Source organism: Curtobacterium sp. KBS0715 (assembly GCF_005938005.2).
Lineage (GTDB): Bacteria > Actinomycetota > Actinomycetes > Actinomycetales > Microbacteriaceae > Curtobacterium > Curtobacterium flaccumfaciens.
Genome location: NZ_VCCA02000001.1, coordinates 1,927,089 through 1,984,358, shown reverse-complemented (window position 1 = coordinate 1,984,358; position 57,270 = coordinate 1,927,089). Strand labels below are relative to the sequence as shown.

Here is a 57,270-nt window from a genome sequence, read left to right as displayed (position 1 = left end):
AGATTGCCCCGAACCAAGTCCCACAGACGCGATGCGAACCGGGCTCCGTGGGCGGCAAGCGTCCGCCGAGAGCGCGGAGTCAAGCAGGACTTTCGTAAGGTCCGCGGTTCATGCGACGATGTCGACCACCACCGCGTACCCGAGCGCGGCTCACGCAAGAGGACAACCGAACATGACCGAACCCGACGCTGCCGACGTGACCCTCGAAGCCGAGGTCCCCGAGGAAGACGTGACTCGGAACATCGCGAAGGCCGTGACCGGCCGTCGTGCCCTCGCGCGGCAGTACGTGAAGTGGCTCCGCCGTCGAAACCCTTCGGCCACTCCCGCAGACATCGTTCAGATGCTCGAACGCCACTACACGACCTCGATCACGACGGCAGGGGCCGCGATCACGGTGGGATCGATCGCAGCGGACATCGCGATTGCCTCGATTCCTGTTGCGGGCCCGGCCGTCGCTGGAGCGAAGAGCGCTGGCGCACAGGCAGCGAAGGCCGGCACGAAGGGTGCCATGAAGGTGGCCGCCAAGAACCTCGCAAAGAACGCCGCTCAGACCGGCGCCCGGGGCGCCGCGGCACGACTACTTCCTGCCGGAGACCAGCAGCTGCAGTTCGAGATCACGGCAGTCTTCGGTCTCGCGCTTGCCGACCTCCACGACATGGACCTCGACAAGGACCAGGCTCAGGCGCTGATCCTCGGCCTCACCAACGAGCGAGTGAGTCAGCAGCAGATCGCTGCGATGGCAAATGACGTCGCTGAGGTCTCAGCTGGCGGCACGGTGGGCACCGGTCAGGCGATCGCTGCAGGTCGAGACGATTGGTCGCACTGGGCCTCGACGCTGTCCAACGCGTTGCCGGGTGGCGCCGCCCAGAGCCTCGTCCGTACGATCCAGACCGGCGAGCTCGACCCGATCCGCGAGGGGATGACCGGCAAGCAGCGCGCGACCGTCGAGTACGGCGTCGGTGCAGTGACGGGCGGAGTAGCCCGTTTCGTGTTCGGCCGCGACGTCGTGAAGTCATCTCGCACCGCTTTCCCCGAAGCGCCGGAGACGTTCCCGGAGCACCTCACGATCTCGGCCGATACCGACTCCGAAGAAGCGGCTTCCGAGAGCCATGCTCTGGCGGCGTTGGAAGAGGCTGCCCGGTCGACCGGTAGTTGGGTGAGTGGGGCTGCTGGAGCAGTCGGTACGGGTGTTTCCGGTGCCGCGAGCACGGCCACGCGGGTCTTCCGGCGAGTCGATCTAGACGGCGACGGGGTGCCCGATGAAGCGCAGGCACTCACTGCGGCGAAGCAGGTCGGCGGCCGGGTGGCCGGAGCTGCCGACGCGGTGGGCGGCAAGGTCGTTGGTCTCTTCCGCTCGCGGAAGTCCTCGACTCCCGGCGAGTGAGCCCTTGAAGGTTCTCCCGACAGGAGCCGATCAGGAGCAGCGGCCGACCGACTGACAAGAGGCGCGGCACCAACCGGCACCGCGCCTCCCGTCCATCACCGCGTCATTAACTCACCAGGTGAGGACGAACCGCCCCCGCGTCCCCCCAGCCTCCAACCGCTCATGCGCCTCCACAGCCCGCGCAGCCGGCAGCACCTCCGCCACCCGCGGCGTCAACGTCCCACTCTCCACCACATGCCGCAGCTGCTCGAGCTTGTCGAACGACCGGTACTCCGAGAACACCATCACCTGCACGAACTCGATCCCCCGAGCCCCGTTGCCCTGCCACCCCCGCACGTCGAAGAAGACTCCCCCGTCGCGAACGGCTTCCACGACCTCGTCGCGCTGCACGGCAGCATCGGCGAGCGCATCGACCCCGCCCGGCACGAGCTCCCGGACAGCGGAGGCGAAGGAAGCTCCTCGCGGCACCACGTGGTCCGGCCCGAGCGACCGGACGAGTGCTTCGTCCGCCGGAGCAGCATCCGCGATCACGGTCAGCCCGGCGGCCTTCGCCAGCTGCACCACGTAGTTCCCGAGCAGGCCAGCGGCCCCGGTCACGGCGAGCGCCTGCCCCGGCGCGAGCGAGGCGTGCGACAGGATCTGCAACGCCGTCAGCCCGTTCATGGGCACGGTCGCCGCAGCCTCGATCGACGTCCCGCGAGGAATCCGCGTGAACGACCCCACCGGCGCGACGAGCTCCTGCACGTAGGCGCCACCGTGGGCGCTGAGCGGCAGCGCCATCGCCATGACCTCGTCGCCGACCTGCCAGCCGGTGACGTCGGGCCCGACCTCGTCGATGACGCCGGCGGCGTCCATCCCCGGCACGTACGGCGGTGAGGCCTGCGAGCTGTCCCGCTGCCCGGCGCGCACCCCCGTGTCGGTCGGGTTCACGGCGAACGCCTGAACCCGGATCCGCACGGATCCCGCACCGGCGTGCGGCTCCGGCACCTCGTGGACGGCGAGGGCCTCGGGCCCTCCGAACTGTTCGACTCCGACGACCTGCATCCTCCCGGTCTACGCGCACGTTGCTTGACGCAACCTGACGCGACCACCCCACGGCCTGGAGGCCCGGCACCACCCCGCCCCGTCGGCTTAGCTCGGCCGATGGCCGGGACCCGGCGAGACGAACGCGCCGAAGACCGCATGGCCCGTTCGGGGGGTGGAAATGGTGTTCTACTCCCTGACAGAGTTCCAACGGCCGCCACCGTCGGCGGTCGTTGAGGGGAAACACATGAAGAAGATTCTCGCCTTGTCGGCGACGGTTGCCCTGGCAGCCGGACTGAGCCTGATCGCTGTGGTACCAGCGCAGGCAGCAACGGGGGATGTCATCGTGCCGGCGTCCGGAACGGTGACGGGGTACGTGGGGGCCCATTGCGATGGCACGCCGCACTCGGGCATCGACATCGCCGCTTCGGGTGGTTCGTCGATCGTCGCGGGCGCGGCCGGTACGGTCCGCACGGTCATCAACAGCTCGGCTACGACCGGCTACGGAACCTACGTGGTGATCGACCACGGCGCGGGCTACCAGACGCTCTACGGACACATGATCAACGGCAGCCCGCTCGTCTCGGTCGGGGAGACCGTCACGAAGGGCGAGCGGATCGGTTCGGTGGGGACCACTGGCAACTCGACCGGCAACCACCTGCACTTCGAGGTGAAGCGTGACGGAACGAGTCAGACCGGACTGAACGACTACTTCACCTGCGGTCGCTCCGTGAGCCAGGGCACACCGATCCCGTGGTCGTTCCCGAACTTCCCGGGCACGATCGTCCAGTCGCACGTCGCTGTCCGAGCGAACACCGGCACGCTCTGGACGTGGACCGGCGAGGCGGGCAGCGAAGGCTTCGCCGCGAACTCCGGGCGAGCCGTGCAGGAGGGCACGTCGCCCGCCATCGCCTCGACCGGCACCGATTCCGCTGCTGCGTTCGCGGCCCCGGACGGCTCACTGGTGACGTGGCGAGGCAAGGCCGGGCAGACGGGGACCGCGGGTTCGGCGAACGTCGGCATGAAGCTCGGCACGAGCCCGGCGATCGCTTCACTCGGTGGGGGCCAGTACGCGGTCGCGTTCCAGGCCAACACCGGCGAACTCTGGACCTGGACGGGGACGCCCGGGTCGGCCGGGACGGCGATGTCCACCGGCTACGGCATGAAGGCCGGCACGAACCCGTCGATCACGACGGTCGGCAGCGGCGTTTCCGTGGCGTTCCAGGCGAACAGCGGCAAGCTGCTGACCTGGTACGGCACCGCAGCCCAGAAGGGCACCGCAGCCGACACCGGTCTCGGCATGAAGGACGGCACGAGCCCCTCGGTCACGCGCGTCAATGGCTCGACCATCGCGGTCGCGGCGCAGGCGAACACCGGCAAGCTCTGGGTGTGGAGCGGGACGCCGCGCACTGCGGGTCTCGCGAAGGAGACCGCGCTGGGCATGAAGGCGGGTACGAACCCGTCCATCACCCTCGTCGGTTCCCAGCTCGCCGTTGCGGCGCAGGCGAACACCGGCGACCTGTGGACTTGGCGCGGTGCGCCCGGTGACGCCGGCTTCGCACACACCGCGGGCGTCGGCATGAAGGTCGGCACCAGCCCGGCCGTCGACACCGTCGGCGGTGACGTCGCCGTCGCCGTGCAGGCCAACACCGGCTCACTGTGGACGTGGGTCGGAACCGCGGGCACCGACGGCTTCGCCCACACGGGCGATGTCGGGATGACCGCGAGCCCGAGCATCGGCTGATCGCTCTGCCCGACCGTGCCCGCCGATCACCACGATCGGCGGGCACGGTCGTGTCGCACCACCCCGCCCCGCACCTCCAGCCCGGCACGGAGTGCCGGACCCGGCACGTGGTGCGCCATGCTGGCACCGTGCGTTTCGACGAACTCCTCACCCGGTCCGACGGTCCCGCGATCGCCGAGGAGCTCGCCGCCCTCCGCCGACCCGCCCGGTACGTCCTCGAGGGCATCCACCAGGAGTCCCGGCAGAAGTTCTGGCAGTTCCGCGTCGACGTCGACGAGCCCGCGCAGGCCTGGACGCTCGTTCGCCAGCGTGCCAAGCCGGTCTCCTACCGCGACGGCGTGCTGCACGAGCCCGACGACGGTCCGCACGAGGTGTCGTTCGCCCGGAGCATGGCTTCGTCTTCCGTCGTCCGGATGGCCGTGCCGGAGCTGATGGTGCGATGGGGGCGAGGACCCGAGAGCTTCCACCCGATCCTGATCCAGCACGTCGGCGAGCACTCGATCCTGCTGACGTTCGAGCACCACGAGGACCCGGCGTTCCGAACGACGCTGGTGATCGACGAGCGCGACGGCATCGCCCGCCGTTCGTACGAGCACGGCGAGGCCACGATCATCACGAGTGTGCGGACCGCCGAGCCGGACGAGGTCCTGCCCCGTGCCCGCTTCATGCAACCGACGGACTGGATCCGTCCGCAGTACTGAGCCGGTGACGGTTCCGGTTCACGATCCGCGACGATCGCGAACCAGAACCGTCACGGCCGGAAACCGAACCACCTCCCCCGCCTGCACCATCCCCCGATCGGACGATGCCGAGACCACCGCCCCGGTCGATCCCCCGCAGCGCCCCGGCGGCGAAGCTGGACCCATGCCCGAGTCCCCCGCCATCGAGGTCCAGCACCTCGGCAAGCAGTACGCCACCGGCAAACGTGCCGTGGACGACGTCTCCTTCACGATCGACCGGGGCGAGACCTTCGCTCTGCTCGGCCCGAACGGTGCCGGCAAGTCCACGACGGTCGAGATCCTCGAGGGGTACCGCTCCCGCACCGACGGCGAGGTCCGCGTCCTCGGCCACGACCCCGCCCGGACGAGCCGCAGCCACAACGCACGCATCGGTATCGTCCTGCAAACCAGCGCGGAGTCCCCGAACGTCACCGTCGCCGAGCAGCTCAACCACTTCGCGACGCTCTACCCGAAGCACCGCAGCGTCGAGGAGCTCCTCACCGCGACGGGGCTCGAGACGCAGCGCAACACCCGCATCAGCCGCCTGTCGGGTGGCCAGCGCCGCCGCGTCGACGTCGCCCTCGGCATCATCGGCCGCCCCGAGGTCCTGTTCCTCGACGAACCGACCACGGGCTTCGACCCCGAGGCCCGCCGGCAGTTCTGGGACCTCCTGCGCCAGGTGCAGCACGAGGGCACGACGATCCTGCTCACCACGCACTACCTCGACGAAGCCGCCCAGCTCGCCGACCGTGCCGCGGTCATCGCCGACGGGAAGCTCCTCGACCTCGCACCCATCGACGAGATCGGCGGCGCCGAGGCCCGCACGCCCCGGGTCCGCTGGCGTGACGACGACGGCGGACACCACGACGAGCGCACGACCGACCCGACGGCGCTCATCCGCAGCAGCACCGCACCCATGCACGACCTCGAAGTCATCCGTCCGTCCCTCGAGGACGTCTACCTCGACATGGTGGGACAGAAGTGAAGACAGCGACCAGCCGCATCTCGTACGAGATCCGCACCTACTTCCGCGCTCCCGACGCGGTCTTCTTCACCTTCCTGTTCCCGATCATCATGCTGGCGCTGTTCTCGGTGGCGTTCTCCGGCGCCGCCGACATCCAGGCCGGTCCTGACGTCAGCGTCGACTACGCCACCTACTACCTGCCCGGCCTGGTGGCGACGGGCATCCTGCTCTCCGGCACGCAGTCGCTCGGCGTCGACATCGCCGGCGAGCGCAGCGACGGCACGTTGAAGCGCCTCGGCGGCACACCGCTGCCCGTCCTGTCGTACTTCGTCGGCAAGATCGGCATGGTCCTCGTCACCACGCTCGTGCAGACCGCCCTGCTGCTGGCGATCGCGAGCCTGGTGTTCGGCGTCGACCTGCCGACCGAGGCGAGCAACTGGGGTGTCTTCGCCGGGGTGATGGTCCTCGGCATCGCCACCAGCTGCGTCCTCGGCATCGCGGTCTCGGCGCTCCCCCGCGAGGGCCGGCGCGCCACCGCCACCATCGTCCCGATCGTGCTGGTGCTGCAGTTCATCTCCGGCGTCTACCTGCCCTTCACGCAGCTCCCCACCTGGTTGCAGGACGTCGCCTCCGTCTTCCCCCTGCGCTGGATGGCGTCCGGCATGCGGTCCGTCTTCCTGCCCGGCGCGTTCGAGTCGGGTGAGCCGGGAGGCGCGTGGCACCTCGGCCTCGGAGCCCTCGTGTTGGCAGCGTGGCTGGTCCTGGGCACGGTGGCCTGCCTGCTGACGTTCCGGTGGAACCGCAAGGACGCCTGATGGCGCCCCGCTGGTGGGATGCTGGGCACATGAGCGGCGAGACGTGGATGCGCAACCGGTGGTTGCACGTCTTCTTCGCGGGCACGATGCTCCTCACCGCGGTGATCACCGTGTTCGGGTGGTCGCCGTGGTCGATCCGCTGGCCGGCGTTCACCGCGGTCGTGGTGCTCGTCGTCGCCTACGCCGTGTTCGGCCACCGCGGCTACGACAGCCCCCGTGCCGCCGCGGCCTTCCTGCCGCTGGTCCTCGTCGCCGCCCTGGTGTTGCCCGCCGTCGTGCCGAGCACCGCGTTCGTGCAGTGCATCGCGTTCCCGCTCGTCTGGGTGCAGTCCGAACGGGTCCGCACCGCCGTCCTGCTCTCGGTCGCGGTCGGCGTCGCGAGCGGCATCGGCCTGCAGGTCTCCGGCGGCCCGGACGCCCTCGTCAGCACCCTGCTCATCGAGGGCATCAGCGTGATCGGTGCCTGCGCGATGGGCGTGTGGATCTCGAGCGTCGCCGGCCTGTCCGAGGAGCGCCGCCAGCTCCTCGACGAACTCCGCGCCACCCAGCAGTCCCTCGCCGATGCCCACCGCAGCGCGGGCGTCGCGAGCGAACGGGAGCGCCTGGCCCGCGAGATCCACGACACCGTCGCGCAGAACCTCGCCGGCATCGTCATGCTCACCGAACGTGCCCGCAAGGACCTGGCGAACGACCGCGGTGCCGCGCTCGACGAACGGCTGGCGGTCCTCGAGGAGTCGGCACGAGCGGCGCTCGAGGACTCCCGCGCCCTCATCGCCGCCGGGGTCGCCGGTGCCACGAGCGGCAGCCTGGCCGCGGCCCTGCACCGCCTGGCCGAGCGGTACACCCGCGAGACCGGCACGCCCGTCGCCGTGGACGCGACCGACGGCCCGCTCGACCGCGATGCGCAGGTCGTGCTGCTCCGGGTCGTCCAGGAGTCCCTCGCGAACATCCGTGCCCACGCCGACGCCGGCTCCGTCCGCATCGTCCTGCAGCACGCGCCCGAACGGGTCGGCGTCCGTGTGACCGACGACGGCGTCGGCTTCGACACCGGCTTCCCGACGGCCGGGCACGGTCTCCGGGGCCTCCACGAACGGTTGGCGCTCTCCGGCGGTACCTGCACGATCACGAGCAGCCCTGGCGGCGGCACCGTCGTCGACGCGAGCCTGCCCACCGGAGCCGAGCCGGGCCTCCCGGCCGTCGATCGTCACCCCGTCGCAGAGGTGACCCGGTGATCCGCGTCGTGGTCGCCGACGACCACCCGATCGTCCGGTCGGGCATCGTGGCCCTGCTGCAGGACGCCGACGACGTCGAGGTCGTCGGCCAGGCCAGCGACGGCCGCGCGGCGGTGACGGTGGCACTGGCCGAACGCCCCGACGTCGTGCTCATGGACCTCCGGATGCCCGTGCTCGACGGGGATGCGGCGACGGCGGAGATCCTCGCCGCCGATCCCGGCGTCCGCGTCCTGATCCTGACCACGTACGAGTCCGACGACCAGATCCTCGCCGCCATCGAGGCCGGCGCCACCGGCTACCTGCTCAAGGCCGCCCGCGAGTCCGAGATCCTCGCCGGCGTCCGGGCGACCGCACGGGGCGAGACCGCGCTCGCGCCCTCCGCGGCCGCGGCGCTCGTCCGCCGAGCGACGGGCTCGCTCCCCGCCGCCGCCGGCCCGACCCTGACCCCGCGCGAACTCGACGTCCTGCGCCTCGTCGCCCAGGGCAACAGCAACCCGGCGATCGGCCGCGCGCTGTTCCTCAGCGAGGCCACGGTGAAGACCCACCTCGGCCACGTCTTCGAGAAGCTCGGCGTGAACGACCGCACCCGTGCGGTGACCCGCGCGATGGAGCTCCAGCTCCTGCCGTGAGTCCCCGGTCCGCCCGCCACCGGAAGCGGGTGTACGGTCAGGTCGTCAGCATGCTGATCATCTGAGAGGAACCACCGGAATGCGCGCTCCCGCCGCAGCACCACCCACCACGCCGGACCGTCGTCGTTGGCTCGGCCTGGTCGTGATCAGCCTCGCCGTGGCGCTCATCATCGTCGACTCCACGATCGTCAACGTCGCGATCCCGAGCATCGTCGCCGACCTCGACATCGGCTCGACCCTGGTGCAGTGGGTGCAGGAGAGCTACACGCTCGTGTTCGCCGCCCTGCTGCTCGTCTTCGGTTCCGTGGCCGACCGGTTCGGCCGCCGACGCCTGCTCACCACCGGCGTCATCGTGTTCGCGGTGGCGTCGGTGCTCGCCGCGCTCTCGCCGACCGGTGAGCTCCTCGTCGTGTCCCGCGTGCTGCAGGGCATCGGCGGCGCGATGGTCCTGCCCACCACGCTCTCGATCCTCAACGCGACGTTCACCGGCCGGGAGCGTGGCATCGCCTTCGCCGTGTGGGGCTCGACGATCGGCGGCATGGTCGCGGTCGGCCCGCTGCTCGGCGGCTGGCTGACGACGGACTTCTCGTGGCGGTGGGCCTTCGGGATCAACGTCCCGATCGTCGCGGTCATCCTCGTCGGGCTCGCCGTCGCCGTGCGTGAGTCTCGGGATGCCCGGCACACCGGCCGCATCGACCTCGTCGGAGCGCTGCTGTCCGTGGTCGCGAGTGCCGCCCTGGTGTTCGGGCTCATCGAGGGCCGCACCTACGGCTGGTGGACCCCGTCGTCGACGCCGCTCACCATCGGCTCGTGGTCGTGGGACGGCCCGGTCTCCCCGATCCCGGTCGCGTTCGTGATCGCGGTCGCTGCCGGAGCCGCCTTCGTGGTCCGTTCCCTGCGCCGTCAGCGAGCCGGACGCTCGACACTGATCGCACTCGACCTGTTCCGCATCGGCTCGTTCCGGAACGGTTCCGTCGCCGCGCTCATCGTGTCGCTCGGCGAGTTCGGCATCATCCTGTCGCTGCCGCTCTGGCTGCAGAACGTGCTCGGGTACTCCGCCCTGCAGACCGGCTTCGTGCTGCTCGCACTGGCGATCGGGTCGTTCGTCGCGAGTGGGTTCGCCGCCACGGTCGGGCAGCGCGTCGGAGCACTGCCGATCGTCCGGATGGGCATCGGCGCCGAGATCGTCGGGGTCGCCGCGATCGGGTTCGTCGTGACGTCGTCGACGCCGTGGTGGGCGATCGTGCCGTGCCTGTTCGTCTACGGGTTCGGCGTCGGGCTCGCGACGGCCCAGCTCACCGGTGTCGTGCTGCAGGACGTCCCGGTCGAACGCAGCGGTGAGGCGTCCGGGGCCCAGAGCACCGCGCGCCAGATCGGCTCGGCGCTCGGCATCGCCGTCCTCGGCACCGTCCTGTTCACCTCGACCGGCAGCATCCTGGAGCACCGCCTGCAGGACGCGGGCACCCCGGCCGCCACCGCGACGAAGATCGCCGACGCCGTGGTGCAGTCCTCCGGCGGAGCCATCTCCGGCCTCGACGGGGCCACCCGTGCCGACGCCGCCGACGCGTTCTCCGACGGCACCCGCGCCGCCGCGTTCTCAGCCGCCGGCTTCCTGGTCATCGGCCTCGGCGCCACCCTGCGCCTCCGCGCTCCGCGACACCCCGACGACGAGGACCAGGCGTGACCGGAGACCCCGTTCTGCAGCGCTCCTGACGGTTCTGGTTCACGATCCCCGAGGATCCTGAACCAGAACCGTCACCGCGCGGACACGAACCAGCGTCCCCCGCGCCGTGGACGCGACCACCGACGAAACGGGAGGCACGGTGCCTGCCCGCACCGTGCCTCCCGTCCGCTCAAGCGCGCGCCCTGCCATCGCGACGCGCGCCCGCTCAGGCCTCCGCGTCCGCCTCCTGCGACCGGACGCGGAGCACCCGCGCCGTGGGGGTCGACCCGCCGTTCGCGACCTCGAGCGAGCCCGAAGCGGCGTCCCACGCCACGGACCACGACCCGAGTGCCGTCGGGAACAGCGGCTCGACGACCACCGCCTGCCCGGCGAACGCCGGCAGCGGCAACGACACCGACGCCGACGCCGACGCACCGGGCAGCGACCACACCGATAGGTACAGGTCGCCCGAGGCGGCGTGCAGGCCGAGTGCGACCCACGGGTCCTCCCAGGCGGGCAGCCCGAGGGGCCAGACCGGGACCGACGCCTCGACGACGTCGAGGACTTGCCGGTGTGCCGCGATGGCGTCACCGACCACCGCGCGCTGCGACGACGTCATCTCGTTGAGGTACCCGGACAGGTACATCCTCCCGAGCACCCCGTTCACGAGCGACAGCGTGAACAGCTCCGGGTCCATCGTCGGCGCCGGGTAGGCCCAGTTCCCCGCCTGCTCGGGCAGCATCGCGGCGGGAGCAGCGGCGGCGATCGTGGCGGACGACACCGGGTCCTGCTGGTCCGACGTCGACTGCATGTGCAGGCGGGACAACACGGCCCAGTCGGCGCGCATCGCTCCCGAGGCGCAGTTCTCGATGAGCAGTGCCGAGTACCGCTCCTGCACCGCGTCGAGCCAGTCGAGCAGCGCACGCTGGTGGTCGAGCATCCCGGCGAACGGCCCCGTCATGGTGTTGTTGTCCATCTTGAAGAACGTCACCCCGAGCTCCCCGACGAGCCGGTCGACCACCGCGTCGAGGTGTGCGCGGGCCTCCGGCGAGCGCAGGTCGAGCAGGTGCCGCCCGTGCTCCGCGACCCGGACCCCGTGGTGCTCGACGAAGGCGGACGACGGCAGGGTCGAGGCCAGCGGCGAGTGGATGCCGATGACCTCGGGTTCGAGCCAGAGGCCGGCCTGCATGCCGCGCGCACGGATGTGGTCGATGACGGCCTCGAGCCCCGTCGGGAACCGCGACGCCGCTTCCTCCCACGCTCCGACGGTGTCCCACCAGTGCCCCTCGGCGTACCAGCCGGCGTCGATGCAGAACAGGTCCGCTCCGGCGTCGGCGGCCGCGTCGATGAGCGGCAGGAGCTTCTCGGTGGTCGGGTCGCCCATGAGCGTGTTCATGTAGTCGTTGAACACCAGGGGCAGGGCACGGTCGGCCTCCCGCACGTGCCGGAACGCCCGACGCTGCCGGGTGAGCACCCCGAAGGCGTCGTCGACCGACCCGGCGATCCCGACGGACACCGGCACCGAGGTGAACGGCTGCTCCGGCGTGACGACGGCGGTCCACTGGTGTTCCTGGTCGGTGGGACCGCTCAGCAGCACGTACGCGTGCCGCCGGGTCTCCCCGAGCTCGTACAGCCACGGCCCGTTGTGCTCGACCTGCCAGACGAGCGCGTACGGAAGCGACACAGCGTCCTCCGCCCGCAGCACCCCGATCGGCAGCGCCTCACCGGTCGACCACGAGCCGCGGTTCTGCACGACGGCGCGGCTGCGGGGCGGGTGGTGCTGGGCCTCCCGGTCGATGCGAGCAAGCCCGATGTCACGCAGCGGATCGGTCCGCCACCGGCTCTCCGCTGCCCAGTCGTTGTCGGCGTGCACGAGGGCGAGCTCGTCGACGCTGGCGCCCGAGTCGGTCAGGAACGCCCCGGTCGCGAACGACGACACGGAGTCGACGACGTGCTCGCCGTGCTCGGCCGACACCTCGGTCCACGTCTGGAACGCCGGTACGCCGGCGCGCGCCCGGAACACCGACTCGGCCTGGAGGCCCGTGGCCGCGTCCACCTGCACGATCCGGAACCACAGGTCGGTCCCGTCGTCGTGCGCGTGGTGCGACACGGGGCGCAGTCGCGCCCCGATGGTGGAGTCCACGTGCCGGAACCCGCCCGGGAACCGCCCGTGCCCGATCGTCGTCAGCTCGACGAGTGGCTGCGGGTCGTCCGGCCCGTCGGCGAGCGTGCCGCCGGCGAGCGCTCCGCCAGCCGGCACGAACGACACGAGCGCCGCGGGCTGGTCCGCACCGATCCGGAACCGTGCGGCGAACCCGTCGGTGACCCAGTCGACGAACGTCAACCCGTCGCTCATCGCGCCCCGACCGGTGCGGGCTCGCTCGACACCCAGTCCCCGACCGTGTGGTCGTAGCAGGTGGTGTTGTCGATCTTCGTCCGGTCGAGCGGCGGCCCCGCGGTGATCCGTCGCTCGGTGCGCTCCGGGTCGGGGGCGGCCTCGGCGAGCAGCCGGGTGTAGTCGTGGTGCGGGTCGAGGATGACCGCGTCCGACGGACCCCGCTCGACGACCCGGCCTCGGTAGAGCACCAGGATCTCGTCGGAGAAGTGCCGCGCGGTCGCCAGGTCGTGCGTGATGTAGAGCACGGCGAGTTCGTCCTCGCGCTGCAGCCGGCCGAGCAGGTTGAGCACGCTCAGGCGGATCGAGACGTCGAGCATCGACACGGGTTCATCGGCGATGAGCACCTGGGCGCCCGGAGCGAGTGCGCGGGCGATGGCGACGCGCTGCCGCTGTCCGCCGGAGAGCTCGTGCGGCCGCCGCGACGCGAAGTCCTCGTCGAGGTTCACCCGGCCGAGCAGTTCCCGCACCTTGTCGGCGGTCTCGTCGGCGCCGCGGGCCCGGTGGTGCAGCTGCAGCGGCCGGGCGATGTGGTGCTCGATCGAGTGGAACGGGTTGAGCGAGGCGAACGGGTCCTGGAACACCATCTGCACGTGCCGCCGGTACATGCTGCCCTCGACGGGGGTGCCGTCCTCGAGCCGCACGTCGATCGAGCCGCGCGTCCTGGTCTCGAGCTTGGCGAGCATCCGCGCGATGGTGGACTTGCCCGAGCCGGACTCCCCCACCAGCGCGACGGTCCGGCCGGGCAGCAGGTCGAACGACACGTCGTCGACGGCCCGCAGGGTGGTGCGCTTCAGGCCCTTGCGGGTGTGGAAGTCCTTGCCGAGGTGGCTGACGGTCACACTGGTCATCGGTCCGTCTCCTGTGCTGCCTGGACCACGACGGCCCGGGTGTCGGTCTCGGGTTCGGCGCCGTCCTCGACCCCGGTGCGGATGAACGCGCCGCGGGCTCCGGACAGGCTCGGGAACGACTGCAGCAGCTTCCGCGTGTACGGGTGCTGCGGGTCGTGCTGGATCACGCTGGCACGGTCGCACTCGACGACCTCGCCGCGGAGCATGATCGCGATCCGGTCGCTGATCTCGAGCAGCAGCGGCAGGTCGTGGGTGATGAACACGACGGCGAACCCGAGCTCGTCCCGCAGTCGGACGATCTCGCGCAGGATCTCCCGCTGCACCACGACGTCGAGCGCGGTGGTCGGCTCGTCCATGATCATGATCTGCGGTTCGAGCAGCATCGCCATCGCGATCATCACGCGCTGCCGCATGCCGCCCGACAGCTCGTGCGGGTACGCGGTGATGCGGGACGGGTCGACGCCGACGCGGCGCAGGGCGTCCTCGGCGATTGCCCGACGTTCCTTGCGTGGCAGGCCCTTCCGGTGTTCGACCAGGGCGTCGTCGAGCTGGGCGCGGATCGTGGTGACCGGGTTGAGCGCGTTCATCGCCCCCTGGAACACCATCGACAGCTTCGACCACCGCACGGCCCGGAGCTGCTCGTGCGGCAGGCCGAGCAGGTCGACGTCGGTGCCGTCGCGGTCGTGGAACGTGATGCTGCCCGACGTGACCTTCGCCGGCGGCCGGTGCAGCCGGGTGATGGCGTACGCCAGGGTCGTCTTGCCGCAGCCCGACTCCCCCGCGAGCCCGAGGATCTCGCCGGGCGCCAGGGTGAGCGAGACGTCCTTGACGGCGTGCACGGGGTGCTCGGTCTCGTAGACGACGTCGAGGTGGTCGATGGTCAGCACGGCCGGCCGACGGCCGTGGCCCGTGACGTCGGAGGTGACCGGTCGTGCGGTGTCGGTGGCGCTCATCGGGCGACCCCCTTCGTGTCGTGACCGGCGGTGGCGACGCGGGCCGGGCCTCCCGAGCGGGCCGCTCGCTTCGCACGACGGTCGCGCCGTCGCTGGGCACGCACGTTCGCGAGTCGCGGGTTGATGACCTCGTCGATCGAGAAGTTCACCAGGGACAGGCCCATGCCGAGCAGGGCGATGAGCAGGCCCGGCGGCACGAACCACCACCAGGCGCCGTTCGCCAGCGCGAAGCCGTTCTGGGCGTAGAAGAGCATGGTGCCGAGCGTCGACGAGTTCGACGCCCCGAGCCCGAGGAACGACAGCCCCGCCTCCCCGAGGATCGCGGCGATCACCGCGAACACGAACTGCGACGCGAGCACCGGCAGCAGGTTCGGCAGGATCTCGACGGCGATGACCCGCCAGGGCCGTTCGCCGGCGACCCGGGCGGCGGACACGTAGTCGCGGTTGCGGATCGACATCGTCTGCGCCCGCAGCACGCGCGCGGACCCGGCCCACGACGTGATCGCCAGGACGACCGCGATGGTCCAGAGCCCGCGGGCCTCACGCGGCACCAGGCCGGAGATGACGATGACGAGCGGCAGGCCGGGGATGACGAGGAACACGTTCGAGAACAGCGAGAACGCCTCGTCCATGATCCCGCCCAGGTAGGCGCCGAGGATCCCGAAGAACGCGGACAGCACCGTGGCGAGGACGCCGACGATGAGCCCGATCTGCAGGCTGCCCCGGGTGGCGAAGGCGAGCTGGGCCAGGACGTCCTGACCGGTCTGGGTGGTGCCGAGGACGTTCGAGCCGCTCGGTCCCTGCAGCCCGGTGTCGCGGATGGTGGTCGGGTCGCCGACGAGCAGCGGTCCGATCACCCCGAACAGCGTGACGCCGGCGACGAGCGCGATGCCCGTGACGAGCCACGGGGTGAGGGTGGGCAAGAACCTGCGGATGCCGCCCTTCGACGCGCGCCGGGTGGCGATCGACGTGGTGCTGTCGGCCTCCTCGGTCAGCGCGCCGATGGTGGGCTCGGTCTCCTGCTGGATGTTGGTCATGGTCGTCTCCTCCCCTAGCTCCGGGCCCGCGTGCGCGGGTCGATCAGTCCGTACAGCAGGTCGACGACGAGGTTCGCGCCGAGGACCGCCAGGGTGATGAACAGGAAGATGCCCTGCATGAGCGCGTAGTCGTTGTTCGTCACGGCGGACAGCAGCTTCGACCCGATGCCCGGGTACGAGAACACCTGCTCGGTGACGACGGAACCGGACACGATGAACCCGAGGGAGATCGCGAACCCGGCGACGGACGGCAGCACGGCGTTCCGGGCGGCGTAGTTCCGCAGGATCTTGCCGTCGGACAGGCCCTTCGCCTGCGCGGTGGTGATGTAGTCCTCGGACAGCGTCGACACCATCATGTTGCGCATGCCGAGCAGCCAGCCGCCGAGTGACGCGAGCACGATCGTCACCGCCGGCAGCACCCCGTACTGCACCGCCGAGACGATGAAGTCCCAGTTGAACCCGGGCGTCAGGATGACGTCGTAGCCGCCCTGTGCCGGGAACAGGTGGAGTCCGGTGGCGAAGAAGTACACCAGGATCAGCGCGAGCCAGAAGTACGGCACCGCGGCGAGCAGGGTGGTGGCCGGCACGAACGAGTCGAGCCAGGTGCCGGGCCGCCACCCGACGAAGGCCCCGAGGCCGACGCCGATGATCGCGGCCACGATGGTGGCGATGCCGACCAGGGCGATGGTCCACGGCAGCGAACTACCGATCACCTCGGTGACGGGTGCCGGGAAGTAGCTGACGGACACGCCGAGGTCACCGCGGAACACGTTGACCAGGTAGTGGCCGTACTGGGAGATGAGCGGCTCCGAGGAATCGCCACCGAGGAGCAGCTCGTACGCCTCCCGGGTCGCCGGGGTCACCTGCCCGCCGCGCTGCTGGAGCTTGGCGAGCAGGATGTCCACCGGGTTGCCGGGCAGGAGCCTGGGGATGATGAAGTTCAGCGTCAGGGCCGCCCACAGTGCGACGACGTAGAAGCCGATCTTGCGCAGGAAGTAGGTCATCGTCGAGTGCCCCTCGGTCGCGATCCCATCGGTGTCAGCCCTTCGCCGGCTTGAGCGCCTTGAAGATCTCGGCGTTGTCCGGGCTCGCCCAGACCGCCGGGAACGCGTACAGGTCGTCCTTCGTCGGCCAGCCGGTGAACTTCGCCGCGTGGAACTCGCTCGTCGTACCGCCGGTCATCACGGGGATGTAGGGCAGGTCCTCGACGATGTGCTCCTGGATCGTGTCGAGCTCGGGCTGGGTCGCCGCGGTGTCCTCGGGGTTGATCGTGGCGAGCTTCGCGATGGCCTTGTCGACGTCGGGGTTGCTGTACCGCGAGATGTTCATCGGGGCCGCTGCACCGACCTTCGCGGTGTTGGCCGTCGTGAAGTAGTTGTTGTACAGGTAGTACGGGTTCGCCGTCGGGCCCTGGCCGAGCGAGTCGATCGCGAGCTCGAAGTTGCCCTTGGTCTTCTTGTCGGTCCACTCGTTCCACGACGACTGCTGCGCCTTGAGCTCGATACCCGCGGCCTTGAGCTGCTGCGTCATCGTGTCGATCGCGGTGATGTAGTCGGTCCACCCGGTGACGACCTCGACCGTCAGGGACAGCTTCTTGCCGTCCTTGGCGTAGATGCCGTCGGAGCCCTTCTTCCACCCGGCGTCCTCGAGGGTCGAGGCGGCCGCGTCGGTGTCGGCGGTCTCCGGCATCACGGCCGGCTCGATGTCCTTCGAGATGGTGTCCTTCTGCGTCGTGGTGAGCGCGAAGGTCGGCGAGATCTCGCTCGCGGTGTTCTCGAACGCCAGCGAGTTGAGCTGCTTGCGGTTGATGGCGTCGGCGATCGCGTGGCGGACGGCCGGGTCGGTCTGCGGGCCGGCGCACCCCAGGTCGGTGTTCGAGCAGGTCAGCAGGGCCATCTGGTTCTGGCCGACGGTGATGCCGTCGTAGCCGTTGTAGTTGGCGGGGATGTCGTCCATGTTCGGCACCGGGCCGGTCTGCCAGTCGATCGACCCCTGCTTCAGTGCGTCGGCACCGGCGGTGTTGCCGGAGAGCGACAGGTAGCGGATGGTCTTCACGGCCGGGGCGCCGTCCCAGTACTTCTTGTTCGCCTCGAGGGTGAACGCCTGCGCCTTGAAGGTGCCGAGCGTGTACGGGCCGGTACCGACGGGCTCGCGCACGACGTCGGTGGTCGGGTCGATGTCCTTCCACAGGTGCTCGGGCACGATCCAGGTCTTGCCGAGCAGGTTCGGGCCGAGCACGAACGACGGCTTGTCGAACGAGACGACCACCTTGTCGTCGCCGTCGGCCTTCGCGGTGCCGTCGTAGCCGATCGAGTTCAGGGCCTTCTGCTTCTTGAGCATGTCGAGCGTGAACACGACGTCCTTCGAGGTGAAGGGTTCGCCGTCGCTCCAGGTGGCCCCGTCGCGCAGCGTGATGGTGAGCTGCGTGCCGTCGTCGTTCCACTCGTAGGACTTGCCGAGCAGCGGCTTCGGGTCCTTCGTGTTGACGTTGGTGATGAAGAAGAGCGACTCGTAGATCGTGCCGACGCCGCCGATGTTGGACGGTGACCACGGGTTGAAGTTGATCTGGTAGTCGCCGGACTGGCCGGTGTACGCCACCAGGGTCGAGGCAGCGGCGTCGTTCGTGCTGGCGGTGCCGCTGGAGCTGCAGCCGCTGAGCGCGAGGCCGGCTGCGAGGAGAACGGCGCCGCCGATGGCGAGCCGTGAACGGGTTGGGTTGAACATCGTTGTCCTCTCGGTCTGCGTCGTCGCAGGGTCCACGTTGTGAGCGTGATTGTTACACGCGTAAACTAAGGCGGTCAAGGGGTCGGGTCACGGCCCCGTAACGATGAGGAGACGCAATGGAGCGGACCACCCTGGACGGCACGTGGACCCTCGAGGCGGTGACCGGGCCCGAGCAGTCGGCGGAGCACCGCGAACCGGTCGAGGCGCAGGTCCCCGGCTGCGTGCACACCGACCTGCTGCGGGCCGGCCGGATCCCCGACCCGTTCGACGGCGACGGCGAGGCCGCCACCCAGTGGATCGGCAACACCGTCTGGCGCTACCGCCGCACGTTCGACTGGACCGCGCCGGACGAGACCCGCCACGATCTCGTCGCCGAGGGCCTCGACACCCTCGCCACGATCGAGCTCAACGGCATCGTCGTCGCGACCACCGCCAACCAGCACCGCTCGTACCGGTTTGCCGTCGGGCACCTGCTCCGACCGGGCACGAACGAGCTCGTCGTCACGTTCGACGCGCCCGTCCCCGCAGCCGAGCGTCTGTCCGCACTGCACGGCGGCGAGCTGCCCCACGTCAACCACCACCCCTACAACGCGCTCCGCAAGAACGCGTCGAACTTCGGGTGGGACTGGGGCGTCGACGTCGCCACCAGCGGCATCTGGAAGTCGATCGGCATCGAGTCCTGGAGCGGCGTCCGCATCGCGGCCGTCCGCCCGCTCGTCGACCTCGACGGCACCACCGGGGTGCTGACGGCCCACGTCGACGTCGAGCACGCCGGTTCCACCGGCTCCTTCTCGCAGGCGATCGGCAGCGCGCCCGTCGCGTCCGCGGACGGTTCCGCTGGCAGCGGCCTGGAGGCCCGGATCACCCTGGCCCCGCACCCCGCGTCCGCAGGGCACCCGGGTTCCGACACCGCCGGCCGGGTGGTCGGCGCGCGCCCCGTCCTCGACGGCGCCGCGACCGTCCGCCTCGAGGTCCCCGACGTCGCCGTCTGGTGGCCCCGCGGCGAGGGCGACCAGCCGCTGTACGACGTCCGGGTCGAGGTCGGCGACGACGTCTGGACCGGCCGCGTGGGCTTCCGCACCGTCACGCTCGACACCGCTGCCGACGCAGGCGGGGCACCGTTCCTGCTCCGCGTCAACGGCCGTCCGGTCATGGTGCGCGGGGCGAACTGGATCCCCGACCACGCCTACCTGACCGAGATGACACCCGAGCGGTACGCGGACCGGATCCAGGACGCGATCGACGCGAACATGAACCTGCTCCGCATCTGGGGCGGCGGCATCTACGAGTCCGACGACCTGTACGACCGGTGCGACGAGCTCGGCGTCCTGGTGTGGCAGGACTTCCTGTTCGCCTGTGCCGCCTACGCCGAGGAGCCCTGGCTCGCCGACGAGGTCGAGCCCGAGGTCCGCGAGGCCGTCACCCGCCTCAGCCCGCACCCGTCACTCGTGGTGTGGAACGGCAACAACGAGAACCTCGTCGCCTACGCCGAGTGGGGCTGGCGGCCGTCGCTCGTCGGCCGGACCTGGGGCAACGGCTACTACCGTTCCCTGCTGCCGTCGGTCGTCGCCGAGCTGGACCCGACCCGGCCGTACACGCCGGGCAGTCCGTTCTCGTTCGACGAGTACCTGACGCCGAACGACCAGCGGAACGGCAGCGTGCACATCTGGGACGTCTGGAACCGGCTCGACTACCGCGCCTACGCCGACTGGGAGCCGCGGTTCGTGGCCGAGTTCGGGTTCCAGGGCCCGCCGGCGTGGTCGACCCTGACCGCGGTGGTGCACGACGAGCCCCTCGACCCGGACGGCCACGAGATGCTCGTGCACCAGAAGGCCGACCAGGGCAACCGGAAGCTCGCCGACGGCATGCGCGGGCACCTGCCGTCGCCGAAGAGCATCGAGGACTGGCACTTCGCCGCGCAGCTCAACCAGGCGCACGCGATCCGCTTCGGCATGGAGTGGTTCCGCTCCCGCACGCCCGACAACACCGGCATGGTCGTCTGGCAGCTCAACGACGACTGGCCCGTGGTGTCCTGGGCCTTGGTCGACCACGCCGGCATCCGGAAGCCCGTCTGGTACGCCGTCCGGCAGGCCTACCAGCCCGTGCTGCTCACCGTGCAGCCGTCGTCCGGTGGCCAGGGTGGGCTCGACGTCGTCCTCGTCAACGCGTCCGGGGCGTCGGTCACCGACGAGGTCACGGTCTCCCGCGTCGCCTTCGACGGCACCGTGCTCGAGTCGTCGTCGTTCACGCTCGCGGCCGACCCCGCCGATGCCGCCCGGGTGCAGCTGCCGACGTCGCTCGCGGTACCGGGCGACCCCGGTTCCGAGGTCCTCGTCGTCACGGGCGCCGGCACCCGCACGGTGCACGACTTCGCCGAGGTCGTCGACCAGGCGCTCGAGCCCTCGCCCCTGTCGACGGTCGTGTCGGCGACGGACGACGGCGCGACGGTCACCGCGACGGCGACGGCGTACGCGCGCGACGTCTCGCTGTTCCCCGATCGCGTGGATGCGGCCGCCCGCGTCGACGACGGGTTGGTGTCCCTGCTCCCCGGCGAGTCGGTGACCTTCACGGTGACGGGTGCGCCGGGCATCGCTGCACAGGAGCTCGTCCACCCGCTCGTCCTCCGCCACGCGGGTTCGCTCCTGCCCTGACCGGGGTGCCCTCGGGGGACGGCGACGTTCCCTCGCGCCGCTGACGGTTCCGGTTCACGATCCCCCGGGTTCGCGAACCGGAACCGTCGGTCGAACGTGCTCAGTCGAGCGCGCGGAGCTCCAGCACGATCGCGGTCGCGGGGGCGAGCAGCGGGAGCCGTGCGCCGACGTCCTCGAACACGGCGCCGGTCAGTTCCAGGTGCCCGCGCACGAGCCACTCCGGCGGCACCATGTCGAGCCCGTGCGGCACGGCGAGCCCGGCCACCGGGGCGAGCCGGTATCGCCGCGACCGGTCGAGTCCGCGCACCCGGAGCGGCACCGGCAACGACCTCGGCCCCGTCTCCGTCCGCGCCACCCGCACCAGCGCCCGCGAACGGTCGGTGGCCACGACCGACGTCGCCACCGTCCCCGGGTCCCCGAGGTCCAGGTGCCGCAGCAGCCCGGAGTGCAGCAGCCCGCGCTCCCGTCGGTACAGCGCCGTCCAGGCCCGGAGCCGGTCGAGCTCCTCGGGTGACAGCTTCGTGATGTCGGTCTCGATGCCGGCCGAGCCGAACAGCGACACCGCCATCCGGAAGTCCAGGTCGAGGTGCCGTCCCGTCGTGTGCGAGATCTCCGGCCCGACGTGGGAGCCGATCAGCTCCAGTGGCAGCAGCGCCTCGGTCCAGCGCTGGATCGGCAGTCGCTCGAAGGCGTCGTTCGAGTCCGACGGCCACACCCGGTCGGTCCGCTCGAGCACGCCGAGGTCGATCCGGGCACCGCCGCTCGCGCACGCCTCGATCTCGAGCCACGGGTGCCGCGCACGCAGCTCGTCCATCAACGCGTACACGCCGCGGGTGTGCGCGTCGATGCCGGCGCGACCCGCGTGCACCGCGTGCACGATGTCCCGGTTCTGGTCCCACTTCACGAAGTCGACGTGGTGCGCACCGATCACGCGGGACATGCTCTCCAGCACGTGGAGCCGGGCCAGCGGGTTCGCCATGTCGAGCACGTACTGGTTCCGCCACGTGCGGACGTCGTCCTCAGGGCGCTGCAGCATCCACTCGGGGTGGGCCTCCGCCAGCTCGGACACCGGGCTGACCATCTCGGGCTCGAACCACAGGCCGAACTCCATGCCGAGCGCACGCACCCGGTCGACGAGCGGTGCCAGCCCGTCCGGCCACACCGTCGGGTCGACGCGCCAGTCCCCGAGCGAGGTCGAGTCCGACCGCCGGCCGAGGAACCACCCGTCGTCGAGCACGAACCGCTCGACGCCGATGTCCGCCGCCGTCTCCGCCAGTGCCACCAGGGGCTCGAGCTCCTGCCGGTAGTAGACGGCCTCCCACGTGTTCAGCACCACGGGTCGGGGTCGTCGCGGGTGCCCCGGACGGCTGCGCAACGAGTCGTGCAGGCGGTCGGACAGCCCGTCGATCCCGGTGTCGCTCCACACGAACACGGCGTCGGGGGCGGTGAACGACTCCCCCTCGCCGAGCACGACCTCGCCGGCGCGCAGCAGTTCGCCGGCACCGAGCAGCGGTCGCGCCTCGGCGAGCTGGTCGTACCGGTACACGGAGTCGGCGCTCCAGGCCAGGTGCACCGCCCACAGCTCGCCCTCGGCATCCGAGAACCCGGGCGTCCCGAGCACGAGCAACGTCGGCGAGTCGTGGCCGGTCCGCCCGCGACGGCTCTCGCGCGCGTGGCTCCCGGCGGTCGCTGCCCGGCGCTGCGGTGTGCGCTCACGGGTCCACCGTCCGCCCAGGTCGAGCACCTCGGTGATCCGCTCCGCCACCGGCAGCGTCGCCTCGAGCGCCTGCACGTGCACGGGTCCGGCGTGCGTGTTCGTCACCGTGTGCCGCACCCGCAGCACCCCGGCGGTGTCGAGCGCGAACTCGCTCCGGAGCGCCACCGAGTCCGACTCCGCGGTCACGACGATCCGCTGTTCGTCCGCGACGGAGACGACAGCCGTGGCGACGTCACGCCACAGCGGCACGAGCGGCATCCCGTCCACGTGCCCGGCGATCCCCGGTCGCCCCTCCCACCCGTCGCGCTCGGTCGGCAGCACCGTGAGCGGCCACCGCGCGTCGAGCGCACTCGGTCCGAGCGGCCGGCCGAGTGCGAGCAGCAGGTCGGCCGTGTCGTCCGGCGCGACGGGCCCGACGTCCCGACCCCAGTGCAGCACCTCGGGCAGCCCGTCCGCCGCGGAGGCCAGCACCAGCGACACCCCGGCCGATCGCAGCACGTGCACCCGTCGATCGCCTGCACCGACGGCTGTCGGCTCGCGCTCCACGACGGTCACGACACCCGCTCCTCGCGCAGCACACGGACGCGCCCGGCCGGTACGACGGTGTCCGGCCCGTGGCCGGACCCGTCGAGCAGGTCCGTCCCGGACGCGGCGACCGTGACGTCGTCAGCACGGTGGTTGACGAGGAACAGGAAGGCGGAACCGTCGTCGCCGACGCGACGCACCGCCTCCAGGCCGGGAGGCCCGGTGACCGTCCGCAGGATCCCCCGCTCCGCGATCACCCCGTCCACGAGCCGTTGGATGCTGTCGTCCGCGAGCATCGCGGACACGTACCAGGCGCCGCCGCCGACGGCGCGGCGCGTGACGGCGGGCCGGCCCGCGAGCGGGCCGTCGGTGTACCGGAGCACGGACTCGGCGTCCTCGAGCACGACCGCTTCGGCCCAGTCGGTGACGACCTCGCCGTCGTCGAGCGTCCAGCGTTCGTCGCGCTGCAGCGGGGTGAACTCCTCGCTCCAGGCGCCGAGCACCTGGCGGAACGCTCCCGGGTAGCCCCCGGTGCGGATGCGCGCGGTCTCGTCGGCGACGCCGGACAGGTACGTGACGATCAGGGTGGCGCCGCGGTCCACCACGGCGGACAACCGCGCGGCGGTCGCGTCGTGGACGATGAGCATCGTCGGCACGACGACCACGTCGTAGCCGTCCAGGTCGGCGTCGGTGGGGACCACGTCCGTCAGCACCTGCCGGTCGTGGAACGCGCGGTGCCAGGCGCGGAGCTCCCGGCCGTAGCGCAGGCCCCGGTGCGGCTTGAGCCCCGACTGCACGGCCCACCCGGAGGCCTCGTCCACGACGATCGCGACCCGGGCAGGCTCGACTCGGGTGCCCTGCACGGGTGCGAGGTCCTGCAGCGCCCGGCCGAGGGCGAGTACCTCGCGCCAGATGCGTGTGCGGGTGCCGGCGTGCGGGAGCATCGCCGAGTGGAACTGCTCCGCACCCGCGGTGGAGGCCCGCCACTGGAAGAACAGCGCCCCGTCGGACCCGTGCGCGACGTGCGCCAGGGCGTTCCGGACGAGCTCCGCGGGTTCCTTGGCGCGGTTGCGCTGCTGCCAGCTCGGGCCGCCCGTCGAGTGCTCCATGAGCAGCCAGGGACGGCGGTCAGCCGACATCCCGCGCATCCGGTCACCGGCCAGCGCGAGGTCCTGCTCGCGGCGGGCGTCGTCGACGAGCGTGTAGTGGTCGTTCGCGACGATCGCCACGTGCTTCGCCCACCCGGCGTAGTCGACGACCTGCGACCCGGCGCCCACCATGAAGTTCGTCGTCACCGGCACGTCCGAGTGCTGCTCGATGACGGCCTTCTCGGCGTCGTACTGGCGGAGCAGGGCATCGGACGAGTACCGCTCGAAGTCCAGCGCGAGCCCGGGGTTCGGTGCCCCGCCCACACCGCGCGGCGGCGAGACCTCGTCGAACGACGTGTAGGTGTGCCCCCAGAACGCCGTGCCCCACGCGTCGTTCGCGGCCTCGACGTCGCCGTACTTCGCGACGAGCCAGTGCCGGAAGTCCGCTGCCGACTCCTCGCAGTAGCACCGGCCGTTGCCGCCGCCGAGCTCGTTGCTCACGTGCCAGAGCCGCACCGCCGGGTGCCGGCCGTACCGCTCGGCCAGCGCGTCGACCATGCGGAGCGCGTGTTCCCGGAACAGCTCGGAGGCCGGGCACCACCCGAGTCGCCCACCCGGTCGTTCCCGCCGCTCCGTGGCGTCCACGGGCAGGATCTCCGGGTGCGCGGTCAGCAGCCAGTTCGGTGGTGCAGCGGTCGGCGTCGCGAGGTCCACCGCGATGCCGTGCTCGTGCAGCAGCGCGAGCACGTCGTCGAGCCACTCCCACGTGAAGTCCCCCGGCGACCGCTCGAGCAGCGCCCACGAGAACACCCCGACGGTGACCAGGTTCACCCCGGCCTCGCGCATCAGTCGGACGTCCTCGAGCCAGGTCTCCCGGGGCCACTGTTCGGGGCTGTAGTCGCCGCCGAACGACAGGCCGTCGGACGGCCACGGAACGGTGGGGGCAGCGGTCACGGCATCTCCTTCGATGGTGTGGACCGCTCAAGCCTCCCGTCTGCGTCCGCGTTTGTCAACGTGTGTAACTAACGCGTCGAGACCTCGGCCTGATCCCTCGACCGCTCACTCCCCCAGCAGCCGACGGATGGCGAGGACCGCCCCGGCGCGTGCCCACTCCGAGAACTCGAACGGCTGTACCTCCACCGTGACCGGCTCGGTGTACGGCGCCAGTGCGGCCCGCATCGACTCGTCGACGGTCGCCCGCGCCAGGTCGTACACGGGCAGCCCGTCGCCCGTCAGCACGATCGCTGCGGGGTCGGCGATGTGCACCGCGGTGGCGAGCAGGACCCCGAGGGCGCGGCCGGCGTCCTCGAACGCCGCGAGGGCTGCCTCGTCGCCGTCCCGGGCGAGCTCGACCACCTGGTCGTAGGTCTTCCCCTCGTGGCCGGCGTTCCGCACGATGACCGGGCTGGGCAGGTAGCTCGAGGCACACCCGGCGTGACCGAGGCCACAGTCCGGACCGCCCCCGAGGACGGGCAGGTGCCCGATGCGCCCCAGTCGCCCGTGCTCACCGGTGGAGACCTGCCCGTTCGCGATGAGCCCGAGGCCCAGCCCCTCACCCACCGTCACGAGCACCATCGACCCACGACCGGCGCCGGCACCGAACCAGTGCTCCTTCGCCGTGAGCGCGTGGACGTCGTTCGCCGTGAACGTGGCGATCCCCGTCCGCTCCTCGAGCATCCGGGCGAACGGGACCTCGTGCCACCCGAGGAACACCGACGCTGCGACGACGGACTCCCCCGCGCGGACCATGACGTCGCCGGGCAGCGAGACGCCGATCGCGCAGATGGCCGGATGCGCAGCACGGAGTCGGCCGAGCACCGCCGTGATCTGCTCCGCGAGCGACTCGGCAGCGGTGTCGTCGATGCCTTCTTCGTGCAGGGCCAGGACCCGTCCACCCAGGTCCGTGACCGCGGCGTACAGGCGGTCCTTCGTGAGCTTGATGCCGAGGAACTCCCACTGCCCGCTGCTCACCTGCAGGAGCTCCGACGGGCGGCCGGTGGCACCACGCACATCAGTGCCGACCTCGACCACGAGCCGATGTGCCACGAGGATCCGCATCGCCCGCGTGAGGCTCGCCCGTGAGAGCCCGAGTGACCGAGCGATCTCGGCCCGGGAGAGCACCCCGTGGATGAGGATCTCCCGCAGCGCCAGTCGGGAGCCGTCGGGCAGGGCCGGCCAGGCTTCGGTCATCGTTCCTCCGTCGTCGGCTGATCCTACGGCCTGACCGGGCCCCGTCGACAAGGACCCAGAACGGGCCGCAAACGCAGAAAACCCCTGACCACGAATGGTCAGGGGTTCCCTGGTTCTTCTACGTTAAGTCCGGCGGCGTCCTACTCTCCCACAAGGTCCCCCTTGCAGTACCATCGGCGCTGAGAGGCTTAGCTTCCGGGTTCGGAATGTGACCGGGCGTTTCCCTCTCGCTATGACCACCGGAACACTCTCGACCAGATCATACTTGGTCTCAAAGCTGTCCCGACTGCTGCCCCCGGTGAAGAGGGCAGAGCGGTGTATTCAGTTTCGATTCCCGATCGTCTGTCGGGAACCACAAAGTGGACGCGAGCCCGTGCAACAAGTGCACGGAAATCAGTGTGTTATCAAGTCTTCGGCTTATTAGTACCGGTCAGCTCCACGGGTCGTTAGTCCCCGCTTCCACATCCGGCCTATCAACCCAGTAGTCTGCTGGGAGCCTCTCACACTCAAGGTGCATGGAAATCTCATCTCGAAGACGGCTTCCCGCTTAGATGCTTTCAGCGGTTATCCGGTCCGAACGTAGCTAATCAGCGGTGCCCTTGGCAGAACAACTGACACACCAGAGGTTCGTCCATCCCGGTCCTCTCGTACTAGGGATAGATCTTCTCAAATTTCCAACGCGCGCAGCGGATAGGGACCGAACTGTCTCACGACGTTCTAAACCCAGCTCGCGTACCGCTTTAATGGGCGAACAGCCCAACCCTTGGGACCTACTCCAGCCCCAGGATGCGACGAGCCGACATCGAGGTGCCAAACCATGCCGTCGATATGGACTCTTGGGCAAGATCAGCCTGTTATCCCCGAGGTACCTTTTATCCGTTGAGCGACAGCGCTTCCACAAGCCACTGCCGGATCACTAGTCCCGACTTTCGTCCCTGCTCGACCTGTCAGTCTCACAGTCAAGCTCCCTTGTGCACTTACACTCGCCACCTGATTGCCAACCAGGTTGAGGGAACCTTTGGGCGCCTCCGTTACTCTTTGGGAGGCAACCGCCCCAGTTAAACTACCCATCAGGCACTGTCCATGAACCCGATCAGGGTCCTACGTTAGACATCCAAAGTGACCAGAGTGGTATTTCAACAATGACTCCACGAACACTAGCGTGCCCGCTTCACAGTCTCCCACCTATCCTACACAAGCCACTCCGAACACCAATACCAAACTGTAGTAAAGGTCACGGGGTCTTTCCGTCCTGCTGCGCGTAACGAGCATCTTTACTCGTAGTGCAATTTCGCCGAGTTCGCGGTTGAGACAGCTGGGAAGTCGTTACGCCATTCGTGCAGGTCGGAACTTACCCGACAAGGAATTTCGCTACCTTAGGATGGTTATAGTTACCACCGCCGTTTACTGGGGCTTAAATTCAGAGCTTCGCCCAAAGGCTAACCCTTCCTCTTAACCTTCCAGCACCGGGCAGGCGTCAGTCCGTATACATCGTCTTGCGACTTCGCACGGACCTGTGTTTTTAGTAAACAGTCGCTTCCCACTGGTCTCTGCGGCCTTCAACGCTCACGGAGTAAATCCGGTCACGTGTCCGGCCCCCCTTCTCCCGAAGTTACGGGGGCATTTTGCCGAGTTCCTTAACCACGATTCTCTCGATCTCCTTGGTATTCTCTACCTGACCACCTGAGTCGGTTTCGGGTACGGGCGGCTGCAACCTCGCGTCGATGCTTTTCTCGGCAGCATAGGATCACTGATTTCCCCTTACGGGTACGCGTCGGATCTCAGGCACACAGACGACGGATTTGCCTATCGTCAGCCCTACATCCTTACACCAGGTTCACCTTACGGATACCATCGCCTGGCTCAGCTACCTTCCTGCGTCACACCTGTTCATACGCTAACCGCACCAGCATGGGGTCGAGCGTTAGACCGGCCACCATCACCCCGAAGGGATCCGGTTGTACCGGGTTAGGACTCTTAGCACCACTGGATTAGCTTGGGCGGTTGTTCGCCGGTACGGGAATATCAACCCGTTGTCCATCGACTACGCCTGTCGGCCTCGCCTTAGGTCCCGACTTACCCAGGGCGGATTAACCTGGCCCTGGAACCCTTGGTCTTTCGGAGGACGGGTTTCTCACCCGTCTTTCGCTACTCATGCCTGCATTCTCACTCGTGTAGCGTCCACGGCTGGATCACTCCGCCGCTTCACTCGCCACACGACGCTCTCCTACCACTCCGCACGACTGAACCACGAAGGCTTGTCTATAGTGCGAAATCTACAACTTCGGTGGTGTGCTTGAGCCCCGTTACATTGTCGGCGCGGAATCACTTGACCAGTGAGCTATTACGCACTCTTTCAAGGGTGGCTGCTTCTAAGCCAACCTCCTGGTTGTCTGTGCAACTCCACATCCTTTCCCACTTAGCACACGCTTAGGGACCTTAGTTGGTAGTCTGGGTTGTTTCCCTCTCGACGATGAAGCTTATCCCCCACCGTCTCACTGCTGCGCTCTCACTCACCGGCATTCGGAGTTTGGCTGACGTCAGTAACCTGTTGAGGCCCATCGGCCATCCAGTAGCTCTACCTCCGGCGAGAAACACGCAACGCTGCACCTAAATGCATTTCGGAGAGAACCAGCTATCACGAAGTTTGATTGGCCTTTCACCCCTATCCACAGCTCATCCCCTCCATTTTCAACTGAAGTGGGTTCGGTCCTCCACGACGTCTTACCGTCGCTTCAACCTGGCCATGGATAGATCACTTCGCTTCGGGTCTAGAACATGCGACTCAAACGCCCTATTCAGACTCGCTTTCGCTACGGCTGCCCCTCACGGGTTAACCTCGCCACATATCACTAACTCGCAGGCTCATTCTTCAAAAGGCACGCCGTCACCCCTACTAAGGAGGCTCCGACGGTTTGTAAGCAAACGGTTTCAGGTACTATTTCACTCCCCTCCCGGGGTACTTTTCACCTTTCCCTCACGGTACTTGTCCGCTATCGGTCATCTGGGAGTATTTAGGCTTATCAGGTGGTCCTGACAGATTCACACGGGATTTCTCGGGCCCCGTGCTACTTGGGATACACATCCGGCCATAACACCATTTCGTCTACGGGGCTGGCACCCACTACGGCCCGGCTTTCAAACCGGTTCGACTATGATGCGCTGTAACCGTCCCAGTCCGGCAGAACTGAGTGACGTGTCCCACAACCCCGACCATGCAACGCCCGCCGGCTATCACACATGATCGGTTTAGCCTCATCCGCTTTCGCTCGCCACTACTCACGGAATCACATGTTGTTTTCTCTTCCTGTGGGTACTGAGATGTTTCACTTCCCCACGTTCCCTCTACCCGCCCTATATATTCAGGCGGGAGTCACCAGGTCGCAAAACGCCTGGCGGGGTTTCCCCATTCGGAAATCCTCGGATCGAGGCTCGATTATCAGCTCCCCGAGGCTTATCGCAGATTTCTACGTCCTTCATCGGCTCCAGATGCCAAGGCATCCACCGTTTGCTCTTAGAAACTTGACCACAAAGATTAAAATTGCGATCCAACGTCACCAATCAACAACCCGAAGGCTGATCATGGATGACGCGAATCAAAGATGCTCGCGTCCACTGTGTAGTTCTCAACATACGATCGGCACCAGCACTCCCCCACCACAACAGTAGGTTCACCCTGGCCCGACGAAGGACCCGTAGGCCCAACCCCCACCACCACTCACGTGACGACAGGAAGCCTGGTCCCTCAGGACCCAACAACGTGCACCAGCCAGCAGCTCCACCCCGACCCGTCCCAACCCTGCAAGCAGAGCGTACTGAGGTCGGAAGCATCACTCCCAACTGCACTGTCAATGTTCCACCCATGAGCTACCCGTCGGACACGTTCGGTCCGAATCAGGCGCCTGGACCATGCGTGCCCCGATAAGGGACAACACGAGGCCAGATGCTCCTTAGAAAGGAGGTGATCCAGCCGCACCTTCCGGTACGGCTACCTTGTTACGACTTAGTCCTAATCACCGATCCCACCTTCGACGGCTCCTTCCACAAGGGTTAGGCCACCGGCTTCGGGTGTTACCGACTTTCATGACTTGACGGGCGGTGTGTACAAGGCCCGGGAACGTATTCACCGCAGCGTTGCTGATCTGCGATTACTAGCGACTCCGACTTCATGAGGTCGAGTTGCAGACCTCAATCCGAACTGAGACCGGCTTTTTGGGATTCGCTCCACCTTACGGTATCGCAGCCCTTTGTACCGGCCATTGTAGCATGCGTGAAGCCCAAGACATAAGGGGCATGATGATTTGACGTCATCCCCACCTTCCTCCGAGTTGACCCCGGCAGTCTCCTATGAGTCCCCGGCATAACCCGCTGGCAACATAGAACGAGGGTTGCGCTCGTTGCGGGACTTAACCCAACATCTCACGACACGAGCTGACGACAACCATGCACCACCTGTACACCGACCACAAGGGGGCGACCATCTCTGGCCGTTTCCGGTGTATGTCAAGCCTTGGTAAGGTTCTTCGCGTTGCATCGAATTAATCCGCATGCTCCGCCGCTTGTGCGGGCCCCCGTCAATTCCTTTGAGTTTTAGCCTTGCGGCCGTACTCCCCAGGCGGGGCGCTTAATGCGTTAGCTACGACACAGAAACCGTGGAAAGGTCCCTACATCTAGCGCCCAACGTTTACGGCATGGACTACCAGGGTATCTAATCCTGTTCGCTCCCCATGCTTTCGCTCCTCAGCGTCAGTTACGGCCCAGAGATCTGCCTTCGCCATCGGTGTTCCTCCTGATATCTGCGCATTCCACCGCTACACCAGGAATTCCAATCTCCCCTACCGCACTCTAGTCTGCCCGTACCCACTGCAAGCCCGAGGTTGAGCCTCGGGATTTCACAGCAGACGCGACAAACCGCCTACGAGCTCTTTACGCCCAATAATTCCGGACAACGCTTGCACCCTACGTATTACCGCGGCTGCTGGCACGTAGTTAGCCGGTGCTTTTTCTGCAGGTACCGTCACTTTCGCTTCTTCCCTACTAAAAGAGGTTTACAACCCGAAGGCCGTCATCCCTCACGCGGCGTTGCTGCATCAGGCTTTCGCCCATTGTGCAATATTCCCCACTGCTGCCTCCCGTAGGAGTCTGGGCCGTGTCTCAGTCCCAGTGTGGCCGGTCACCCTCTCAGGCCGGCTACCCGTCGTCGCCTTGGTGAGCCATTACCTCACCAACAAGCTGATAGGCCGCGAGTCCATCCCCAACCAAAAAATCTTTCCACCACCAGACCATGCGGCCAGTGATCATATCCAGTATTAGACGTCGTTTCCAACGCTTATCCCAGAGTCAGGGGCAGGTTACTCACGTGTTACTCACCCGTTCGCCACTAATCCACCCAGCAAGCTGGGCATCATCGTTCGACTTGCATGTGTTAAGCACGCCGCCAGCGTTCGTCCTGAGCCAGGATCAAACTCTCCGTAAAAAAATACAGACCCAACACCCGAAGGCATCAGACCGAGTTGATTCTGACTGTTGACTGTCTACTGACAATCTTCAATCCAAAAGGAATTGCTTCATGACCCAGTCAGCAAGCCGACCAGGCACGAGGTCAATCAATAAATTGGCATTGACAATGTGCACGCTGTTGAGTTCTCAAGGACCAGACGCACTCCCCGCTCGACCCATCACAGGTTCCGCCAGAGAGGCATTCGTCTTGTACAACATCCCGGGCGCACAACCAAAGGTCGTGGTTCCGAGGAGTTGGTTGCCTGAGCGGGACCCCGTCCGGACTGCATCTCCAGGTGTTCAACCCGGTGATCGTCTCGGCCGTTCCGTTCTCCGCCTCAGCGGCAACGAGTGATTACTCTACACACGCCCCGGGGGCCCTGCCAACCGTCGTCCCTCCCGGGCGTGTCGCAGTCGGGTGAACGGCACGTGTCCCCCGGGTTTCCGGGGATCGACGGTGTGAGCGCGACCCCGGGAACGACGGAAGGCACGGTGCGAACCCGCACCGTGCCTCCCGACTGAACGAACCGGACCGACCTACTCGGCCGCTGCCAACTGCCCGCACGCCCCGTCGATCTCCTTGCCGCGGGTGTCGCGCAGGGTCGTCGGGATGCCGGCGGCGTTGAGTCGGCGGACGAACTCGTCCTGCACGTGCACCTCGGACGAGGTCCACACGGAGCCCGGCGTCGGGTTGAGCGGGATCGGGTTGACGTGCACCCAGCCCTTGCCGCGCTTGTTGAGCTTCTCGGCGAGCAGGTCGGCTCGCCAGGCGTGGTCGTTCATGTCCTTGATGAGCGCGTACTCGATCGAGACACGACGGCCCGTCTTCACGTAGTAGTTGTGGGCGGCGTCGATCGCTTCGTCGGCCTTCCAGCGCGAGTTCACCGGGATGAGCTCGTCGCGGAGCTCGTCGTCGGGTGCGTGCAGGGACAGCGCGAAGGTGAGCGGGATCCCTTCGTCCGCGAGCTTGATCATCGCCGGCACCAGGCCGACGGTCGACACCGTGATGCCGCGGGCACTCATGCCGAGACCGTTCGGCTGCGGTGCGACCATCAACCGCACAGCGTCCATCACCCGCTTGTAGTTCGCGAGCGGCTCCCCCATGCCCATGAACACGATGTTCGTCACGCGTTCGGCGTCGACGCGGTCGTGGCCGCCCTTGCGGGGATCGCCCCCGAGCTCACCGGCAGCGATCGCGGCGTTTGCCCGGACGATCTGCTCGATGATCTCGGCGGTGGACATGTTGCGGGTCAGCCCCGCCTGGCCGGTGGCGCAGAACGGGCAGTTCATGCCGCACCCGGCCTGGGACGAGACGCACAGGGTGATGCGGCCCGGGTAGCGCATGAGGACCGACTCGACCAGGGCGCCGTCGTGCAGCTTCCAGAGGAACTTGATCGTGTCGCCGTTGTCCGTCGCCAGCCGCCGGGTCTCGGTGAGGAGCGGCGGCAGCATCCCGGCGACGAGCTGCTCCCGCTGGGCGGCGGGCAGGTCGGTCATCTTGGCCGGGTCGGACGTGTAGTGCTGGAAGTAGTGGGTCGCGAGCTGCTTGGCGCGGAACCCGGGCAGGCCGAGTTCCTTCACGCGGGCCTCGCGTTCCTCGGCCGTCAGGTCGGCCAGGTGCACGGGCGGCTTGCCACGCTTCGGGGACGCGAACTGCAGCAGCGGGCGACCGTCGGTGTCGGTGGCCTGCTTCCAGCCCTCGGTGCGCGGGCGCACCTGCGGTCGAGCAGACTGCTGCTGTTCGAACGGGGTGCGGGTGTCGGAAGCCATCACTCCAGGATACGGGAGGCCCGTGATCGGTGGGGACGCCCCGTCCGGGTGGTCCTGCTGGTCACCACCACGGCCGCCCCACGGCTGGTCGGGTCAGCTGCCGGCGGGCAGGACGCGCGCGAAGTGGTGCGCCGCCGAGTACATCGGGACGATGTCGACGACCTCGCCCGGGTGCGGTGCCTGCAGGACCAGCCCCTGGCCGAGGTACAGGCCGACGTGGTCCTCGTCGTCGTACACGACGAGGTCGCCCGGCAGTGCCTCGGACTCGGGGATCGTGGTGGCGACGGCGTCCTGCGTCGGCACGTAGTGCACGAGCTGGATCCCCACCGCCTGGTAGGCGACCATCGTGAGCCCGGAGCAGTCGATGCCCTCGTGGCTCGCGCCGCCCTCGACGTACGGGTCCCCCATGTACTGCAGGGCGGTCTGCACGATCGTGGCCCGGTCGCCCCCGGCCGAGAGTGCGGCGGACAACGCGGACTGTGCCTGCGCGGTCGTCACCCCGAAGCGGAGGTCGAGCGTCGGGTAGGACACGATCGTCGTCGTGGTGGTCATGCCGTCGGTGGAGACCACGGGGACCTGGACGTCGTGCGCCACCGTGAAGGTCTGGGCGTCCTGCGCCGTGGTCGTGCCGGAGCGGGTGTCCGCGGGCAGGGTGTCGGCGTTCGCGGGCAGGGCGAGCGTCAGGCTCGAGGTCACCGCGATCGCGGGGGCGAGCAGGATCGCCGCGCGCTTCGCGTTGGCGGAACGGCGGATGTGCCGCGGGTCAACGGCGCGCTCGGCACGCAGGGTGGCGGTCCGGCTCAGCACCGCGCTGCCGGCCGACGACGCGACGGGGGCGGGACGCGGCTGCATCCGCACGGTCCGGGTCGGCTTCGGGTGCTCGACGAAGGTGGAGCGGGCGGCCGCGGGGCCGAGGGCCGAGCGGCGACCACGGGGACGGGACTGCTGCGTGTCCGGCGTCAGCGGCGCGGTTTCGACCGCGGGGTGCGTGTGCGTTCGCGCGGGCTGACGGTCGTCGGCTGCTGCAGGCAGGGTGTGGCGTCCCATGGGTCCTTCCGGGTCGGGACCACTCGGCGGTCCGGAAAGTAACGTATTGGTCACGACGGTGCCTGCGGCTGGGCAGCGCCGGAGTGTTCCTGCGGCTGGTCACAGGAACGAGCACCGCTCGCAGGCCTCTCCGACGGCGCGCACGGGCGTTCCGGAGCCGGCCCGCGGCGGTGGCCCCGGGCTCAGACCGGCGTGACCCGCATGACGGCGGCGATCCGGGCCTCCCGGTCGGCCGCCAGGCGGTCGAGGCGAGCCGACAGCGCGACGACCGAGGCGTCCACCGGGCTGTCCCCCGAGATGTCCCCCGGGATCGGGACCCCGGCGCGGACCGCGAGCGGCAGCACGCCCGCCCAGACGGTGTGGTCCTCACCGTCCGCCGGGTCCTCGCCGACACCGTGGGCTCGGACCTTGACGCTCGCGCGGTCGAGGGGCAGCTGGAGGACCTGGGTGGCGCGGACCTCCTTCGCGGTCATATCGCGCACCTCGGCCCGGCGGCCCGGCATGAGGTGGTCGGCCACCTGCCAGAGGGCTTCGGTGCGCAGGTCGGTCGGCACCACGGTGGCGCGGCCGGCGACCATCGCGCTGCGGTAGTTCGCCGAGCTGTCGTTGGTGGAGCGTGCGAAGACGAGACCGTCCAGGTGGGTGATGGTGGCGGCGACCGGGACGCCCTCGGCCCCGGCGTCGAGGAACAGCCCACCACCGGTCGAGCCGTGCAGCAGCAGGACGGGGCCGTCGCCGAGGTCCCCGACGGCGCAGAGGAACGGCAGGACGACGGGCTGGCCACCGCGGACGATGCCGACGTGGGCCAGGTGCGCCTCGGCGAGGATCGCGTGCAGGACGGCGGGGTCGTCGGTCTGGCGGTCGCGCAGGCGGCGGACGCGGAGCGAAGGGCCGTCGGTGGGCGGTTCCGGTTCGGGGCTCGAGGTGGGCATGTCGTCACGCTAGGGTCACCAGTGGTCCGGCGTCTGGACCAGATCGGGGCGATCACGATGGACCAGTCGAGCAAGGTGTCCGGTGTGGTGGCACGGGTGCGCGGGATGGTGCACGACGGCACCCTGCGCGAAGGCGATCCGCTGCCGTCGACGCGGGTGCTGGCGGCGGAGCTCGGGGTGGCCCGGGGCACCGTCGTCGCGGCGTACGAGCAGCTCGACGGCGAGGGGTACCTGCGGACGCGGCACGGTGCCCTCGCGCGGGTCGCGGCGGACCTGCACGGTCGGACGACGAGTGCGCCGTCGGCCGTCGGCACGGACACCGCCGGTTCCGGCTCCGGCGCGGTCGGCGTCGCGGCCGCTCCGCCGTCCGCTCCGCTCATCGACTGCCGTCCGGGCATCCCCGCCGTCACCGCCATCCCGCAACGGGACTGGCGGGCAGCCTGGCGCGCAGCGGCCTCGGCCCCGCTCCGGAACGCGATCGCGGACCCGCTCGGCTCCCCCGACCTGCGGGCACAGGTCGTCGCCCAGCTCGGCCTGACCCGCGGGTTCACGGCGACGGTCGACCGGGTGCTCGTGACCGCGGGGACCTCGGAAGCGCTGTCGCTCGTCACCGAGGCGCTGCGGGGGCTGCTGGGTCGCGCTCCCGTCGTCGCCGTCGAGGACCCCGGCTACCGCACCGGACACCGTGCGATCACGAGCGCTGGTGGATCCCTGGTGGGCGTCCCGATCGGCGAGGACGGCCTCGACCTCGACGCGCTCGAGGCCGCCGGACCGGTCGACGCCGTCCTGGTCAGCCCGACGCACCAGTACCCGCTCGGGTCGGTGATGCCCGTCGCCCGGCGCCGGCGGCTGCTCACCTGGGCCGCCACCACCGGCACCGTGGTGGTGGAGGACGACTACGACTCCGAGTTCCGGCACCGTGGTGCTCCCGTGCCCGCACTGGTCGCGCTCGACGCCGAGGGCGTGGTGCTGCACGTCGGCGGCTTCTCGAAGACGCTCGACCCCCGGCTGCGCTGCGCGTACGTCGTGCTGCCGACGGTCGCGGCGACGGGTTCCCCGGTGACGGAGGCGGTGCTCGCCGCCCGTCGGGCTCGTGGTGCGGTCGTCGCCGAACCGGTGCAGGCCGCGCTCGTGCACCTGCTGCGGACGGGTGCGCTGCGGCGGCACCTGGGTCGGGTGCGTCGCGACTACACGCACCGCCGGGCCCGGATCGCGGCTCGGCTCGGCGACGTCGCCGGCCTGGAGGCCCGTGCCCTGAACGGCGGACTGCACGCGGTGGTCACGTGGTCGGGTCCGACCACGGGGGCCCAGATCGCGCGTCTGCTGGCGGACGCCGGGGTGCTCGTCGCGACGCTCGAGGAGTACGGGCTCGCGCCGGGCAGCACGCCGCCGGGCATCGTGTTCGGCTACGGCGCCGTGACGATGCCGGAGCTCGACCGCGCGCTCGACGCGCTCGTGACGGCGGTCACGGGACCCTGATCCGGGTCGTCAGCCGCCGTACTGGGCGGTGCCCACGACGTTCGACCCGGCACCCCGGCACGCGGTGATCAGGGTCCGCCCGACGAGTTCCCATTCGGGGGTCATCTCGAGCGCCGGCCCGGACTTCGGTGCGGGGTGCGCGTCGAGGTACTCGTGCGCGTAGTCGATCGCTTCGTCGAGCTCCTCGTCGGTGCTCGACAGGTGCTCGTAGCCGAAGCGTTCCGCCGCGATCAGTGCCTGGTACTGCGCCTCGGAGAGATCGCCCTGGCTTCGCCCGACCGTCGCGTTCAGCGAGATCGTCGTCAGCGCAGTGATCTGGCCGCAGATCGCCGCAGCACTCCGGTCTTCCTCCATCGGGTCCGTCGCGCCGCCCGCTGGCTGGCCGTCCGAGGTCTCCGAGGTCGGCGTCGGGGTCGACGTCGACACCGCCGCTGTGCCGGAACCGGCCGAGCAGCCGGCGAGTGAGCCCGACACGAGGACCGCGCTCACGACGACCAGGGGCAGTGCGGACCGGAAGGAGACCATGGACGTCATCGTGACAGCACCCTCGTGCTGCTCGCGTCGTCGTGTCCCGATCGAGACCTCGTCGAGACCGGATCGTGAGGTTGCGTCAGCGGGACTCGGCGGTGCCGTTCTTCCGGGCGTTCACCAGGTCGGCCAGGGACGGCTCACCGGCGTCGCCGGGCAGTGCGTGTCCGCGGCGGGCGGCCTTGCGGACCTGTCGGTAGGTGGTGACGTGCAGGGGGTCCACACCGTCGGCGGACTCGTAGTTCGACGGGGCAGTGGTGGTGGGTGATTCGGTCATCGCGACGGACGGTACGCGTGCCGGGAGCCGCCGAACCGCGTGCTGCGTTCCGCGGCCAAAGGTCGGGCGTGGGAGGGTCCGGCGCGGCGCACCGAGCCTCCGAGACGGGTCAGAGGCTCGTCATGCCGCCGTCGACGCGGAACTCCGCTCCGGTGGCGTAGGACGACTCCGCGCTGGCCAGGTAGACCATGATGCCGGTGACGTCGTCGGGGGTGCCCGGGCGGCCGAGGGGCGTGCGGGCGACGATCGCGGCTCGGGCCTCGGGGTCACCGGAGATCGCCGACACGAGGCCGGTCTCGGTGTAGCCCGGCACGACCGTGTTCACCCGGATGCCGTCCCGCGCGTAGGCCATCGCGGTCGCCCGGACGAGTGCGTGGATGCCGCCCTTGGTCGAGGAGTACGCCGCGAAGTCGGAACCTTCGCCGTTCAGGCCGGTCGGCGACCCCGTGGCGATGACCGAGCCGCCGGCGCCGCTCGCGAGCATCGCCCGGACGGCGTGCTTGATCGTCAGGAACGTGCCGGTGAGGTTGACCGCGACCGTGCGGTCCCAGGTCTCCAGCGACAGGTCGGCGACCTTCGCGTCGTGGCCGAACAGCTGCACACCGGCGTTCGCGACCACCACGTCGGGGCTCGCACCACGGTCGGCCAGTCCGGCGAACCCCGCGGCCACGCTCGCCTCGTCGGCGATGTCCATCGTGAGGCCGATCGCGGTCGGGCCGGCTGCGGCGGCGGCACCGGCGGCCGCATCGGCGTCGCGGTCGGCGTAGACGACGGTCGCCCCTTCGGCCACGAAGCGGTCGGCGATCGCGCGGCCAATGCCGGACCCCGCTCCCGTGACGAGTGCGGTCCGGCCGTCGAGTCGTGCGGGCATGTGGGACTCCGTCCTCGGAGCAGCGCTGCTCCGTCACACCCATCATTGCCCAACCGGTTGACCGGTGCTAGGCATGCACCATGACTGCGACGTCGAACGACGAGATCGTGTCCGTCGGGCCCTGGCGTCTGGCCCTGCGCGGAGCCGAACTCGCCGACGTCACGTTCCGGGGCACGCTCGTCCTGCGCGCCGTCCGGTTCGTCGTCCGCGACCACGACTGGCGCACCGCCGACGACACCGTGCTGATACGCACGGTGGACGGTGACGACGGGTGCATCCGCCTCGAGATCAGCGCACGGTACGACGGCGTCGAGGTCGTCCGCACCGTCCTCGAGGTCACGCTCGACGACGACACCCTGCAGGTCGCCGCGGTCGCGACGGCCCCACGGGCCTTCCGCCGCAACCGCATCGGGCTCGTCGTCCTGCACCCGCCGACCCTGGCCGGGCAGCCACTGACGGTGCGGCACCCGTCCGGTGGCAGCACCGCGACGGCGTTCCCGTTCTGGATCGCGCCGCACCAACCGGCCGTCGACGTCGCCGGACTCGACTGGGCTGCGGGTCCGGTCGCACTGGCGCTCGACCTGACCGGCGACGTGTTCGAGACCGAGGACCAGCGGAACTGGACCGACGCCTCGTTCAAGACGTACTCGACGCCGCTCGCCGAGCCGTTCCCGGTCGCGATCACGCCGGGGACGACGGTCCGGCAGGGGCTCACCCTGCGTGCGACGGCGGTCGGGTCACCAGGGGGTCGGGGCACCCGGTCGGGAGGCGCGGCCTCCCCCGCCCCGGACCTCGCGGCGCTCGACGGGCCGGCTCCCGGTGCCGTGGTCACGACGCCGCCGACGCTCCAGCTGCTCGCGGGTTCCGCACCGGTCGCTGCGCGCCCGGACGACGCCGACCTGCTCCGAGGGTTCCCGATCCTGGTGGAGCCGACCCTCGGGGCCCCGAACGTCGAGGCGGTGCTCGCCTCGGCCCGCCGGGACGCAGGTGCCGCTCCCCTGGACGTCCGGTTCGTCACCGACGACCCGGTGCTGCTGCGCGCGGCGATCGACGCGGTGCTCGAGGGCGGGCCGGTGGCACGCGTCGGGGCGTTCGACCCGGTTTCGCACGTGACGACGCCGGCGCTGCAGCGGGCACTGCGCGAAGCGGTGGCGGCGGTCGGCGCACTGGAGGTCGTCGCCGGTACCCGGGCCCACTTCACCGAGCTGAACCGCTCGATCGCGGTGTTCTCGGGCTGGGACGGCCCCCTGACCTGCAGCGTGACGCCGCAGATGCACGACCGGTCGCCCGAAGAGGTGACCGAGTCGATCCGGATGCTGCGCTGGGTGGTGAGCAGCGCCTCCAGGCTGGCCGCCGGCAGGGCGCTGCACGTCGGACCGGTGACGCTGCGGCCACGGTGGAACGCGGTGGCGACGGCGCCGACCCGGGTCGTGACGGACGCGACCGTGGAGCACGGCTACGGCCCGGAAACCGTTCCGGACGCGACCGACCCGGCGCAGCACACGCCGGCCGCCGGGCGGTGGTTCGCCGACGCGGTGCGGGCGCTGACCGTGCCGGGGGTGGCCTCGATCACGCTGGCCGAGGCGTGGGGGCCGCGGGGGTTCGTGGCCGCCGACGGCATGGGGAACGCCCCGCCGGAAGGGGGTCGGCGGGGCGTTCCGGTCCGGGCGCGCTGAGTGGTCGGCGCGGTGGTCGGTGGCGGTCCGGCTCAGCGCCGGACGGCGTCGATCTTGAGCATCTTCGCGATGACCGAGTCGAGCTCGCTGTCGTCGAAGACCTGCTTCCAGTCCTCCTTGATGAGCTTCTCGCGGCCGTAGCCCATCGCGATGTGGCAGGCGTCGGAGAACGGGTTCGAGCCGCGCAGGCCGTTGGTCAGCGCGATCCAGGTGTGGCCGTAGAGCATGGCGCGGGCGGCCTCACGGGGCACGCCGACACCGGTGACCGTTTCTTCGAGGGCGTCGTTGAGGAAGTCGCCGATCATGCAGGCGATCGTCTCGACCAGGGTCGGCTCGAGCACGGCCAGCTGCTTCACCGTGACCCAGTGCACCTGGATGACCGGAGCGTACATCGTGGTGATGACAGCCTCGGCGACGGCCTTGGCGCGGTCGCCCTCGTCGCCGAGCGACTCCGAGGCGTCGAAGGCCGCGATGACCTCCTGCGGGGCGGCGATGCCACCGAAGGTGTCGTCCCACTCGGCCTTGGTGGTGCGCTCGAGGAACACCGACGGGTGGCACGGGTGCGCCACGGCGTAGTGGATGTCCTCGCGCTTGGCGAGGAGACCCGCGTAGGCGGCGGCAGGGTCGAGCGTCAGGATGCTGGCGCCTGACTTCATGACGGGGACGAGCTGCTCCGAGATGGTGCCGAGCAGGACGTCCGGGACGGCGAGGATGACGACGTCGGCGGCCTTCGCGGCGTCGAGGCTGTCGGTGATCTCGCGGCCGAGGGCCTGGATGCGCTCCTGGCCGGCGGGCGAGGCCTCGCTGTAGAGGGTGGTGTACTCGCTCTTCGCGAAGTTGTTCGAGACGCGGGTGCCCATCTTGCCGCCGGCACCGATCACGGCGACGGTGACGTCGGCCGTGCCGGATCCGGCAGCGACGGTGTGGGGGGTGGTGACGGTGTCGGTCATGATTCCTTGCTCCTGATGTACTCGATGGTGTGTTCGGTCCACGCCGCTTCGATGCGGGTGGTGGTCTGTGCGGGGGTCTCCCCCGGCAGCGGTTCGGCGCCCGCGTGCGCGTCCTGCCACGGCAGCCAGAACTCGATGACGCGGTTGATCCCCCGGGGGTCCGGCTCGACCGCGGCTCGGACGGCGGTGTAGTCGAGGATCCCGGTGCCCGTGCGGACGCCGGTGTACTGGAAGCCGACCCAGCCCGGTGAGCGGGTGAAGGCGGAGTCCTTGACGTGCCAGTTGACGACGTGCGGGGCGGTCATCGCCACGACGTCCCCCGGGTGTTCGAGCCGGGCGACGGTGTTCGCCGGGTCGAGGCAGATGCCGAGACTGTCGGAACCGATCGCCCGGACGACCGCGACGAGGTCGGCGGTGGCGACGACCTCGTAGGTCTCCAGCGCGAGGGTCACGCCCGCGCGCTCGTAGGCGGGGAGCGCCTGCCGCAGGCGTCGTTCGGTCTCGACCGCGTCGGGCTGGTCGTCGCCGCTCGTCCACATGCTCCGTACGAGCGTTGCGCCGAGCTGCTGCGCGACGTGCACGTACCGGGCGAGGTGCTCCGGCCGGGTGCCTCGGGTTCCGACCTCGAGCGTGAGACCGAGGTCGTCGGCCAGGGACCGGATCGAGGCAAGGCGCTCGTCGGTCGCGGTGTCGAGCGGCAGGTGGTCGCAGATCTGGAACAGGTCGACGCCGTCGTGCGACGCGGCGTCACGCAGGGCGTCATCGAGGGACATCGGCGACGGGACGCGGTCGGACATGCGCCAGAAGTAGGCGTAGGTGGAGAGGCCGAGCAGGGAGGTCATGCCGGTGCTCCGTCCTGCGTCGCGGCCAGCGCCTCGGCTTCGTCGAGGATCGTGCGGATCGCCTCGGGGTCGTGGGCGAAGCGGCCGAGGAACAGGCCGCCGATGCGTCCGGCACCGCGGGTCAGCAGGCCCGGACCGGCACTGCCGCCGTAGATCGCGACGGAGCCGTCGAGCTCCGGCCGGGTCGCCAGGTGCCGCTCGATGCCGGCCAGGACCGCGACGATGTGCTCGTCGGGTGCGGGCTGCGGGGCACCGATCGCCCACACCGGCTCGTACGCGGCGATGAGCGGTCCGGCGAGGCCGTCGGCGGTCGCGGTCGCCAGGAACCGGTCGAGCTGCGCGGTGACCTCGGCGATCGCGGCCGCGGGGTCGCCGTCGGCGGCGCGCTCGGTCTCGCCGATGCAGATCAGGGGCCGCAGGTGGTTGCGGTACGCCGCGTGCACCTTGCCGGCGATCTCGTCGTCCGTCTCGTGGAACAGGGAGCGGCGCTCGGCATGTGCGATCTCGACGAGGTCGACCCCGATCTCACGGAGTTCGGAGCCGGAGACCTCGCCGGTGAAGGCACCCTCGTCGGCCCAGGCGAGGTCCTGGGCACCGAGCAGCACCGGAGCGCCTGACCCGGTCAGGATCGCCCGGACGGGGACGAGCGACGGGAACGTCGGCACCATGAAGAGCTCGACCGCGCCGGACCGCACCGCCGGGTGGCTCCGGGCGATCTCGGCCACGGCGGCCGCCCACTCGAGCGTCCGGGCGTGCGAGAAGTACATCTTGAGCGACACCCCGATCGTCACCGGGGCGGCCGCCGTGGTCGCGGGCATCAGGCGTCGGTCCCGACCGGGGCAGAGCCGTCGTAGGCACAGATCGCGTCGACCTTCTCGGCGCTCGCGCTCGTCCGGTCGAAGGTGTAGCCGAGCCACTCCTTCGCCATCCGGCGCGCGACCTCGACCCCGACGACGCGCTGGCCCATGCAGAGCACCTGGGCGTCGTTCGACAGGATCGAGCGCTCCACCGAGAACGAGTCGTGCGCGGTCACGGCGCGGATGCCGGGGACCTTGTTCGCCGCGATCGCGACGCCGAGGCCGGTGCCGCAGATCAGGATCGCGCGGTCGGCCTCGCCGTTCGCCACCAGACGGGCGGCGTCGACGGCGACGTGCGGGTAGGCCGTGTGGCCGTCGGCGTCCACGCCCACGTCGACCACGGAGGCCACGCGGGGGTCGTTCGCCAGGTCGGCCTTGATGACCTCCTTGTAGTCGAAGCCGGCGTCGTCCGAACCGACGACGATGCGGAACTGCTGCTCACTCATGCGGGTGTGCCTTTCGTGGTGGGGGTCAGGCGGGGACGGCGATGGTCGCCAAGACCGCGGCGGTGATGAGCGCGAACGAGATCGCGCCGGCGTCCGGGGTGCCGACGGCGTCCTCGCCGTGGGTGCGGGCACGGCCCATCCGGGGCAACAGGTCGGCCGTGGCGTCCGCCGCGGTCTGTGCTGCGGCCGAGGCGGCCGACCAGGCGTCGACGAGTTCGTCGCCGGCGTCGACCCGGGCGGAGAAGACCTGGTCGAACGGCACGAGCGCATCGACCATCGTCTTGTCGCCGGGGACCGCGCCGAAAGCCAGGACGGCTTCGGCGGCGGCGTGCACCGCGCTCTGGACGGTGGCGGGTGTCGGACGGGACTCGTCCCCGAGGACGCGACCCAGGGCCTCCAGGGCGGCACCCCAGATCGCACCGGACGTCCCACCGGCCTTGTCGGACCAGGCGTCGCCGGCGATCGCGAGGACCGAACCGGCGCCGGCACCGCGGGCGGCGGCGTCCTGTGCCGCACGGTCGGCGGCGGTGGAGCCGCGCTGCATCCCGATGCCGTGGTCGCCGTCCCCGGCGACGGCGTCGATGCGGCCGAGCTCGTCGGCGTGGTCGTCGATGGTGGCGCGGATCGCGGTGATCGCGGCCGCGACGCGGGCGGCCGAAGCCTGGGACTCCTCGGTGCCGGGCGTGACGGGCACGACCACGCCGGCTTCGAGCACCTCGACCGGCACCGGCTGCTGCGGGACGGCGCCGCCCTTGCGGTACGCGGGGGCGTCGGCGGGGGCGGCCCAGAGCTGCTCGAGTTCGTCGTCGAGCCAGAACAGGGTGAGCGAGACGCCCGCCATGTCGAAACTCGTGACGAGTTCGCCGACCTCGGGCTCCACGACGACGATGCCGGCGTCGGTGAGCTTCCGCTGGACGGCGCCGAAGACGACGAAGAGTTCCTCGTACTTGACCGAGCCGAGGCCGTTGAGGATCGGGACGACGCGGGGGCCGGCGGGTGCTGTGGCGGTTTCTGGTGCGGTGCCGTGTGTTGTGGTGCCGGTGCCGTCGGGTCGCTCGGTGAGGAGCTTGTCGACGAGCAGGTCGGCCAGGCCGTCCGCGGTGGGGACGTCGGCCTCGGCGATGCCGCGTTCGCCGTGGATGCCCATGCCGATGGCCATGCGCCCCTCGGGGACGGTGAAGAGCGGCTCGTCGGCGCCGGGCAAGGAGCAGCCCGAGAACGCGACGCCGAAGCTGCGGGTGCGGTCGTTGGCCCGGGTCGCGATCGCGGTGACCGCGTCGAGGTCGTCGCCGCGTTCCGCGGCCGCGCCCGCCACCTTGAACACGCAGAGGTCCCCCGCGATCCCGCGGCGCTTGTGTGCCTGGTCGGCGGGCGCGGACGCGACGTCGTCGGTCACGCGGACCCTGCGGACGTCGATGCCCTGCGCTTCGAGTGCCCGTGCCGCGGCGTCGAAGTTGAGGACGTCACCCGCGTAGTTGCCGTAGCTCAGCAGTACGCCGCCGCCGTGCTCGGACGCCTTCGCGACCGCGGTGACCTGCTGGGCACTCGGGCTGGCGAACAGGTTGCCCATCGCGGCACCGGCCGCCAGGCCGTGTCCGACGAGGCCACCGAAGGCCGGGTAGTGGCCGGAGCCACCGCCGACGACGAGCGCGACGGTGCCCTCGGGGCTGGTGGTGGAGCGGGCGACCCCGCCGTGCACCTTGCGCACCCGGGCGTGGTTGGCGGCGACGAAGCCGTCCACCATCTCGTCGGCGAAGTCCGCCGGGTCGTTGAACAGGCGGGTCATGCGCCGGCCTCCTTCGCGATCGCGGTCGGTCCGTCCGTGGCGGAGACCGCGCTGTCGGCTCCGGCCGCCGCGGCAGCCGCTTCGTTGCGCTTCGTGTTCCGGCCGAGCACGAACATCAGCACGCTCGACAGCACCATGAAGAACCCGACGATGAACATCGGCACCTGGTACCCGCCGGTCCACTCGCTGACCGCACCCGTGATGTACGGGGCGGCGAACCCACCGAGGTTGCCGACGGTGTTGATGAGGGCGACCCCCGCGGCTGCGGCGGCACCGGTCAGGAACTGCGTCGGGACCGTCCAGAAGTTCGGCAGGGCCGCGAAGATCGCACACGCGGTGATCGCGATGACCGCGACGGTGGCGGCCGGGCTGTTCATGTAGAGCGCGACCGGGATGCTCAGGCCACCGACCAGGGCCGGGACGGCGATGTGCCAGACCCGGACGCCACGACGGAAGGCGTCACGCGACCAGAAGTACAGGACCACCGCGGCGGGCACGTACGGGATGGCCGTGATCAGGCCCTTCTGGAACAGGTCGAACGTGGTGCCGAACTGCTCCTGGAAGCCGTCGATGATCGTCGGCAGGAAGAAGCTGAGCGCGTAGAGGCCGTAGATGAAGCCGAAGTACACCGCGGCGAGCATCCAGACGCGGCCGGAGCCGAAGGCCGCACGCAGGCCGCCCTTGCCGTGACCGTCTCCGCCGCCCTTCGCGGCACTCTCGGCAGCGAGCGTCGTCTCCAGCCAGACCTTCTCGTCCTCGTCGAGCCACTTCGCCTGCGACGGCTTGTCCTTGAGGACGAAGAGGCACAGGACGCCGACGATGATCGCCGGGATCGAGACGCAGAGGAACATGAAGCGCCATCCGGCCAGGCCGCCGAGGATCCCCTCGTGGGTCATCAGCCAGCCGGCGAGCGGGGAACCGATCACGCTCGTGAGCGGCTGTGCCAGGTAGAAGAGCGCGAGCATCTTGCCGCGGTGACGGGCCGGGACCCAGGTCGACAGGAACAGGATCGCGCCGGGGAAGAAGCCGGCCTCGGCGATCCCGAGCAGGAAGCGCAGGCCGACGAGCTGCGGGTAGTTCTGCACCCACGTGAAGAGCAGGGACACGATGCCCCACGTGATCATGATGCGGGCGAGCCAGATCCGGGCGCCGAACTTGTGCAGCGCCAGGTTGGACGGCACCTCGAGCACGAGGTAGCCGATGAAGAACACACCGGACGCGAAGCCGAACTGGGCGGCGGTCAGGCCGAGGTCGGCCTCCATGCCGTTGGGGGCGGCGAAGGAGATCGCGGTGCGGTCGAGGAAGTTGATGAAGAACATCAGTGCCACGAACGGCACGATGCGGATCGCGATCTTGCGGATGGCCGTCTTCTCGACGACCGAGGTGGGGATGCCTCGCGTGGCGGGGATGTCCACGATGACTCCTGCTCGGTGGGGGTGGTACGACTCCCGTCCTGGCGGCTGCGCCGGGACGTTCCGGTCGGCTTTCGCCGGGACGCTCCGTGCTGCTGCGCGGATCGAGAGCGGGCGCATCGGTGCGCCTGATCCAGTGTGCGTCGCGGTCGGGCAACTTGTCAACCGGTTGACCATTCCACGCGTTCCGGACTGCTTGCGCGCACCGCTTGCCGCGCTGGGGCCACTCCCCACGCAACCGGTTGACCGACCGGTACGCTCACTGCATGCCCGCGTTCAGCCCGGACGACCCCCTCAACATCCGACTCGAACTCGAGTCCGTGCCCGTCGGGTCCCCCGCCTCGGTGGTCGCCCGACAGCTCGTCTCGCTGCTCACCGCCGGCGAACTGGCCCCCGGCTCACGGCTGCCCTCGGAGCGGGTCCTGTCCGAGCGGCTCGGCGTCGGACGCTCGGCCGTCCGTGAGGCCCTCGCCGCCCTCGAGATCCTGGGCATCGTGCAGATCCGCCCCGGCTCGGGCACCTACCTGCGCGGAGGCACCTCGGACCTGCTTCCGACGACCCTGTCGTGGGGTCTCATGCTCGCGTCGAACCGCACCCGCGAGCTGCTCGAGATCCGGTCCTCACTGGAGCGCACGGCCGCGATCCTCGCCGCGCAGCGCGCCACCGACGAGCAGATCACCGAGCTCGGCGAGTACCTGGTCCGGCAAGAGGCGACGCTCGACGACCCGCAGGCCTTCATCGACGCCGACGTCCGGTTCCACGTCCTGCTGGCGCGGGCGTCGGGCAACGACGTGCTCGCCGACCTGCTGCAGAGCCTGCGCTCGATGCTGAGCGTCTGGGTCGCGCGGCGCGTGCAGACCCGGCAGGCGACCGAGGCCGCCTTCCACGAGCACCGCGCCGTCTTCGAGGCGTTGCGTGCCCGCGACGTGCCAGCCGTGCAGCGCGCGATGGACGCGCACATGGCCACGGCGAGCGCACGCATCGAGCACGCCGAGCCGCTGCCCGCCGACGAGTAGCGGGCGCGCGCGGTCGCTCGCTCGCTCGCTCGCTCGTTTCGCTCGCTTCGTGAGCAGGAATGGTCGGGTTCGTCGAGCCGACCCGACACCTTCTGCTCACGATCGGGGCGGACGGGAGGCCCGGCGTGTGCCCGCCTCGCACGGTGCGGTGTTGCCGGGTCGGCAACACCGCTTGGGTCCGGCCCGGCACGTGCGCTGGAGTAGCTGCATGCACACCCACCACGACGGCTCCGCCGCCGGATCTGCCACCGATGCCACTGCCGCGCCCTCCGCCCGGGACTGGTGGGAGGCCCGCTACGCCGAGCGCGACGGCATCTGGTCCGGCCGGGTGAACGCCGTGCTCGCCTCGGTGACGTGGGGGTTTCCGGTGGGGCGGGCGCTCGACCTCGGCTGCGGTGAGGGCGGCGACGTGGTGTGGCTCGCCGAGCAGGGCTGGGACGTGACGGGCATCGACCTGTCCGTGACGGCGCTCCGGCGTGGTTCGCGGGCTGCCGTCGCCACCGGAGTCCAGGAGCGGACGGCGTTCGTCGCCGCGGACCTCGGCCGGTGGGACACCGCCGCGCGGTTCGACCTGGTGACGGCGTCGTTCCTGCAGTCGTGGCCGGTGGAGATCCCCCGAGCCGACATCCTGCGTCGGGCCGCCGGCTTCGTCGACGTCGGTGGGCACCTGCTCGTCACCGCACACGCCGCTCCCCCGCACGACGACCTGCCGCCCGAGCTGCGGGAGTACCGGTTCCCTGCGCCGGCCGACGACCTCGCCGCCCTGCAGCTCGACGACCGGTGGGAGGTCCTGGTCGCCGAGGTCCGGCCGCGCACCGCGACGACGCCCGAGGGTGATCCACACGAGGTGCTCGACAGCGTCGTGCTCGCCCGGCTGATGCGCGGGTAGCGTCGGTGGCGTGAGCACCGACGACGGCATCCGCGCACTCGTCGTGGACGGTGTCGAGGTCGCCGTCGAAGGCAGCGGCGCCGGCACGATCGCCACGTCGTCCCCTCGGCCGTACCTGCACCCGGTCCGGACCCTCGGCGGCACCGTCGTCAGCGCGCACCACCCCGGCGACCACGACTGGCACTGCGGTGTCGGCGTCGCGATCCCGGACGTCGACGGCGTGAACTGCTGGGGCGGCCGGACCTACGTCGAGGGGCTCGGCTACGTGTGGCGCGACGACCATGGCTCGGTCGATGTCGTGCACGCGGAGCAGCACGTCACGATGTCCGCCGAGGCACTCGTCTGGCGGGGTCCGGACCGCACGGTGGTCCTGCGCGAGGACCGCACCCTCGGCTGGCGCGCGGTCACCAGCGGGTGGGAACTGTCCTGGTCGTCGTCGTTCCGCACCCCGGGTGACACTCCGGTGCACCTCGGGGGCCCGGGCAGCAACGGCCGGACCGGAGCCGGCTACGGCGGCTTCTTCTGGCGGTTCCCCGAGTGCACGGGGGTCGCCGTCCGGACCGCCGACGCCGAGGGCGAGACCGCCGTGCACGGCTCGGTCACACCCTGGATCACCTGGTCGGCGGTGTTCGACGGCGGTCCGGCGACGATCCGGATCGAGGCCGTCGACCACCACGACCCCTGGTTCGTCCGCGCCGAGGAGTACCCCGCCATCGGCTCGGCGCTGGCGTGGGACACCCCCGCCGTCGTGCAGCCCGGCGAACCGCTGGTCCGCTCGTTCCGCGCGACGATCACCGACGGCGCTACGCTCGCTGGATGAGCACAGGGGACTGGGAGTCACGCGTCGCGGCGCTGTGGGACGACGAGACGATCGACGACCAGCAGCGGATCGAGCGGATGCGCGACCTCGCCGCCGACGCTCCGCACGCAGCGCTCGGCGCGTTCGAGCTCGGGGGTGCCTTCGACTCAGGCGGACACGAGGCCGATGCCGACGTGCAGTACGCCGCCGCGACCGCAGCCGGCCTGGACTCCGTCGACCCGGACCGAGCCGCCCGGATGGTCGTCCAGCACGCCTCGACCCTGCGGAACCTCGGCCGGATCGACGCGGCCATCGCGATGCTCCGCGACGCGCCGGAGCACCCTGCCACCGGGGCGGCACCGCGGGTGTTCCTCGCGCTCGCCCTGCACAGCGCGGGACGCTCCGCCGAGGCGCTGCGCGTCGCGATCGAGGCCGTCGAGCCGACGCTCCCGCGGTACCACCGGTCCGTCCGTGCCTACGCGGCGGCCCTCACCGAGGACTGACGCGCCTCAGGCGATCGCGACCTCACCCCGTGCGAGCAGTGCACGGGCCCGACCGGCGTCGGCAGCCGGTGGTCGGCCGTGCAGCGCGCGGTAGTCACGCGAGAAGTGCGAGGCGCTCCGGTACCCCACCGCCGCCGCAGCCTGGGCGGCGGTGTCGCCGAGCACGATCATCCGCCGCCGGGCCTCCCCCAGACGCAGCCGCCGCAGGTACTGCACGGGGCTCATGCCGGTGACCTGCCGGAAGCGTGCGAACAGTGTCGACTCGCTCGTCCGGACCGCCGCGGCCAGGCCCGCCACCGACCACGGGTCCGCCAGCCGTTCCGTGAGCAGGGCGGTTGCCGCGGCGACGACGTCGCCGTCCCGGTTGCCGATCGCGGCCAGGATGCGCGGTGCCTGGTCCGTCTGCAGCAGGCGGAGCACCACCTCGCGGGTGACGAGCGGGGCGAGGACGGCCATGTCCTCCGGAGCATCGAGCAGTCCGACGAGTCGGGCGAACGCGTCCGCCAGGGGCGGGGTCCAGCTGCCGAGTCGTGCCGGCGGCGCCTCGTCCTGGTGCGGGCGGGACATCGCCGTCGCGACCTCGGCCACCACCGCGGGGTCGAGCTGCCAGACGACCGCGACGAACCCCGCGGGTGGTTCGACCTCGACCACCCCGGCGATCACGGGCAGGTCGACGGGCGTGATGATGAAGCGTTCCCGACCCCAGAGCTGGTCGTCATCCCCCACTATCGAGCGCTTCCGACCGGCGAGCACCACCGACACCGACGGCGTGTAGCGCTGGTACCCGAGGTCGGTCGGACGGTCCACTCGGGCCAGGCGGAGGCCGAGCCGTCCGGCGCGCTCCGTGTCGTCGAGGTGGGCGAGGACGCTCTGCAGCGCACGGTCCAGCCGGTCCGAGGTGACGTCGTCCATGTGCCCATTCTGTCGAGGCATCCGGCGCGAGTGGTGCCCGTGCGGGATCCGGCAAGCACTCCGGAGTCCTGGGCAATCACCGCCGGGTCCGTCGGACCGAGCATCGGAGCATGCAGACCAACGAAGCACTCCTCGACTCCCTGACCACCGACGACCGACTGGCCGGCCGCACCGCGCTGGTGACCGGCGCCTCGAGCGGCATCGGTGAAGCCGTCGCCCGTGTCCTCGCCGCCTCCGGCGCCACCGTCGCGGTGGCGGGCCGTGACCCGGAGCGCACGCAGGCCGTGGTGGACACCATCACCGCGTCCGGAGGCACTGCCGTGGCCGTGATCGGCGACCTGAACACCCACCCCGACGCGGTCCGTGACCTCGCCGCCCGCGCCACCGAGGCCCTCGGCGGCCGGGTCGACGTCCTGGTCAACAACGCCGGTGTCTACCCGGTCGGCCCCACCGCACTGCTCGCCGACGACGACGCCGAAGCCCTCTGGGCCACGAACGTCCGCGCGCCGCACGTGCTGGTCGGAGCGCTGGCTCCTGCGATGGTCGAACGCGGCTCGGGCGTCGTCGTGAACATCGGCTCGTGGATGTCCCGCGTCGGCGTCCCGTTCACGGCGCTCTACCCGGCGACGAAGGCCGCGGTCGAGCAGCTGACCCGCGCCTGGGCAGCCGAGTTCGGACCGCACGGCGTCCGGGTGTCGACCGTGTCGCCCGGGGCCACCGCGACGCCGGGGAACGCGGACTCGCACGACGTCCTCGCGCAGATGACGGCGGGCACCCCCGCCGGAGCACCCGTCCGCCCCGTCGACGTCGCCTTCGCCGTGCGCTGGGTGACCTCCGACGAGGCGACCTTCGTGCACGGCGCCACGATCGACGTGGACGGCGGCCTCGCCGCGACCCGCCTCGGCTGAGCGCGCCCCGCACGAGCGGGCGGAACACCCGGGTCGTGCTCGGTGCAACCCCGGCTTTTCGCCCGCTCGGCAGCGCCAGCCGCCCCGCGCGAACCCCCACCACCACGAACGGGCGGAACACCCGGGTCGGCACACGGACGCACCCCGGCATTTCGCCCGCTCGGCGGGAGTCGGTCAGCCGGGCATCGGATCCGCGAGTGGTCACGACGCACCGCTGGCAGGTGGTCGAGCGGTCACGGACCGTCGCGCGGGAGCGCGCCAGTCGACGGATCGTGACCGCTCGGCGGACGGCGTGGGCGCGGCGGTGGGCGCGACCACCACGCGGTCGGGAGGCGCGGTGCGGGCTGGCACCGGGCCTCCCGTCAGGCGGTGTGGTCGCCGACCACCCGTGGGACCGGCAGCGAGTCGCTGGTCGTCCGCAGGGACTCCTGGCGGATCTCGAGCTGCGAGACGGCGAGCGCCGCCAGGTCGCGGAGGTTCGCGAGGTCGTCCTCGGTGGCCTGCCGCGGGCGGGTGTCGAGGACGGCGAGGGTGCCGATCGGTGCGCCGTCGTGCTTCACGAGCGGGACGCTGACGTAGAAGCGGATGCCGAGCGGGCCGGTGACCAGGGGGCTGTTCCGCATCTCGGGGTGCGCGGAGCCGTCCGGGATCACGACGGGGACGGGGACCGGGGCGAAGCCGTTGCGGAAGCTGATGCTGCGGGCTGCCTCGTCGATGCCCTCGGCGATGTACGACTGGGACCACTCGCGGTCCTCGTCGAGGACCTCGACCAGGGCGATCGGTGCGTCGAAGAGCCGTGCGGCCATCGCCGTGGTGCGCTGCAGCGACTCGTCGGGCAGGCTGTCGAGGGTCGCCGGGCGGTCCGTCTCGGGGCGCGTCGGTACCTGGGCCGTCTCGTCGGTCGGCTCGACCACGTGGTCGCTGGTGGCGGTCTCGGCGATCACGACGTCGCGGAGCATCGTGACCAGCTCGGCGCCGAGCGGACGGGCCGCGGGGTCCTGCGCGGTCATGGCACGGAGCAGGTGCTTCCAGTGCTCGGGCAGGGGCTCGGGGACCACGGGGTCGCGGGACAGCCGGGCGACGGCGGACTCGACGAGCGAGCCCGGGAACTCGCGGCGGCGGGTGAAGCACTGCAGCAGCACGAGGCCGAGCGAGTAGACGTCGCTCGGCGGGCCGACCTCGCCGCCGCGCGCCTGCTCGGGGCTGAGGTACGCGGCGGTGCCGGTGGTCACGCCGTCGGCGGTCAGGCGTTCGACGCCTGCGGCGAGCGCGATGCCGAAGTCGGTCAGGCGCGCGCGGGCCCGGTCGGAGCCGTTGCCGTAGTCGACGAGCAGGATGTTCGACGGCTTGATGTCGCGGTGCACGACGCCGTGGGCGTGGATGTAGTCGAGCGCCTCGGCCATGTCGTAGCCGATCTCGGCGATGTGCCGCGAGGCGAGCGGGCCGACGGCCAGGCGCTCCTCGAGGTCCTGCCCGACGACGAGCGACATCACGATGTAGCGCTGCTGCGTGCCGTCCTGCCCGGTGACGACACCGGCGTCGAGCAGGCTGACGAGGTTGTGGTGCTCGAGCGACGCCAGCACGCCGAGTTCGGCCTCCTGCCGGGCGATGTCGACGATGCCCGCGTGGAAGAGCTTGATCGCGACCGGGCGGTGCAGGCTCTCGTCCACACCCCGGTAGACGACGGACATGCCGCCCTGGCCGATCGCTTGCTCCACGCGGTACCGACCGTCGAGCAGCGGCGCGCTCGCGTCGTGTTCTTCCGTCGGGATCATCCAACCCTCGTTCTCGGCTCCGGCACCAACGATGCATCTTCGCATCCCGACGGGTATCTCGTTGACGGGCGACGTTTCGCGGCTGAACGGGGCCGTGCGGCGGCGCGCCGTGCGGCTTGCAAGACACCGGTGTTCGCGGGTCGAGCACGCGCACACCGCGGTTCAGCCTGCGAACACCGGTGTTTTGCGGGTCCACCCCGTCAGCGGCGCGTCGCGACCGTGCTCACGCGGAGGTCCTCGAAGGTGCTGGTGAAGCCGGAGCCTCCGAGCGAGATGAGCCCGACGCGGGGTGCGCTGCCGAGCTCCGCCGTCCAGGTCCCGCCCCGGACGAAGTGCCGACCGTCCAGGCTCGTGTACGCGGTGTACCGGTCCTCACCCCGGACCTCGCGGTGGACGATCCGGAGCGTGGTGGTGTCCCCGACCGGACCGACGACCATGTTCCCGTAGCTCGGCGCCCCGGCCGGTTGCCCGGACACCTGCTTGCCGAACTCGGTCTGTCGCGTGTTGAAGATCGAGTTCGACGTGAGCCGGACGTAGTTGCCGTCGTCACCCCAGACGATCAGGCCGCCCTGCACGTAGTTCAGGCCGTCGCCGGTTGCCGGAGTGTCCACCCCGACCGTGGTCTGGAGCACGTAGTCCCCACGGGGCGCCGGTTCGGACAGCACCGATGCGAGCGGCGTCGCGGGCGGGTGGATGTCGGCGTCCTGCGTCTGCCAGCGGAACGTGCCGTCGGCGACGGTCCAGGTGGACGGGTCGGGCGCTCGCGTCCACGTGAGCGCGGCGGGCAGCGCCCCGGGCTCAGTCCCCGGCAGCGAGGCACCGTCGAACGAGGTCGACAGCGCGCGGATCGTCCGACCCGGCACGTCGACCGGGGCGGTGGACGCCCGGTAGGTCGGCCGTTGCCCGGGCTGCGCGACCGGCCCCGGCTGCACCGTGTCGGACGGCCCTGCACCACCGCGGACGACCGGCCAGCCGCCCTGCCAGTCGAGCGGGTCGATCAGCGCCGGCCGCTTCGTGTAGGTCGGCTGCCCCGCGTAGTACGGGTCGGTGCGGTCGGCCGCGTGGTAGATGATCCAGTCCTGGCCGGCGAAGTCGGTGACCACGGTGTTGTGCCCCGTCCCCACCCAGCGGTTGCCGTTCTGCGCGAGCAGGGGCGTGCCGCCGACCCGGGTGCTCGTGATCGCCACACCGTCGCGGTCCGTGAACGGCCCGAGCGGGCTCCGTGACCGGGCGACGAAGACGCCGTAGCCGGTCAGGGCGCCGTTGCAGCAGTTCGTGGCGGAGCCCGTGAAGTACCACCAGCCGCCGTGCCGCATCAGGTACGCGCCCTCGTAGCGGTTGTCGATCGCGATCTGCCGCTCGGTCGACGGGTCGGAGCGCAGGCCGTCCGCGCTGAGCCGTCGGACGTTCACGCCGCCGAAGTAGCTGCCGAAGTACAGGTAGGTCGTGCCGCCGTCGGTGATGACCTCGGGGTCGAAGGCCCACCGCGCGCCGTCGCCGTTCGGCGCGGTCTGCGGTGCCACGACCGGTCCGCCGGAGTCCTTCCACGGACCCGTCGGGCTCGAGCTCGTCGCCACCCCGACCGCGGAGCCGCCGCCGCTCGGCCCCGTCGCCGACGGGGTGTCCGACGCCGCGTAGTACAGGTACCAGGTGCCGGCCCGGCCACGGTCTCCGGTGCGGTACACGACGTCCGGCGCCCAGATCCCGTTCGCGTCGCCCACCCAGGCGGGCTTCGTCGGGAACGCGTCGTTCACGTACGTCCAGTGGGTCAGGTCGGTCGACCGGTACGTGGGCACGGCGTGCTGCACGAGGGACCCGTCGGGGTTCTGCTCCGTCGTGGTGAGCGCGTCGGTGGTGCAGTACAGGTACCAGTTGCGGTCGCGTCCGGCTCCGTGGATCACGGTCGGGTCCGCGCAGCTCGCGGCCGTCTGCCCGTCGGGCAGGCTGAGCGCGACCGGGTTCTGGTGGTTGGGTGCCGTGCGGCCGTGCCGGCTGGCGGCGCTCGACGCCACGGTCGTGGTGGTGGTCGCCCGGATGGTTCCGCCCGGCACCGCGGACGCATCCGCTGGTGCAGCCTGGAGGCCCGTGGTCGCGACGCCGAGGAACGTCACGACGGCGAGGAGTGCGGTGGACGATCGGCGCATGCCTGACCTGCTCTCGTCGTTGAGGGAGGTGCTGCTGGAGGGACTGCGGGTGTCGACGGGCGACGTGCGCGAGCGTACGCTCGGCTCGACGAAGGAGTCATGCCATGCCCGCGAGGTTCGTCTACTGGATCAACGTCTCCGTCGACGGGTTCGTCGAACGGGCCCCCGGCGAGCACGACGGCCTGGACGGACCCGACTGGATCCGGATCGACGAGCCACTGCACCGTGAGTTCAACGCCCGCGCCGCCGCGATGACCCTGTCCGTCGAGGGCCGCGTGGTGCGCGACATGATGGACCCGTTCTGGCCCGACGCCCGGCACGACGAGTCGATGCCGCAGTACCTGCGCGAGTACGGCGAGATCTGGACCGCGCAGCCGAAGGTCCTGGTGTCCCGCAGCCGGACCACCGCCGACCACGACACCCGGGTCATCGGTGGCGACGGCGACGCGATCACCGAGCTGGCTTCGATCCGTGCCGCCGGCGAGGGCGACATCGGCGTGGGCGGACCGAGCATCGCGAGTCAGCTGCTCGATGCCGGGCTGCTCGACGAGGTCATGCTCTTCACGCACCCGTCGGTGCTCGGCGCCGGTCGGCCGCTGTTCGATCCGCCCCGCTCGGGGCACCGCCCGCTCGTGCAGCTCGACCTGCTCGAGCAGCAGCGCTACGACAACGGCGTCACCCTGCACCGGTACGACGTCCGGCGGTCCTGAGCGCTCGGTCAGTCCTCGACGCGCTCTGCGCCGATCACGCGGACGTTCCAGGCGCTGTCGCGGTCGCTGTCGAACCCGTTGAAGGAGATGCTGTCGACGTCGGCACGCCAGGTCCGCCGCAGGTCGATGCGTTGCGCTCCGTCGCCGCAGGGCATCGACTCGGTGATGTCGTTCCGCGACGTGCTCCCGGAGACGACCGTGACGGAACCGCTCATGTGCCCGTCACCGAAGCACGAGAACTCGAGGTGGTCGACCGTTTCCGGGTGCGCGAACGTGATCGTGATGCCACGGTCGATCTCGTCGTCGTTCCCCGTCGCGCTCTGCCCGGCGGATTCCGGGGCGTACATCGCACCGAGATCCCGGTCCGAGTCGGTGGCCATCTGGCGCTTCTCCCAGGCGTGCAGCGCGGCCTCGTCGACGGGCGGCGGCCCGGCGCAGCCGGCCAGCAGCAGCACGCCCGCGATCGCGGGCAGGAGCAGGGCGGGGACGGAGCGCACGCTGTGAGCCTAGTGACGCGGTGGACCCGCACCGCGGAACGACGGGAGGCGCGGTGCCGGCTGGCACCGCGCCTCCCGGCCGTGGGGTGGTCGCGTCAGACGTCGCGACGGCGCGCGAGCGTCAGGGCGAGGCCACCGATGACCAGGACCTCGGCCGCGAGGACGCCGAAACCGCCCCATCCGTTGAGCACGACCCCGCTGTTGTCGGCCTCGCTCGCGCCGTCGTACGCGTAGGCGTAGAGCTGGCCGCCGGCCATGTCCGGCAGGAACGCGGCGATGTTCGTCGGCCACTCGACGTTCATCAGCCCGGCCATCAGGCCCAGCACCACCGGCAGGACCAACAGGATGCCGAGCGTGATCGCGATGCCGCCGGCGCTCGAGCGGACGAGCAGACCGATGCCGTAGGCGAGGAGCGCCAGCAGGGTCAGGAAGACCGACGAA

At 70.2% G+C, this 57,270-nt stretch carries 44 protein-coding genes and 3 rRNA genes (1 of these 47 cut by a window edge); 17 read left to right on the top strand and 30 right to left on the bottom strand.

Annotated elements, in window-relative coordinates; all coding sequences use genetic code 11:
* The first annotated feature begins 172 nt into the window (after positions 1 to 172).
* Positions 173 to 1,384: a hypothetical protein gene (locus FFG40_RS09515; protein WP_138803008.1), complete on the top strand. Its 1,212-nt coding sequence runs from the start codon at positions 173 to 175 to the stop codon at positions 1,382 to 1,384.
* Positions 1,385 to 1,495: 111 nt separating this feature from the next.
* On the opposite strand, the gene FFG40_RS09510 is transcribed toward FFG40_RS09515, so the two are convergent.
* Complete coding sequence (locus tag FFG40_RS09510; protein ID WP_138803007.1) at positions 1,496 to 2,428, bottom strand: NADP-dependent oxidoreductase; 933 nt, start codon at positions 2,426 to 2,428, stop codon at positions 1,496 to 1,498.
* A gap of 226 nt (positions 2,429 to 2,654) precedes the next feature.
* Between FFG40_RS09510 and FFG40_RS09505 the strand changes: the two genes are divergently transcribed.
* The 7 genes from FFG40_RS09505 to FFG40_RS09475 all read left to right on the top strand — a co-directional run bounded on the left by FFG40_RS09505 (position 2,655) and on the right by FFG40_RS09475 (position 10,194).
* The gene (locus FFG40_RS09505) at positions 2,655 to 4,151 is read left to right on the top strand and encodes a M23 family metallopeptidase (protein WP_181440220.1); all 1,497 of its coding nucleotides are present in this window, start codon (positions 2,655 to 2,657) and stop codon (positions 4,149 to 4,151) included.
* 128 nt (positions 4,152 to 4,279) lie between these two features.
* A complete protein-coding gene (locus FFG40_RS09500; RefSeq protein ID WP_138803006.1) occupies positions 4,280 to 4,852 on the top strand; it encodes a hypothetical protein in 573 nt (190 codons plus the stop codon).
* A 163-nt stretch (positions 4,853 to 5,015) separates the two neighbouring features.
* Positions 5,016 to 5,855, top strand: coding sequence for an ABC transporter ATP-binding protein (locus FFG40_RS09495; RefSeq protein WP_185974151.1), 840 nt, complete (start codon positions 5,016 to 5,018; stop codon positions 5,853 to 5,855).
* Complete coding sequence (locus FFG40_RS09490; protein ID WP_138803005.1) at positions 5,852 to 6,649, top strand: ABC transporter permease; 798 nt, start codon at positions 5,852 to 5,854, stop codon at positions 6,647 to 6,649. Before FFG40_RS09495 ends, FFG40_RS09490 begins: the two co-directional genes overlap by 4 nt.
* Positions 6,650 to 6,678: 29 nt before the next feature.
* On the top strand, positions 6,679 to 7,881 hold the full coding sequence (locus tag FFG40_RS09485; protein ID WP_138803004.1) for a sensor histidine kinase: 1,203 nt from the start codon (positions 6,679 to 6,681) through the stop codon (positions 7,879 to 7,881).
* A complete protein-coding gene (locus FFG40_RS09480) occupies positions 7,878 to 8,510 on the top strand; it encodes a response regulator transcription factor (protein ID WP_138803003.1) in 633 nt (210 codons plus the stop codon). Before FFG40_RS09485 ends, FFG40_RS09480 begins: the two co-directional genes overlap by 4 nt.
* A 79-nt stretch (positions 8,511 to 8,589) precedes the next feature.
* Entirely contained in the window at positions 8,590 to 10,194 is a 1,605-nt protein-coding gene (locus FFG40_RS09475; RefSeq protein WP_138803002.1) for an MFS transporter, read from the top strand.
* A gap of 205 nt (positions 10,195 to 10,399) precedes the next feature.
* Here FFG40_RS09475 and FFG40_RS09470 read toward each other — a convergent pair whose 3' ends face one another.
* Genes FFG40_RS09470 through FFG40_RS09445 form a run of 6 tightly spaced genes read right to left on the bottom strand, consistent with a single transcriptional unit; the run spans position 10,400 to position 18,133 of the window.
* Positions 10,400 to 12,529 carry a glycoside hydrolase family 36 protein gene (locus FFG40_RS09470; RefSeq protein ID WP_138803001.1) on the bottom strand — a complete coding sequence of 710 codons (2,130 nt, stop codon included), beginning with the start codon at positions 12,527 to 12,529 and terminating at the stop codon, positions 10,400 to 10,402.
* Entirely contained in the window at positions 12,526 to 13,419 is an 894-nt protein-coding gene (locus FFG40_RS09465; RefSeq protein ID WP_111023915.1) for an ABC transporter ATP-binding protein, read from the bottom strand. Before FFG40_RS09465 ends, FFG40_RS09470 begins: the two co-directional genes overlap by 4 nt.
* Positions 13,416 to 14,372 (bottom strand): ABC transporter ATP-binding protein, encoded by a 957-nt coding sequence (locus FFG40_RS09460; RefSeq protein ID WP_138803000.1) that lies wholly within the window; start codon positions 14,370 to 14,372, stop codon positions 13,416 to 13,418. The genes FFG40_RS09465 and FFG40_RS09460 overlap by 4 nt, the downstream gene beginning before the upstream one ends.
* Positions 14,369 to 15,409 carry an ABC transporter permease gene (locus FFG40_RS09455; RefSeq protein WP_111023919.1) on the bottom strand — a complete coding sequence of 347 codons (1,041 nt, stop codon included), beginning with the start codon at positions 15,407 to 15,409 and terminating at the stop codon, positions 14,369 to 14,371. Before FFG40_RS09455 ends, FFG40_RS09460 begins: the two co-directional genes overlap by 4 nt.
* Before the next feature lie 14 nt (positions 15,410 to 15,423).
* The gene (locus FFG40_RS09450) at positions 15,424 to 16,413 is read right to left on the bottom strand and encodes an ABC transporter permease (RefSeq protein WP_071247140.1); all 990 of its coding nucleotides are present in this window, start codon (positions 16,411 to 16,413) and stop codon (positions 15,424 to 15,426) included.
* Positions 16,414 to 16,447: 34 nt separating this feature from the next.
* Complete coding sequence (locus tag FFG40_RS09445) at positions 16,448 to 18,133, bottom strand: ABC transporter substrate-binding protein (RefSeq protein ID WP_138802999.1); 1,686 nt, start codon at positions 18,131 to 18,133, stop codon at positions 16,448 to 16,450.
* A gap of 116 nt (positions 18,134 to 18,249) precedes the next feature.
* Here FFG40_RS09445 and FFG40_RS09440 point away from each other — a divergent pair, with 116 nt between their 5' ends.
* Positions 18,250 to 20,784 (top strand): glycoside hydrolase family 2 protein, encoded by a 2,535-nt coding sequence (locus FFG40_RS09440; protein ID WP_138802998.1) that lies wholly within the window; start codon positions 18,250 to 18,252, stop codon positions 20,782 to 20,784.
* A 100-nt stretch (positions 20,785 to 20,884) separates the two neighbouring features.
* On the opposite strand, the gene FFG40_RS09435 is transcribed toward FFG40_RS09440, so the two are convergent.
* The 9 genes from FFG40_RS09435 to FFG40_RS09395 form a co-directional block, all read right to left on the bottom strand.
* Positions 20,885 to 23,056, bottom strand: a complete 2,172-nt coding sequence (locus FFG40_RS09435; RefSeq protein WP_260678844.1) for an alpha-galactosidase — start codon at positions 23,054 to 23,056, stop codon at positions 20,885 to 20,887.
* On the bottom strand, positions 23,053 to 25,068 hold the full coding sequence (locus FFG40_RS09430; RefSeq protein ID WP_138802997.1) for a beta-galactosidase: 2,016 nt from the start codon (positions 25,066 to 25,068) through the stop codon (positions 23,053 to 23,055). Before FFG40_RS09430 ends, FFG40_RS09435 begins: the two co-directional genes overlap by 4 nt.
* 105 nt (positions 25,069 to 25,173) lie before the next feature.
* On the bottom strand, positions 25,174 to 26,304 hold the full coding sequence (locus FFG40_RS09425; protein ID WP_138802996.1) for an ROK family transcriptional regulator: 1,131 nt from the start codon (positions 26,302 to 26,304) through the stop codon (positions 25,174 to 25,176).
* A 127-nt stretch (positions 26,305 to 26,431) separates the two neighbouring features.
* A 5S ribosomal RNA gene (gene rrf / locus FFG40_RS09420) occupies positions 26,432 to 26,548 on the bottom strand.
* Between the two features lie 156 nt (positions 26,549 to 26,704).
* Positions 26,705 to 29,832 (bottom strand): 23S ribosomal RNA (locus tag FFG40_RS09415).
* A gap of 426 nt (positions 29,833 to 30,258) precedes the next feature.
* Positions 30,259 to 31,780 (bottom strand): 16S ribosomal RNA (locus FFG40_RS09410).
* Together the 16S, 23S and 5S rRNA genes form the textbook arrangement of a ribosomal RNA operon.
* Positions 31,781 to 32,340: 560 nt before the next feature.
* Positions 32,341 to 33,573, bottom strand: a complete 1,233-nt coding sequence (gene rlmN, locus FFG40_RS09405; protein ID WP_027465106.1) for a 23S rRNA (adenine(2503)-C(2))-methyltransferase RlmN — start codon at positions 33,571 to 33,573, stop codon at positions 32,341 to 32,343.
* 93 nt (positions 33,574 to 33,666) lie between these two features.
* A complete protein-coding gene (locus FFG40_RS09400; RefSeq protein ID WP_138802995.1) occupies positions 33,667 to 34,620 on the bottom strand; it encodes a C40 family peptidase in 954 nt (317 codons plus the stop codon).
* Positions 34,621 to 34,802: 182 nt separating this feature from the next.
* On the bottom strand, positions 34,803 to 35,552 hold the full coding sequence (locus FFG40_RS09395) for a pyridoxamine 5'-phosphate oxidase family protein (protein WP_138802994.1): 750 nt from the start codon (positions 35,550 to 35,552) through the stop codon (positions 34,803 to 34,805).
* A 21-nt stretch (positions 35,553 to 35,573) separates the two neighbouring features.
* On the opposite strand from FFG40_RS09395, the gene FFG40_RS09390 reads away from it, so the two are divergent.
* Positions 35,574 to 37,031, top strand: coding sequence for a PLP-dependent aminotransferase family protein (locus FFG40_RS09390; RefSeq protein WP_138802993.1), 1,458 nt, complete (start codon positions 35,574 to 35,576; stop codon positions 37,029 to 37,031).
* 9 nt (positions 37,032 to 37,040) lie between these two features.
* Here the strand turns inward: FFG40_RS09390 and FFG40_RS09385 are convergent, their stop codons facing one another.
* From FFG40_RS09385 to FFG40_RS09375, 3 genes are all read right to left on the bottom strand, one after another.
* Positions 37,041 to 37,556: a hypothetical protein gene (locus FFG40_RS09385; protein WP_138802992.1), complete on the bottom strand. Its 516-nt coding sequence runs from the start codon at positions 37,554 to 37,556 to the stop codon at positions 37,041 to 37,043.
* 85 nt (positions 37,557 to 37,641) lie between these two features.
* Positions 37,642 to 37,836: a hypothetical protein gene (locus FFG40_RS09380; RefSeq protein WP_071246336.1), complete on the bottom strand. Its 195-nt coding sequence runs from the start codon at positions 37,834 to 37,836 to the stop codon at positions 37,642 to 37,644.
* A 109-nt stretch (positions 37,837 to 37,945) separates the two neighbouring features.
* Positions 37,946 to 38,707: an SDR family NAD(P)-dependent oxidoreductase gene (locus tag FFG40_RS09375; RefSeq protein ID WP_138802991.1), complete on the bottom strand. Its 762-nt coding sequence runs from the start codon at positions 38,705 to 38,707 to the stop codon at positions 37,946 to 37,948.
* Positions 38,708 to 38,787: 80 nt separating this feature from the next.
* Here FFG40_RS09375 and FFG40_RS09370 point away from each other — a divergent pair, with 80 nt between their 5' ends.
* Positions 38,788 to 40,383 (top strand): hypothetical protein, encoded by a 1,596-nt coding sequence (locus FFG40_RS09370; protein WP_138802990.1) that lies wholly within the window; start codon positions 38,788 to 38,790, stop codon positions 40,381 to 40,383.
* A 32-nt stretch (positions 40,384 to 40,415) separates the two neighbouring features.
* Here FFG40_RS09370 and FFG40_RS09365 read toward each other — a convergent pair whose 3' ends face one another.
* The 6 genes from FFG40_RS09365 to FFG40_RS09340 are packed head-to-tail and all read right to left on the bottom strand — an operon-like array spanning position 40,416 to position 46,679.
* Positions 40,416 to 41,333: a phosphogluconate dehydrogenase C-terminal domain-containing protein gene (locus FFG40_RS09365; protein WP_051596643.1), complete on the bottom strand. Its 918-nt coding sequence runs from the start codon at positions 41,331 to 41,333 to the stop codon at positions 40,416 to 40,418.
* Positions 41,330 to 42,175 (bottom strand): sugar phosphate isomerase/epimerase, encoded by an 846-nt coding sequence (locus tag FFG40_RS09360; protein WP_138802989.1) that lies wholly within the window; start codon positions 42,173 to 42,175, stop codon positions 41,330 to 41,332. The genes FFG40_RS09365 and FFG40_RS09360 overlap by 4 nt, the downstream gene beginning before the upstream one ends.
* A complete protein-coding gene (locus FFG40_RS09355) occupies positions 42,172 to 42,993 on the bottom strand; it encodes a triose-phosphate isomerase family protein (RefSeq protein WP_138802988.1) in 822 nt (273 codons plus the stop codon). The genes FFG40_RS09360 and FFG40_RS09355 overlap by 4 nt, the downstream gene beginning before the upstream one ends.
* Entirely contained in the window at positions 42,993 to 43,478 is a 486-nt protein-coding gene (locus tag FFG40_RS09350) for a ribose-5-phosphate isomerase (protein ID WP_138802987.1), read from the bottom strand. Before FFG40_RS09350 ends, FFG40_RS09355 begins: the two co-directional genes overlap by 1 nt.
* A gap of 25 nt (positions 43,479 to 43,503) precedes the next feature.
* Entirely contained in the window at positions 43,504 to 45,264 is a 1,761-nt protein-coding gene (locus FFG40_RS09345; RefSeq protein ID WP_138802986.1) for a dihydroxyacetone kinase family protein, read from the bottom strand.
* Entirely contained in the window at positions 45,261 to 46,679 is a 1,419-nt protein-coding gene (locus FFG40_RS09340) for an MFS transporter (protein WP_138802985.1), read from the bottom strand. The genes FFG40_RS09345 and FFG40_RS09340 overlap by 4 nt, the downstream gene beginning before the upstream one ends.
* Positions 46,680 to 46,942: 263 nt before the next feature.
* Between FFG40_RS09340 and FFG40_RS09335 the strand changes: the two genes are divergently transcribed.
* The 4 genes from FFG40_RS09335 (at position 46,943) to FFG40_RS09320 (ending at position 49,883) form a co-directional block, all read left to right on the top strand.
* Positions 46,943 to 47,692, top strand: a complete 750-nt coding sequence (locus FFG40_RS09335) for a FadR/GntR family transcriptional regulator (RefSeq protein WP_111047760.1) — start codon at positions 46,943 to 46,945, stop codon at positions 47,690 to 47,692.
* A 208-nt stretch (positions 47,693 to 47,900) separates the two neighbouring features.
* Positions 47,901 to 48,581, top strand: a complete 681-nt coding sequence (locus FFG40_RS09330) for a bifunctional 2-polyprenyl-6-hydroxyphenol methylase/3-demethylubiquinol 3-O-methyltransferase UbiG (protein WP_138802984.1) — start codon at positions 47,901 to 47,903, stop codon at positions 48,579 to 48,581.
* 10 nt (positions 48,582 to 48,591) lie between these two features.
* Entirely contained in the window at positions 48,592 to 49,401 is an 810-nt protein-coding gene (locus FFG40_RS09325; protein ID WP_138802983.1) for a PmoA family protein, read from the top strand.
* Positions 49,398 to 49,883, top strand: coding sequence for a tetratricopeptide repeat protein (locus FFG40_RS09320; protein WP_071246354.1), 486 nt, complete (start codon positions 49,398 to 49,400; stop codon positions 49,881 to 49,883). The genes FFG40_RS09325 and FFG40_RS09320 overlap by 4 nt, the downstream gene beginning before the upstream one ends.
* A 6-nt stretch (positions 49,884 to 49,889) precedes the next feature.
* Here the strand turns inward: FFG40_RS09320 and FFG40_RS09315 are convergent, their stop codons facing one another.
* On the bottom strand, positions 49,890 to 50,795 hold the full coding sequence (locus FFG40_RS09315) for an AraC family transcriptional regulator (RefSeq protein ID WP_138802982.1): 906 nt from the start codon (positions 50,793 to 50,795) through the stop codon (positions 49,890 to 49,892).
* Positions 50,796 to 50,905: 110 nt separating this feature from the next.
* Between FFG40_RS09315 and FFG40_RS09310 the strand changes: the two genes are divergently transcribed.
* The gene (locus FFG40_RS09310; RefSeq protein WP_138802981.1) at positions 50,906 to 51,703 is read left to right on the top strand and encodes an SDR family NAD(P)-dependent oxidoreductase; all 798 of its coding nucleotides are present in this window, start codon (positions 50,906 to 50,908) and stop codon (positions 51,701 to 51,703) included.
* A 362-nt stretch (positions 51,704 to 52,065) separates the two neighbouring features.
* On the opposite strand, the gene FFG40_RS17115 is transcribed toward FFG40_RS09310, so the two are convergent.
* Both FFG40_RS17115 and FFG40_RS09300 read right to left on the bottom strand, forming a co-directional pair.
* Positions 52,066 to 53,478 (bottom strand): GAF domain-containing serine/threonine-protein kinase, encoded by a 1,413-nt coding sequence (locus tag FFG40_RS17115; protein WP_185974150.1) that lies wholly within the window; start codon positions 53,476 to 53,478, stop codon positions 52,066 to 52,068.
* A gap of 200 nt (positions 53,479 to 53,678) precedes the next feature.
* Positions 53,679 to 55,622 carry a family 43 glycosylhydrolase gene (locus FFG40_RS09300; protein ID WP_138802980.1) on the bottom strand — a complete coding sequence of 648 codons (1,944 nt, stop codon included), beginning with the start codon at positions 55,620 to 55,622 and terminating at the stop codon, positions 53,679 to 53,681.
* Between the two features lie 104 nt (positions 55,623 to 55,726).
* On the opposite strand from FFG40_RS09300, the gene FFG40_RS09295 reads away from it, so the two are divergent.
* Complete coding sequence (locus FFG40_RS09295; RefSeq protein ID WP_138802979.1) at positions 55,727 to 56,332, top strand: dihydrofolate reductase family protein; 606 nt, start codon at positions 55,727 to 55,729, stop codon at positions 56,330 to 56,332.
* A gap of 8 nt (positions 56,333 to 56,340) precedes the next feature.
* On the opposite strand, the gene FFG40_RS09290 is transcribed toward FFG40_RS09295, so the two are convergent.
* Positions 56,341 to 56,829 carry a hypothetical protein gene (locus tag FFG40_RS09290; RefSeq protein ID WP_138802978.1) on the bottom strand — a complete coding sequence of 163 codons (489 nt, stop codon included), beginning with the start codon at positions 56,827 to 56,829 and terminating at the stop codon, positions 56,341 to 56,343.
* Between the two features lie 95 nt (positions 56,830 to 56,924).
* Positions 56,925 to 57,270: the 3' end of an ABC transporter permease gene (locus FFG40_RS09285; protein WP_138802977.1), read on the bottom strand. Its footprint extends 518 nt past the window's final position; only the last 346 of its 864 coding nucleotides appear in the window; the start codon falls outside the window, past its right edge — the gene reads right to left on this strand; its stop codon occupies positions 56,925 to 56,927.

What these genes read in the sequence shown, in the direction of transcription:
- FFG40_RS09515 (WP_138803008.1), top strand. Translation starts at nt 173, where the DNA reads ATGACCGAACCCGACGCTGCCGACGTGACCCTCGAAGCCGAGGTCCCC.
- FFG40_RS09510 (WP_138803007.1), bottom strand. Translation starts at nt 2,428, where the DNA reads ATGCAGGTCGTCGGAGTCGAACAGTTCGGAGGGCCCGAGGCCCTCGCC.
- FFG40_RS09505 (WP_181440220.1), top strand. Translation starts at nt 2,655, where the DNA reads ATGAAGAAGATTCTCGCCTTGTCGGCGACGGTTGCCCTGGCAGCCGGA.
- FFG40_RS09495 (WP_185974151.1), top strand. Translation starts at nt 5,016, where the DNA reads ATGCCCGAGTCCCCCGCCATCGAGGTCCAGCACCTCGGCAAGCAGTAC.
- FFG40_RS09485 (WP_138803004.1), top strand. Translation starts at nt 6,679, where the DNA reads ATGAGCGGCGAGACGTGGATGCGCAACCGGTGGTTGCACGTCTTCTTC.
- FFG40_RS09475 (WP_138803002.1), top strand. Translation starts at nt 8,590, where the DNA reads ATGCGCGCTCCCGCCGCAGCACCACCCACCACGCCGGACCGTCGTCGT.
- FFG40_RS09470 (WP_138803001.1), bottom strand. Translation starts at nt 12,529, where the DNA reads ATGAGCGACGGGTTGACGTTCGTCGACTGGGTCACCGACGGGTTCGCC.
- FFG40_RS09465 (WP_111023915.1), bottom strand. Translation starts at nt 13,419, where the DNA reads ATGACCAGTGTGACCGTCAGCCACCTCGGCAAGGACTTCCACACCCGC.
- FFG40_RS09460 (WP_138803000.1), bottom strand. Translation starts at nt 14,372, where the DNA reads ATGAGCGCCACCGACACCGCACGACCGGTCACCTCCGACGTCACGGGC.
- FFG40_RS09455 (WP_111023919.1), bottom strand. Translation starts at nt 15,409, where the DNA reads ATGACCAACATCCAGCAGGAGACCGAGCCCACCATCGGCGCGCTGACC.
- FFG40_RS09450 (WP_071247140.1), bottom strand. Translation starts at nt 16,413, where the DNA reads ATGACCTACTTCCTGCGCAAGATCGGCTTCTACGTCGTCGCACTGTGG.
- FFG40_RS09445 (WP_138802999.1), bottom strand. Translation starts at nt 18,133, where the DNA reads ATGTTCAACCCAACCCGTTCACGGCTCGCCATCGGCGGCGCCGTTCTC.
- FFG40_RS09440 (WP_138802998.1), top strand. Translation starts at nt 18,250, where the DNA reads ATGGAGCGGACCACCCTGGACGGCACGTGGACCCTCGAGGCGGTGACC.
- FFG40_RS09425 (WP_138802996.1), bottom strand. Translation starts at nt 26,304, where the DNA reads ATGACCGAAGCCTGGCCGGCCCTGCCCGACGGCTCCCGACTGGCGCTG.
- rlmN (WP_027465106.1), bottom strand. Translation starts at nt 33,573, where the DNA reads ATGGCTTCCGACACCCGCACCCCGTTCGAACAGCAGCAGTCTGCTCGA.
- FFG40_RS09400 (WP_138802995.1), bottom strand. Translation starts at nt 34,620, where the DNA reads ATGGGACGCCACACCCTGCCTGCAGCAGCCGACGACCGTCAGCCCGCG.
- FFG40_RS09395 (WP_138802994.1), bottom strand. Translation starts at nt 35,552, where the DNA reads ATGCCCACCTCGAGCCCCGAACCGGAACCGCCCACCGACGGCCCTTCG.
- FFG40_RS09385 (WP_138802992.1), bottom strand. Translation starts at nt 37,556, where the DNA reads ATGGTCTCCTTCCGGTCCGCACTGCCCCTGGTCGTCGTGAGCGCGGTC.
- FFG40_RS09380 (WP_071246336.1), bottom strand. Translation starts at nt 37,836, where the DNA reads ATGACCGAATCACCCACCACCACTGCCCCGTCGAACTACGAGTCCGCC.
- FFG40_RS09375 (WP_138802991.1), bottom strand. Translation starts at nt 38,707, where the DNA reads ATGCCCGCACGACTCGACGGCCGGACCGCACTCGTCACGGGAGCGGGG.
- FFG40_RS09370 (WP_138802990.1), top strand. Translation starts at nt 38,788, where the DNA reads ATGACTGCGACGTCGAACGACGAGATCGTGTCCGTCGGGCCCTGGCGT.
- FFG40_RS09365 (WP_051596643.1), bottom strand. Translation starts at nt 41,333, where the DNA reads ATGACCGACACCGTCACCACCCCCCACACCGTCGCTGCCGGATCCGGC.
- FFG40_RS09360 (WP_138802989.1), bottom strand. Translation starts at nt 42,175, where the DNA reads ATGACCTCCCTGCTCGGCCTCTCCACCTACGCCTACTTCTGGCGCATG.
- FFG40_RS09355 (WP_138802988.1), bottom strand. Translation starts at nt 42,993, where the DNA reads ATGCCCGCGACCACGGCGGCCGCCCCGGTGACGATCGGGGTGTCGCTC.
- FFG40_RS09350 (WP_138802987.1), bottom strand. Translation starts at nt 43,478, where the DNA reads ATGAGTGAGCAGCAGTTCCGCATCGTCGTCGGTTCGGACGACGCCGGC.
- FFG40_RS09345 (WP_138802986.1), bottom strand. Translation starts at nt 45,264, where the DNA reads ATGACCCGCCTGTTCAACGACCCGGCGGACTTCGCCGACGAGATGGTG.
- FFG40_RS09335 (WP_111047760.1), top strand. Translation starts at nt 46,943, where the DNA reads ATGCCCGCGTTCAGCCCGGACGACCCCCTCAACATCCGACTCGAACTC.
- FFG40_RS09330 (WP_138802984.1), top strand. Translation starts at nt 47,901, where the DNA reads ATGCACACCCACCACGACGGCTCCGCCGCCGGATCTGCCACCGATGCC.
- FFG40_RS09320 (WP_071246354.1), top strand. Translation starts at nt 49,398, where the DNA reads ATGAGCACAGGGGACTGGGAGTCACGCGTCGCGGCGCTGTGGGACGAC.
- FFG40_RS09315 (WP_138802982.1), bottom strand. Translation starts at nt 50,795, where the DNA reads ATGGACGACGTCACCTCGGACCGGCTGGACCGTGCGCTGCAGAGCGTC.
- FFG40_RS09310 (WP_138802981.1), top strand. Translation starts at nt 50,906, where the DNA reads ATGCAGACCAACGAAGCACTCCTCGACTCCCTGACCACCGACGACCGA.
- FFG40_RS17115 (WP_185974150.1), bottom strand. Translation starts at nt 53,478, where the DNA reads ATGATCCCGACGGAAGAACACGACGCGAGCGCGCCGCTGCTCGACGGT.
- FFG40_RS09300 (WP_138802980.1), bottom strand. Translation starts at nt 55,622, where the DNA reads ATGCGCCGATCGTCCACCGCACTCCTCGCCGTCGTGACGTTCCTCGGC.
- FFG40_RS09295 (WP_138802979.1), top strand. Translation starts at nt 55,727, where the DNA reads ATGCCCGCGAGGTTCGTCTACTGGATCAACGTCTCCGTCGACGGGTTC.